This window comes from Alkalispirillum mobile (genome assembly GCF_003664325.1).
GTDB lineage: Bacteria > Pseudomonadota > Gammaproteobacteria > Nitrococcales > Halorhodospiraceae > Alkalilimnicola > Alkalilimnicola mobilis.
In genome coordinates this window covers 1652226-1708900 of sequence record NZ_RCDA01000001.1, presented here as the reverse complement: position 1 = coordinate 1708900, position 56675 = coordinate 1652226, and the positions used below count along the sequence as shown (strand labels likewise).

Here is a 56675-nt window from a genome sequence, read left to right as displayed (position 1 = left end):
GCTTTACCATCAGGCCGCTTACGAAGCGTTGCCCGCCACCGAGCGGCGCGCGCTACACGGGCGGCTGGCCCAGCTCCTGGAGGAGGACGCCGAGCTCGGCGTGGGCAATACCGAGCCGGAAATCCTGGCGGAGCACCTGCGCGAGGCCGGTCGGCCCGACGATGCGGTAGAGCAGTGGTTGCTGGCCGGTGACCAGGCCATCGCCCAGGGGATGTTGCCGGAGGCCGAGCAGCACTACGCCGATGCGCAGGCCTTGCTGGACCGGGTTGGCGAGGCGGATGGCCGTCTGCCCTGGGTCCGGCAGAAAAACCTCCGCGCCCTGGTGGGGCTGGGCGTGGCCCGCCTGGGGCTTGCCGGGTACGGCGCCGAGCCGGTGGTGCGGACCTTTGAGCGGGCGTTCGAGATGGCGGATGAGCGTGCGGACCGGGTGCTTTACTTCCAGGCCCTGTGGGGGCTCTGGCACGGATCCGGGTCCCGCGAGGGCACCGGGGAGGCGCATCGGCTCGCCCTGGAAATGGATCGGTTGGCCGAGCGTTCCGGCGATCGGCTGCTGCGTGTCGCGGCCCAGTACGCCCAGGGGAACGCGCACTTCTGGACCGCCCGGTACAGCCAGGCACTGACGCACCAACAACGGGCGTTGGCCCTCGCCCGGAAGGGTGACCATGCCACCCTCATCGCCCGCCACGGCGAGAGCCCCGTGCTCACGGTGCGCGCAGTCAGGGCCTGGACGCTGCATATGAGTGGCCGGCGCGATGCGGCCTGGGCCGAGATCGACGCGGCCCGCGCCGAGGCCGCGGCGCTGCAGCACCGCCCCACCCAGGCCTTCGTGGAGGCCTTCCGGGGAGGGTTGGGATTCTTCGACGACGCCCCGCGAGCCGCCCTGGAGAGCGCTGAGCACACGATGGCGCTGGCGGTCGAACACAGGTTGCCCCTGTGGCAGGTGGCGGGCACCGCGGTGCGAGCCTGGGCGCAGGCTCGATTGGGCGAGTCATCCGCCCTGGAGGTGCTGCGCGAACAGGTCCAGGTGATCAGCGAATCCATGGGCGGCGTCAGCACCCTGTTCCGCCTTTTCCTGATTGATGCCCTGCCGGAAGGGGACCCGTCCGGTCACCGTGAGCGGCTGACCACCGCCAACCGGGCGCTGGCGGATGCGGCGCGGACCGGCGACGACTGCTACCTGCCCATGATCCAGCGATTGCGCGGCCGGACGTTGCTCACCGGTCCAGCGCCGCGCGAGGCGGAGGCCGGCTGGCGGGATCTGTCCGAGGCGCGGGCCCTGGCCGCCCGCCAGGGCGCCCTTGGGCTGGAGGTCCGGGTGTTGCGCGACATGCTCGAGTTTGCGGGGCCGGGTGAGGGGCGGTCAGCGTTGGCCGAGGACCTGGTGCGCCTGGAGCAACGCCTTGCTGGAATCGATGCGGGCGCTCGCCCTGTCTCGCAGACAAAAAAAGAGGCAGACCGGGGGTAATCCGGCCTGCCCAACGCTACGCTAGGGTTTGCGTTTGCCCGGGGCCGGGTAGCCCCCCCGGTAGGCTCCCGAGGCAATGGTGGGATGATCTCGCGTGGGCCGGCCGTCGGCAAATGCAAAGATAACGGCAAAGTAACGCCCCGCGAGCCAAAAAAAACGGGCGCCGAAGCGCCCGAAAAGCCACCGCTGAAGGAGAAGGTTATTCCGGCTTACGTCTTGCTCTGCTGGACGAAGTCCGGGTAGGCCTCGATACCACACTCGGTGATGTCCAGCCCCTGCTGCTCTTCCTCTTCGGTCACACGGATACCCATGACCGCCTTGAGGATCATCCAGAGCACCAGGCTCACGCCGAACGTCCAGGCGAAGATGGTCACGATGCCCACGATCTGGGCGAGGAAGCTGGCATCTTCCATCCAGAGGAGGACCGCCAGCAGGCCCCAGATACCGGCGGTACCGTGGGCCGAGATCGCACCCACCGGGTCGTCGATCTTCAGCTTGTCCAGGCCAACGATGGAGAGCACCACCAGCACACCACCGACGGCGCCGATGAAGGTAGCCAGCAGCATGCTCGGCGCGTCCGGGCCTGCCGTGATCGACACCAGGCCGGCGATGGCGCCGTTCAGGGCCATGGTCAGGTCAGCCTTGCCGAACATAAGGCGGGCGGTGATCAGCGCCGCCACCACGCCACCGGCGGCTGCCAGGTTGGTGTTGGCAAAGACCAGGGCGACGGCGTTGGCCGAATCCACGTCGGAGACCTTCAGCTCGGAACCGCCGTTGAAGCCGAACCAGCCCAGCCAGAGGATAAAGACACCCAGGGTGGCCAGCGGCATGTTGGCACCGGGGATGGGCCGTACTTCACCGTTGGGGCCGTACTTGCCCTTACGCGGGCCAAGGACCAGTACTGCAGCCAGGGCGGCGGAGGCACCGAACATGTGCACAATGCCGGAACCGGCGTAGTCGGCGTAGCCCAGCTCATCGAGGAAGCCCTCGCCCCAGCTCCAGTAGCCCTGGATCGGGTAGATGAAGCCGGTGAGCACCACCGCGAAGAGCAGGAAGGACCAGAGCTTCATCCGCTCGGCCACCGCGCCCGAGATGATCGACATGGCGGTTGCCACGAACACCACCTGGAAGAAGAAGTCGGAGACGTCGGAGTAGTAGGAGCCTTCACCCGCTGCCACCGCGGAGGCGCTGTTATCGGACGCGCCCAGGATGAAGCTGATCGAGGGGATGACCGAGCTCAGGCCGTCGCCGTACATGATGTTGTAGCCCACCACCATGTACATGATGCAGGCGATGGCGTAGAGCGAAATGTTCTTGGTGAGGATTTCCGTGGTGTTCTTGGAGCGGACCAGGCCAGCTTCCAGCATGGTGAAGCCGGCGGCCATCCACATGACCAGCGCGCCGGATACCAGGAAATAGAAGGTATCCAGGGCGTAGGAAAGTTCGCGTATTTCTTCCATTGTGCTTGCTCCCGATGATCCTTGAGTCGTCTGATGCAGGGATCAGTGGTGAAGGAAAGGCATCAGAGCGCGTCCGAACCGGTCTCGCCGGTACGGATACGCATGGCCTGCTCCAGGGGAAAGACGAAGATCTTGCCGTCGCCGATCTTGCCGCTGTTGGCGGCCTTGGCGATGGCCTCACAGGCGCGGTCGACCAGGTCGTCGGCCAGTGCCACCTCGATTTTCATCTTCGGAAGGAAATCCACCACGTACTCGGCGCCGCGGTAGAGCTCGGTGTGACCCTTCTGACGGCCGAAGCCCTTCACCTCGGTGACCGTGATGCCCTGCACCCCGATCTCCGAGAGGGCCTCGCGCACGTCATCGAGCTTGAAGGGCTTGATGATCGCAGTTACCAGTTTCATGGGTTGGTCCTCTAAACAGTCCTTGCCAAAACCCGCAGTAGGTGTAAACGCCCGGTGGCGTTCGGGCTGAGACACTGCAGAGGCCGTGCCAGATTGTTTAAACCGCCTAAAAACAGGCCGTTGTTGCGTGTTTCCGTGGCTGTGCGCCATACTGCATTGCACCACGCGGGGGATCGCCCCGCCGGAGCGCACCAAAAGGGTGCGGCGCACCAAACAGGGGATACCACCCGGGAGAAATCGCCATGCTGGATCCAAAAACCCTCGATGAGATGGCCAGAAAGTTCACCGCCAACCTGCCGGAGGGCGTGCAGCAGTTTCAGCGGGAGGTGGAGCAGAACGTGCGGGCCAGCCTGCAGGCCGGCTTCTCCCGCCTGGACCTGGTGACCCGGGAGGAATTCGACGCCCAGGCGCGGGTGCTGGCGCGCACCCGGGCGCAGCTGGAAGAGCTGGCGCAGCGGGTGGAGGCCCTGGAAGCGGGCGGCAGCCAGGCCGATAAACCCGCCGGGGCCAGCGAGAACCCCGCTACCGGGGAGTAAGCCCCACCAGCACGGATGCTGACTAAGGAGGTCGACAAGGATGTCATTGGCCGTGGTCTACACCCGGGCCTCAATGGGGCTGGACGCCCCGGAGGTCACGGTAGAAGTACACATCGGGCCCGGGCTGCCCTCCCTGGCCATTGTCGGGCTGCCGGAAACCGCCGTGCGCGAGGCGCGCGAGCGGGTCCGTTCCGCGCTCACCATGGCCGGGTTCGAGTTTCCCCCTGGCCGTATCACCGTCAACCTTGCCCCCGCCGACCTGCCCAAGGGCGGCGGCCGTTACGACCTGCCCATCGCCCTCGGTATTCTCAGCGCCTCCGGCCAGTTGCAGGCCCGGCTGGAGGGCTGGGAGTTCGCCGGTGAGCTGGCCCTGGGCGGTGCCCTGCGGCCCGTGCCGGGGTTGTTGCCGTTCGCCCTGCGGACCCGTGAGGCCGGCCGCGGACTGGTGGTGCCGGAAGGTTCCGGCGCCGAGGTGGGTGTGGTCCATCCGGAAGCACTCTCCGCCGGCCATCTGCTGGATGTCTGCCGCCATCTCTCGGGTGAACCCTGCCTGGCTGTGGCGCGGCCGGGCCCGCTCGGTGCAGAGGCCGCTGCAGTGGCCGATCTGGCAGACGTCCGGGGGCAGGCCGGTGCGCGGCGCGCGCTGGAGGTTGCCGCAGCCGGGGGGCACGCCCTGCTTTTCAGCGGGCCCCCGGGTACCGGGAAAAGCATGCTGGCCGCCCGCCTGCCCGGCATCCTGCCGCCGATGACCCATTCCGAGGCGCTGGAGGCGGCGGCCGTGGCCTCCATCAGCCACCACGGCTTTCGGCCCGGGCAGTGGGCGCGGAGGCCCTTCCGCCAGCCACACCACAGCGCCTCTCAGGCGGCGCTGATCGGTGGCGGCCGCAAACCCGGACCGGGCGAGGCCTCCCTGGCCCATCGCGGCATTCTGTTCCTGGATGAATTGCCGGAGTTCCCCCGCACCGCACTGGAGGCATTGCGCGAGCCACTGGAGACCGGTGAGGTCCATATCTCCCGCGCCTCGGCCCGGGTCAGTTACCCGGCCCGCTTCCAGCTCATCGCGGCCATGAACCCCTGCCCCTGCGGGCATCTGGGCGATCCCGGTGGCCGTTGCCGGTGCACCCCCGAGCAGGTGGAGCGGTATCGCGGCCGGCTTTCCGGGCCGTTGATGGACCGGCTGGATATGCAAGCAGACGTGCCCCGCCTGACTGCCGCGGAACTGCAGGGTCGGTCGGAGGGAGAGAGCAGCGCCACGGTGCGAGAGCGGGTGGCGCAGGCGCGAGATCGACAGCAGGCCCGTGCCGGCGTCGAGAACGCGCGACTACAGGGGCAGGCTCTGGAGCGTTGTTGCCGGCTCACCCGGACGGATGCCGGACTACTGGCGCGGGCCATGGACCAGCTGGGCCTGTCAGCCCGTGCCTACCATCGGATACTGCGCCTGGCCCGAACTATCGCGGACCTGGAGGGAGCGGATGGGCTGGCCACCCGCCACATTACTGAGGCGCTTTCCCTGCGCCGGGGGCTGGAGCCCGGGCGGAAGGCGCCCGGGCCCTGAGGCCCAATCGGGGAGGGGGTGGCTCAGTAGTCCACCTCGAGGCCCGACTCCTCCAGCATCCAGATGACCACCCAGCGCAGCTCGGTGTCATCGGCGTCGGCCCCGCCGCGCGGGGGCATGGCGCCCATGCCGCTGATCACGTTCTCCACCAGGCCGTCCAGGCCGCGCTCATCCAGCCGCGGAGCCCACTCGCCCTCTTCGCCGGTCACCGGCGAGCCGGCCACACCACTGGCATGACAGGCCATGCAGGCGGCCTCGTTGATCTGCTGGGCCACCTCCGGATCGAAGGCGGGGCGGTCCTCCTCCTCCTCCGGTGCCTCGTCCACGTCATCCGCTTCGGCCACGGCCTCGTCCGGGTCCACATCCTCGTCCTCGACGGTGCCGGGGGCCTCGTCGCGACCGGCGATGGCCACCTGCCCGACCGGCGCGATGGCCTGCAGCACCCGCTCACGCTCGTGTTCGGCGCGCTGGTCGGCCTGGTGCGTGATGGTGCCGCCGGTGTAGTGCGACAGGCCTGCCAGCACCAAGGCGATGAGTGCCAGTAGGACGATGATACCGATGAAGGTATTTACGAAGGTCTGGTCCTGAGTCTTGCTCACGGGGGATCCTCACCACTGGGTGGTTAATACGATGACAATAATGGTTATTCTTTGGCCGGCAAAGCTTGCCATGAAACCGGGGTCATGGGTAGCCCTCGGGCGCCGGTTAAGGTTGCGGTTTGCATCCGCTATTGCCCAGTGCCCCAATAGGTTAATCCGGTGCCCGCTCTCGCAAGCGTAGCAGGCCGCCCCCGGTTCCGCGCCCTCAACGGCGCTGGATGAGCGTGCCCACGCCGGCGTCGGTGAACAGCTCCAGCAGGCAGGCGTGCTCCACCCGGCCGTCGATGATATGCGCGGCATTCACCCCGCCGGCCACCGCGTCCAGCGCGCAGCGGATCTTGGGCAGCATGCCGCCGGCGATGGTGCCGTCCTGGATCAGTTCGTCCACCCGGCCCGGGTTGAGCCCGGTGAGCAGTTCGCCCCCCTTGCTCAGCACCCCCGGGGTGTTGGTGAGCAGCATGAGTTTTTCGGCGCCCAGCACCTCGGCGATCTTGCCGGCCACCAGGTCGGCGTTGATGTTGTAGGACAGGCCGTCCTCGCCCACGCCGATGGGCGCGATCACCGGTATGAAGGCGCCGTGATCGAGCATGTCCACCACGGAGGGGTCGATGCGCTCCACCTCGCCCACGTGGCCGATATCGATGATCTCGGGGGGCTGGTGTTCCACCTCCTGGTGCGAGAGCTTGAGGCGGCGGGCCCGGATCATGCCGCCGTCCTTCCCGGTCAGGCCCACGGCGCGGCCGCCCTGGCTGTTGATCAGGCTGACGATCTCCTTGTTGACCAGCCCGCCCAGCACCATTTCCACGACGTCCATGGTTTCGGCATCGGTGACGCGCATGCCCTGGACGAACTCGGTCTGCTTACCGATGCGCTCCAGCAGCTTGCCGATCTGCGGGCCGCCGCCGTGCACCACCACCGGGTTGAACCCCACTAGCTTCATCAGAACGATGTCGCGGGCAAAGCTCTGCTTGAGGGCATCGTCGACCATGGCGTTGCCGCCGAACTTGACCACGATGGTCTTGCCGCTGAATCGGCGAATATAGGGCAGCGCCTCGTTGAGCACGCGGGCAACCAGCGTGGGGGCAATCTTCTCGGGGTGCTCGGTGTCGCGGGTCTCGGTCATGGTTTTTTGTGTCCTGGGTGTATGGTTCGTGGGGCTGGGCGCGCTTAATCAGCGCCGAAAGAAGAGCCAGAGCACCACCGTCAGCACCACGCTGACGATGATGGAGGTGGTCAGCGGAAAATAGAACTGGAAGCCGTCGCGCTGGATATGGATATCCCCCGGGAGGCGGCCCAGGCCGAGCTTGCTCAGCCAGGGCCAGAGCAGCCCGGCGACGACCAGCACGAGGCCGATGGTCAGCAGCAGGCGGCCGATGTCCATGGACGGCCCCGTGGGTTACTCCGCGGTGAGTTTGCGCACGCCGTCGGCGGAGCCGAGCAGCAGCAGGTCGGCGGGGCGCAGGGCGAATAGGCCGTTGGTGACCACGCCGGGTATGTTATTGATCTGCTGCTCCAGCTTGATCGGCTCCATGATCTTCAGGCCGTGGACGTCCAGGATGATGTTGCCGTTGTCCGTGGTGAACCCGGAGCGCAACTCGGGCCGGCCGCCCAGCTTGACCAGCTCGCGGGCCACGTAGCTGCGCGCCATGGGGATAACCTCCACCGGCAGCGGGAAGCCGCCCAGCACGTCCACCAGCTTGGACTCATCGGCCACGCAGATGAAGCGCTCGGAGGCGGCGGCGACGATCTTCTCGCGGGTGAGCGCGCCACCCCCGCCCTTGATCAGCTGGAGAAAACGGGTGGATTCGTCCGCGCCGTCCACGTAGAGCGGAAGGGTGCCCACTTCGTTGAGGTCAAGCACCGGGATGCCATGCTTGCGCAGCCGGGCGGTGCTGGCCTCGGAGCTGGAGATGGTGCCGTCGATGCGGGCCTTCATGTCGGCCAGGGCGTCGATGAACAGGTTGACGGTGGAGCCGGTGCCCACGCCGATGACGGTGTTTTCCTCTACGTACTCCATGGCCGCTTCGGCCGCCATGCGCTTGCCCTGGTCAGCGCTCATCATTGACTCCCTTAGTGCGTTAGGATGTACCCCTTATGATAGCGAATCCAAAGCCCATCCCGACAGCGCAAGTCAAGCCCTCATGAGCCGATCCTACCTGGAGCGCATTCTCACCGCCTGTGTCTACGACGTGGCCATCCAAAGCCCGCTGGACGACGGCGCCACCCTCTCCGAGCGCCTGGGCAACCGCGTGCTGATGAAGCGCGAGGACCTGCAGCCGGTCTTCTCCTTCAAGCTGCGCGGCGCCTATAACAAGATGAACCGCCTGTCCGAGGAGGCGCGCAAGAAGGGCGTCATCTGCGCCTCCGCCGGCAACCACGCCCAGGGCGTCGCGCTCTCCGCGAAGCAGCTGGGCATCAAGGCCACCATCGTCATGCCGCGTACCACCCCGGACATCAAGGTCAACGCGGTGAGGCGGCTGGGCGGCCGGGTGGTGCTGCACGGCGACTCCTACGACGAGGCCTCGCAGCACGCGAGCAAGCTGGTCGAGGAAAAGGGGATGACCTACGTGCCCCCCTACGACGATCCGGACGTGATCGCCGGCCAGGGGACGGTGGGCATGGAGATCCTCTACCAGCACCCGCGGGACATCCACGCCATCTTCATCGCCGTCGGCGGGGGCGGCCTGGCCGCGGGTATCGCCGTGTACGTGAAACAGTTGCGCCCGGATATCCGCATCATCGCGGTGGAGCCGGAAACGGCGCCCACGCTGGCGCGTAGCCTGGAGACCGGCCGCCGGGTCAAGCTGGAGCAGGTGGGGCTGTTCGCCGATGGGGTCGCAGTGCGCCAGGTCGGCAAGACCAACTGGCCGCTGCTGCGCCAGTACGTGGACGATGTGGTGCTGGTCTCCGACGACGAGATCTGTGCCGCCATCAAGGATATCTTCGATGACACCCGCTCGATCATGGAGCCGGCTGGCGCCTTGGGCGTGGCCGGGGCCAAGAAGTACGTCGAGCGCACGGGCATCCGCGACAAGACCCTGGTGGCGGTGAACTGCGGTGCCAACATGAACTTCTCCCGCCTGGGCCACGTGGCCGAGCGGGCCGAGCTGGGCGAACACCGGGAGGCGGTCTTTGCCGTGACCATCCCCGAGCGTCCGGGCAGCTTCAAGCAGTTCTGCGAGGCCATCGGCAAGCGCGGGATCACCGAGTTCAACTACCGGTACGCCGATCCCACCCAGGCCCACGTCTACGCCGGTATTCAGCTCAGCAATGGTGACGAGGAGCGCCAGGCGCTGCGCGACGAGTTGGAGGAGGCCGGCTACCCGGTGCTCGATCTCACCGAGGACGAGATGGCCAAGGTACACGTCCGCCACATGGTGGGTGGCCGCGGCGGGGGCGTGGAGGACGAGATCCTCTACCGCTTCGAGTTCCCGGAGCGCCCGGGTGCCCTGCTCAAGTTCCTCTCGCGCATGGGGCGGCGCTGGAATATCTCGCTGTTCCACTACCGCAACCATGGTGCGGCCTACGGCAAGGTGCTGGTAGGCATGCAGGTGCCGGAGGCCGAGCGGGCCCGCTGTGTGGCATACCTGGATAAACTGGGCTATCGGTATGCGGAGGAAACCGAAAACCCGGCCTACCGGTTGTTCCTGAGCTGATCCCGGGGCCGGGCCGACCCGCGCGGAGGCCGTGCCCATGACCGAGCAGCCCCACGTCAGCGCCGACGCCATCCTGGATGCGGCCCTGGCCGAGGCCCGTGAGACCGGCTGGGAAGGCCTGCGCCTGGCCCCGGTGGCGCGCCGTCTGGGGGTGGGGCTCACTGCCGTCCAGCACCATTTCCGCGAGAAGGACGAGCTGATCGATGCCCGCCTGGACCGGGCCGATGCCGCGATGCTGGCGGTGCCCGAGCAGCCGGACTTCCCCCGGCTGAACAGTGTGGGCCGCCTGCACCGGCTGCTGATGGCCTGGTTCGAGGACCTGCAGCAGGATCGGGTGGTGGTGCAGGGCATGCTGGCCCACAAGATGGAGTTCGGCCACATCCACGTGCAGTTCCCGCTCCTGCTCCGGGTGAGTCGCACCGTGCAATGGTGGCGCGAGGCCGCGGACCGGCCCGGGGTGCACCTGGCGCGGGCCGTGGAGGAGACGGCGCTGACCACGCTCTTCCTGAGCACGGTGGTGCGGTGGCTGCGTGACGATGACCCCACCCTGGCGCCGACCGGGCGCTTCCTTGAGCAAGGGCTGCGCCGTCTGCAGACCGTTCACCGCTGGCTCCCGCTCCTGCCCCGCCCGCATCAGGGCTGACGGTGGGGGCCGGCGGTGGGGCGTGACCCCCTTGGGCTCAGGGGGTAATATGGCGCGCAAACCGTGATAAACCCAGCAGGAGTATGGATACCCTAACTCACGCCATCAGCGGTGCCGTGGCTGGCCGGGCCCTGCCCGACCGGCGAGGCGCCCCCGGGCCCGGGCTGAGGGAGCGCACCTGGGCGGGGTTCGTGGCGGCAGCCTTTCCCGATATCGACATCGTGCTGCGGTTCCTGGACCCGCTGGTCTACCTGAACCTGCACCGCGGGGTCACCCACTCGCTCTTGTTGCTGCCGGTATGGGCCTGGCTCCTGGCCCTGGTCTTTGCCCGGGTGGCGCCGTGGTTCGGTGGCGGCCGCTATGGCTGGCGGGCGTGGTATCTCGTCTCGGCGGTGGCGTTGCTGATCCACATCATCGGTGATCTGATCACCAGCTATGGCACCCAGTTGCTCGCCCCCCTGTCCAGCCACGGGTTCGCCTGGAACACCACCTTCGTCATTGACCCCTGGTTCTCCGGCCTGCTGTTGGCTGGGCTGTTACTGTCGCTCTACTGGCGGGCGATCCCCGTGGCCCGCCTCACCCTGCTGGCGGTTGCGTCACTGGTTGCCTTCCAGGCGGTGATGATGCGCCAGGCGGTGGACATCGGGCACCGCTTTGTCGACGCGGAGGGGCTGGAGAGTGCCGAGGTACGCGCCTGGCCGCAGCCCTACTCGCCCTTCAACTGGATGGTCAGCGTCAGCGTCGACGAGGGCCACCACCTGGCCTATCTCAACTTGCGCCAGCGCGGCCCCACGCCGCCCGCCCCCCCGCTGCCGGCGCCCCTGCGGGACTTGTGGTCCGCCTACCAGCCGCTGGATGACCTGGAATGGGAGTACTTCAGCCGGCATGGCGAGGGTGAGGAGGCGGAACGCGCCGAGCAGGCGTGGCAACACCCGGCGTTTGCCGATTACCGCCGCTTCGCGGGGTTGCCCGCGGTCTACAGCGTGGACGGGGACTGCGCCACCTTCCGGGACCTGCGCTTCCGCCTGCCGGGCCTGCGGTCGCCGTTCCGTTACGGGCTTTGTGGCCTGGACGATAACGATCCGTCGTTGGTCCGCGATGCCAACGGGGAGTTCGTCCCGGTACGGTGACCCGCCGCGGTGGCCGGCACCCCTTGCCACGACCGCCCCGGAATCGCTAATATGCGTGGTCCCGGCGGGTGTAGTTCAATGGTAGAACATCAGCTTCCCAAGCTGAGAACGTGGGTTCGATTCCCATCACCCGCTCCATCTTCTCCTCCCCTGCAGTGCCTTCCCACTGTTCGCGGCTTTCCTGGCGTCGTCCGGGGTTTTTAAGCGGTGTCTTGCCGTCTAACCTCAGAAGCATTGCTTTGTGCTGATGATCCAGGAGGCTGATCATGCCCCGCAGTGCCGCCGCGTCCGCTCGCCCTGTGGCCACCCAGGCCCCCGCCTGGCTGGTGCCCGCCCTGCTCGGGCTCTACACCCTGTTCGCCCTGTTGCCCCTGCTGCTGGCCGATACCGGTGCCGGGGACGGGCTGCATTTCTGGCACAAGTTGGGTAATGGCGTGGCCATGGCCGGCTTCGCCCTGCTGCTGGCGGAGTTCATCCTCTCCGGGCGCTTCCGGCGGGTGACGGCGCCCATCGGGATCGACGTCACCCTGCGCTTCCACCAGCTGATGGGCCACACGGTGCTGGTGTTGCTGCTCATCCATCCCTACCTGTACGCCTTGATACCCGCGGCTACGCAGGCGCCTGGGGTGGTCGTGCCCGCCCCCGCTTCGGGGATGGCCGAGGGGTTCACCGGGGTGATCGCCTGGCTGGTGCTGGGAACGGTGGTGTTGCTGGCCATCGCTCGTGACATGATCGGCATGGGGTATGAGCGCTGGCGCCTGGTGCACGGTGTGGGGGCCGGTGTGGTGGCGGTCTTCGGGCTGCACCATACGCTGGAGGCCGGTGTTTACAGCGGTCAGGGCTGGCTGGCCGCGTTCTGGGTGCTGGCCGTGGCGGCGGCGCTGTTCACCCTGCTGCACGCCTACTGGCTGGTGCCCCGGCGCCAGGCCCGTGCGCCCTGGCGCGTCAAGGCGGTGGAGCAGGCCGCGCCGGGTTACTGGAATGTCACCCTGGAGCCCGCCGGCAACAGCGAAGCGGTCACGTTCCAGTTCCAGGCCGGCCAGTTCGCCTGGCTCAAGGTGGCGGACAGCCCCTACACCCTCAAGGAGCACCCGTTCTCCATCGCCTCCAGTCCGGCAGCACTGCCGGAGGTCACCTTCACGATCAAGGAAGCGGGGGACTTCACCAACACCGTGGGGCAGTTGCAGCCGGGGCAGAAGGCCTACCTGGACGGTCCGCACGGCCACTTCGTGCTGGACGACCGGCCCGCCGGAGGCATCATGCTGATCGCCGGGGGGGTCGGTATTGCGCCGATCATGGCCTTGCTGCGGGCGTTGCGTGCCCAGGGGGATCGGCGCCCCGTGCGGCTGGTCTACGGTGTCCGCAGCCTCGACGAGGCGCTGTTCCGCGAGGAGCTGGACGAGGCCGAGCAGGAAATGGACCTGAAGGTCTTCCGGGTGGCGGACGAGGCCAGCGACGACCCGAACGTGCTGCGGGGGCCGGTCACCCGCGAGGTGCTGCAACGCTGCCTGCCGGAGCGGGGTGCCGCCGACTGGCAGCACTTCGTCTGCGGCCCGCCGGCGATGATCGACTCCGTGGAGAACAGCCTGGAAGCGGAGCAGGTGCCCCTGGAGCGGATCCGCACGGAGCGCTTCCGCTACACCTATCACGCCAGCACCCGCCGCTCCCGGCGGATCATGGCGATCTGGGCCGGGGTCACGGCCGTCGTGGTGGTGGCCGCTCTGCTCTTCGCCCTGGCCTGACCGGAGGCGCCTTCAGGTCTCCGGGTCGCGCCGGGACGGCGGGGCTTGGTCTGCCTCCCCCGCCGTGTTCGGTTCGATGGCTTCCTCCGGAGTGGCCGTGACCTCGTCCCAGAGCGCGGCGGCCTCGGTCTCGGCATCAGCCCGGGCCTGCTGGGCCATCTCCTCCTGGTGGGCCTCTTCGTCATAGCGCGGGTCCAGCTCAGAGGCCACGGGGGTGGTCCGGGCCATGACCACGAAGGGCTCCTGGTCCTCCGGCGCCACGGTCTCGCCGCGGACGAGCCAGGCGGTCAGGGCCACCCCGAGCGCGATGACGGCGATGAACAGGAATAACCCGATATCCCCCACCTGGCCCATCAGCTGCCCCGCGAGCACCGGGCCTACCGCCGAACCGAGTCCCCACAGAAACAGCAGTGCTGCACTGATGGTGACGAAGTCACCCACCTTCAATTGGTCGTTGGTGTGGGCCACCGCCAGCGGGTAGAGGGTGAACGAGAGCCCGCCGAACAGTGCGCCGACCCCCATCAGTACCGGCAATGTCAGCTCCGCGGAGAAGACCAGGGCCACGGCAACCACCGCTACCGACAGGTTGACGATGGCCATCACGCCGCGCCGGCCAAAGTTGTCCGACAGGTGGCCGATGGGCCATTGCAGCAGGAAGCCGCCGAAAATGATCGCGCCCATCAGAAAGGACACCCCGGCCAGGCCCAGGCCCGCCGACAGGGCGAACACCGGCGTGAGGGCAAAGACCGCCCCGTTGACCATGCCCGCGCCCACGCAGGCCACGACACCCAGCTGTGAATGGGTGAGGGCCGGCTTCAGGGCCATGCCGTGGCTCTCCGGCGGCGAGGGGTGGATGCCTCGGGTCATGGCCACGGGGATCAGGCAGAGGGCAAACAGGCCGGCCGCGACCATGAACAGCTCGTTGGTGGCCGGATCGCCGGTGAAGAGCAGGAATTGGCCGGTGCCCAGGCCCAGGTAGCTGACCACTTGGTAGACGGAGAAGACCCGCCCGCGGTTGGCTGCCGAGGCCCGCTCGTTGAGCCAGCTCTCGATGACCATGTAGATGCCGGCAGCGGAGAATCCGGTGATCACCCGCAACAGGGCCCAGGCGCTGACTGAGACGAACAGCCCGTGGAGCAGCACCGCGGCGGTGGCGCAGGCGGCGAACACCGCGAAGGCCCGGATATGCCCCACCCGCTGGATCACCCGCCCGGCCTGCATGGCGCCGACCATCAGCCCCAGGAAAAAGGCGGCCATTACCAGCCCGGTGACCTGGGGGTCAAATCCATCGAGGGTCATGCGCACGCCCAGCAGCGTGCCCAGCAGCCCGCTGCCCAGGGTAAATATGCCCACCGACCCCAGCAGGGCGAGAATGGAGAGGAACACCTGCGCCACGGCAGCCCCCGTTGGCGACAGCTGTCGCCTGGCTTAGTGGTCGAATTCGGGCACGAACCCGCCGGCCTCGCACGCCTCCAGTATGGCCGTTATCTGCGGTGGGTCACAATCGCAGGCCGGGGGATTGCGCATGACCATGCCCCAGGTGAGGTAGCCAGCCACGGCGTGGGTCAGGTCCTCGTTGTCCATGTCGGGGGTGTCACGTTCGCCGACCACGCGTTCGGCCTCGCGCTGCACCACCATGTTGTGGCGGATCCGCTGCCCGCGGTAGTACCGCTCGGTGATGATATCCATCTGCTCGCAGACATCGCCCCCTTCCCGCCATTCGCGCTGGATTCGGACCAGCGGTTGCGGCGTCTCGGGGTTCTGCGCCAGGTCATCGGCGATGGTCTGGGAGGCCAGTACCCGCGCGATCAGCTGGCCGTCGCCCTCCTGTCCGGCCGCCTCCAGCGCGGCGTCCCACGGGTCGTCGCCCACATCGGCCAGTGCCAGGGCCGGGCCAAGGAATAGCAGAGAGAACAGCAGGCGAACTCGGGGCATGGTGACTCCGCAGCATCGGAACGGGTGGGTGGCCCCGGGTGGGAACCGGCCGGGGCTTGTCGAATGTTACATTAGGGGGTGTCGACCGCCCACCCCCGGCGGCTGTCCCCTGCTAACCGGATCTGCCTGGACGTGTGATCGTGACGGAAGAACAGGACCTGGCCTGGTACCTCATCTATACCAAGCCGCGGCAGGAGCGCGATGCCCGCGACAACCTGGTGCGGCAGGGCTTCGATGCCTGGTTGCCGCTGGTGCGGGTGGTGAAGCGGCGCGGCACCCGGCGGGTGCCGGTGGTGGAGCCGATGTTCCCGCGCTACCTGTTCGTGCAGTTGGACGGTAGCCGTCAGGACTGGAGCCCGATCCGTTCGACCCTGGGTGTCAGCACGCTGGTGCGATTTGGCGGGCGGCCGGCCAAGGTGCCGGAGCCACTGGTGGCGGCGCTGCAGGCCCGGGCCGACGAGCAGGATATCTGCGACCTTTCGCAACGCCAGCAGCCCACCCGGGGCGACCGGGTGCGCGTAGCCCACGGCGCCTTCGCCGGGTACGAGGCGGTCTTCCAGGCGCGCAATGGCCAGGAGCGGGTGCTGGTGTTGCTGGAGGTGGCGGGCAAGCAGTCGCGGGTCAGCCTTCCGGCGGATGACATCGACCCTGTCCAGGGGGAGTGACCAGCGGCTGGCAGGGCCCCGCACGCTGGACGGGGCCCGTGTCGGCCGGGTTCAGCTTACGAAGGGCAGCGGCGTGCGGGTCAGGGCCACGGCGTAAATGTAGGCGAAGGTCAGCACGGCCGCGAAAAAGGCCAAGCCCTTGCTCATCGCGGTGCGGCCGCGCTTCAGCGCGATGGTGCCCAGCACGATATAGACCACCAGGCCGATGATCTTGGCCATCACCCAGCCCTGGGCAAAGGGGTTGAGCGAGAGCACCGCCAGCAGGCCCAGCGCGGTGAGCAGCAACACCGTGTCAAAGATGTGCGGGATGATGCGCACGGCCTTGTTGGCCAACACCCCCGGCGCGATGGGCAGCATCAGGCCACGCAGGACGAACAGCGTGATACTGATGATGGCCATGAGCATGTGGGTATGCTTGAGTGGCATGTAAAGCTCTGGCGGCAACATCCGATCGACCTCCTTTTGAATGGGCTCGTCATTCTTGCCCCGGGACCACCCGTGGCGCAAGTCGGTCATCTGCGGCAGACTGCCCCGGAGGCCCCGAGGAGAGCGGAATGAACGACGAACAACTCTTGCGCTACAACCGCCAGATCATGCTGCCGGAGATCGACCTGGCGGGCCAGGAGCGTTTGTTGGCCAGCCGTGTGCTGGTGGTCGGTGTCGGTGGCTTGGGGTCCCCCGTCACCCTGTACCTGGCCGCGGCAGGGGTCGGGCAGCTGGTGCTGGCGGACTTCGACCGGGTGGAGATGTCCAACCTCCAGCGCCAGATCGCCCACTCCACCCAGGACCTGGGTCGCATGAAGGTGGAGTCGGCCCGCGACGCGGTGGCGCGCCTCAACCCCGGCGTAGCGGTGGAGACCGTGGACCGGCGGCTGGACCCCGCGCTGCTTGCCGAGTGGGTCGGGCGCGTGGACCTGGTGCTGGACGGCTCGGATAACTTCGCCACCCGCTACGCGGTGAACGCGGCCTGCGTGGCCGCCGGCAAGCCGCTGGTCACCGCGGCGGTCATCCGCATGCAGGGCCAACTCGCCAACCTCCGCTTCGATCTCCAGCGCGCGCCCTGCTACCAGTGCATCTTCCCCGACACCGGCGAGGAGGCCCGGCAGACCTGCAGTGATACCGGCGTGTTGGCCCCGCTCGCGGGCACCATGGGCTGCCTGCAGTCGGTGGAGGCGGTCAAGGTGCTGCTGAACAAGGACGAGGCCACGCGTGGCCGGCTCTACACCTTCGATGCCATGGGCCTGGAGTGGCGCGGTCTGGGGGTGCACCCCGACCCTGACTGCCCGGTCTGCGGTGGCCGCTGATCACCGCAGGCTCAGCCCCAGCTCCGGCCACACCTCCTCCTCATCAGGGGTATCGGCGGCCAGTGCTGCCGCGATGCCGGCGTCGCGGTCGTAGAGGTCCTCGCGAAAGTGCAGGGTGCCGTCTTGGTCGGCCCAGGCGGTCCAGTACTGCAGGTGGACGGGGATGCTCCGCGGCAGTGAGACCGTGCGCTCCCGCCCGCCCCGGCCCCGTTCCAGTGCCCGGTCAATGGCCTCTGCCGACCAGTCGGGATGGTCCCGCAACAACCAGGCGGCCAGCTCCAGCGGCCGCTCGATACGGATGCACCCGGAGCTGAAGGCCCGACGGGGCTGGTCGAACAGCTCCCGCGCCGGCGTGTCGTGCAGATAGACGTTGTGGCGGTTGGGGAACATGAACTTGACCTGCCCCATGGCGTTTTGCGGCCCGGGCAGCTGGCGCAGCCGGTAGGGAAAGTGGCGCCGGGAGAGGCTGTCCCAGTCCACCGTCTCGGGGTCGATGACCCGCTCCGCCTCGCCCCAGCCCTGCAGCACGCGGAAGCCCATGCGCTCCAGGTGGTCCGGGTCGCGCTGGATCTGGGGCAGGATATCGCGGGTAGCCAGGCTGTGGGGCACCTCCCAGGCCGGGTTGAGGACCAGATAGGTCATCCGCCCGGTGAACACCGGCGTCCGGCGGTAGTCCCGGCCCACCACCACCCGCTGATTGATCACGGCCTCGCCCTGGTCGTAGACGGTCATGCTGAATCCGGCGATATTCACCAGAATGTAGCGCTCGCCCAGATCGCGCGGCATCCAGCGCGCGCGCTCCATGTTGACCCGGAGCTGCTCGGCCCGCCGTGACGGATGGATATTGAGCGCGGCCAGCGTGCGTGGCCCCACCAGGCCGTCCTCCTGCAGCCCATGCCGGCGCTGAAAGCGGCGCACGGCGGCCTCCAGGGCTTCGTCGAACAGCTCGTCCGCGACCGTTGCGGGGGCCTCGCCGATATCGCCGAGCAGGTAGAGCTGTTCACGCAGTGTCCGCACCCGGTCATCCCGATCGCCCGCACGGAGGGTCGGCCCGATGGCCAGGCGGGGGTAGATGTGCGCCTCGGCCAGGGCCTCCATCTCACGCAGTCCTCGCCGCATGTGCTCGTAGCGGGTGTCCTCCGGGTAGAGGGCCCGCAACGCCTCGGCCACGTCGTTTTGCTCGAGACCGGCCTGCAGGGCGGCCACCAGATCCTCCGAGGGGGGCGGCTGCAGCTCCCAGTCGGGGGCGACGACGTCGGGGTTGAGCTGTCCGGTGAGGGCATCCTCGGCCAGTTGCAACCAGGTGCGGGTGAGGCGCAACTCCAGGTCGGCCGTGGCGGAGACGCCCGCCTCGTCGGACCAGTCCGCCAGCCGCTCGATGAGCGCCTCGTGGTCATAGGCTTCCGGGTCCAGGCCGTGGTCGCGGCTCTCCTCGACCACGGCCAGCAGTTGGTCAGCGGTGGAGCGTGGCGTCCCGTCCCGGGTCCAGGCGGGGCGGTAGACCCGTTCCACGTAGAACCGGTGCAGGGGGTTCGCCTCCGGGTCCGCCTCGCTGCCCTGGGCCTCGGCGGTGGCCGCCTCCAGGCGGTCCCGCAGATGCTCGGCAACCTGGTCGTCGAACCCCGGCTCGTCCACGGCGGCGACGGCCAGCGGCAGGGCGAGGAGCAGCAGGGCAAGGGTGCGGCAGATTGCGGTCATGGCGACCTCCGGGGACGGCGGACAAGCGGCGACCGCTTGATCCTGAGCCTAGCAGAGGGATGCGCTGCTATCCTCATTTGACAACGTGCTGCCAGGGGGGATCCATGGCCTATTTCGACAAGCGTTACCACCCGCCCGGCACCGCGCCGGGGACCCTGGCGGGTGATGACTCCGGTGCGGCCACGGTACACCTGATGGACTACAGCCCCGATCGCCTTGCCGAGCGGGCGGATGCCACGGTGGCGGAGTGCACCCCGGCGTTGCATCAGGATCAGACCGTGACCTGGGTGCATGTGCAGGGACGGCCGCACCCGGAGCTGCTACAGGAGATCGGAAACGCCTTTGGTCTGCACCATCTGGCTATGGAGGACGTGCTCAACCGGGGGCAGCGCGCCAAGGTGGAGGACTATGGGGGGCAGTTGTTCGTGGTGCTGGCCAGCCCCTGTTGGCATGACTCAGGTGAAGGGGTGCGGCTCGCCATAGAGCAGGTCAGCCTCTTTCTTGGTGACCATTACGTGGTGAGTTTCGCCGAGGGGGCCGAGGACCCGTTCGAGCCGGTCAGACAGCGGTTGCGCGGTGTCGTCGGGCGTTTCCGCCGGGCGGGGGCCGATTACCTGCTGTACGCCCTGGTGGACCTGGTGGTGGACCAGGGCTTCCCGGCCCTGGAGCGCCTGGGCGACGAGCTGGAGGCGGTGGAGGATGTGGTGCTGGACGAGGCGGATGGCCGGGCCTCCGCGCGGCTCCACCGGTTGCGGGCCGCCGCCCTGCAGCTGCGACGCGCCTTATGGCCGCAACGGGAGGCCACCGCGTACCTCAGCCGGGACGAGACGGCTCTGGTGCACGAGACCACCCGTCTCCATCTGCGTGATTGCCACGACCACGCGGTGCAGATGATCGAGATGCTGGAGGCGTACCGGGAGATGGCCACCCACCTGCTGGACGTGCAGCTGACCCGGCTAAACCACCGGCTTAGCGAGTCCATGCGCATGTTGACCATCGTGGCCACGCTGTTCATTCCGCCCACTTTCATCGTCGGGGTTTACGGCATGAACTTCGATCCCGATGCCAGCCGCTGGAACATGCCGGAGCTGGCCTGGCCCTTCGGCTACCTGTTCGCCTGGGGCGTGATCCTGATGACCATCGGCCTGCTGTTCTGGTGGATGCGCAGGCGCGGTCTGTGAGCCATGCTTGCAGGGCACGGGCCTGGCGCCTGAATGGGCCACCTGCCTGACCAACCGGGATGATCATAATGCTGATGCGGAAAGCCGACCTGACCTGCTCCTCCTCCACCTCTGCCTACCCCGGCAACGCCCGTGGTGTCGTCCGCTGGGTACTGCTGGTGGTGGTTGTGATGGTGCTGTTGATCTTGCTGTTCGCGCCCCGCCTGGCGCAGGCGGACAGCCTGCCGGACACGGTGGAGCGGGTGGAGCCCGCCATCGTGAGTATCGCCACCTACCAGTCCACCCGCAGCCCACGGCTGAACCACTTGGGTACCGGGTTTGTTGTTGGTGACGGGCGGCTGGTGGCCACCAACCTGCACGTGTTGCCCGACCGCCTGGATACGGAGGCACGCGAGCGGCTGGTGGTGGTGGCGGGGACCGGGCGGGATCTGGACATGCGCCATGCGGAGAAAGTCGCGGACAGTGACAGCCATGATCTGGCCCTGCTGCGCATCTCAGGCGCAGCCCTTCCCGCCCTCACCCTGGGTGATTCGGATGCGGTGCGTACCGGGGAGAAGCTGGCACTGACCGGGTTTCCGATCGGCATGATCCTCGGGATGTATCCGGCCACCCACCGTGCGTCGGTTTCGGCCCGCACCCCGATGGCTTTGCCGGCCGCCCACAGCGGGCAACTGGATGCCGGCCGAGTCGCCCAGTTGCGGCGAAACCGCCCCATGGTGTTCCAACTGGACGGTACCGCCTACCCCGGCAACAGTGGTAGCCCGCTCTACCGGATCGATACCGGCGAGGTAGTGGGTATCATCAACCAGGTGTTTGTCCAAGGCGGCCGCGAGGCAGCGGTGGGTAGCCCCAGCGGCATCAGCTACGCGGTGCCCGCCAGCGCGCTGCAGCAGCTACTCGACCAGCAGCAGTAGCCGCCCGCCACGGGTCGCGGGCGCGGGTCAGCAGGGACGGCCGTAAGTGTCCTCGAACCGCACGATGTCGTCCTCGTGCAGGTAGGGCCCGGTCTGGATCTCGATGATCTGCAGCGGAATGTGGCCGGGGTTCTCCAGCCGGTGCGCCCGCGTCTTGGGGATGTAGGTGGACTGGTTTTCCTCCAGGTAGACCACCTCGTCGCCGTTGACGATCCGCGCCGTGCCGGCGATGACCACCCAGTGCTCGGAGCGGTGGTAGTGCATCTGCAGCGACAGTTGCCCGCCCGGCTTTACCACGATGCGCTTGATCTTGTAGCGGTGGCCCTCTTCCAGCGTGGTGTAGCTGCCCCAGGGCCTGGCCACGGTGACGTGGGTTTCGGTCAGCTCACGGTGCTCCTCGCGCACCCGAGCCACCATCTGCTTGAGTTCGGCCAGGCGCTCGCGGGGGCAGACCAGGGTGGCGTCCCGGGTCTGCACCAGCGCCAGCCCCTCGACACCGTAGGCGGCCAGCAGGCTGCCGTTGTCATCGCCCCAGAGCAGGTTGTTCCGGCTGTCCTCGGTCAGCACGGTGCCCTGGCAGACGTTGCCGTCGGCGTCCTTGCCGCGCTGCTGGTAGAGCGCCTCCCAGCTGCCCAGGTCGTTCCAGCCCAGCTCCGCGGGCACCACGGCCACCCGGTCGGCGTGTTCCACCAGGCCGTAGTCGATGGAGGTGTTCGGTAATTCGGCGTAGGCCTCGCCGGAAGGGGGCGTCCCGGCCTCTGCAATGGCGGTAACGGCGTCGGCCAAGGCCGGCTGGTGGCGGGCCAGCAGGGCCATGAAACGGTCGGCCCGGAAGACGAACATCCCGCCGTTCCAGTAATAACCCCCCTCCTCCAGAAAGCGCTCGGCCGTGGGTCGGTCCGGTTTTTCCACGAAGCGGTTGACCGCTTCCACCCCGTCCATCAGGGGCCGGTCCGCCTGAATGTAGCCGTAACCCGTGGCCGGCTCGGTGGGGCGGATGCCGAACAGCACCAGGTGGCCCGCCTCGGCGGCCGGTTCCGCGGTCAGCCAGGCGCGGTGGAAGTCCTCGGTCCGGTTGATGACGTGGTCCGAGGAGAACACCCCCACCACCGCCTGCGGGTCGTCCCGCGCGATGCCGGCCACCGCCCAGGCGATGGCCGGCAGGGTGTTGCGGCCCACCGGTTCGGCCAGCACGTGGTCGGCCAGCGCCGGTGCCACGGCGTGCAACTGACCCATGACCTCGAAGCGGTGGTCCTGGTGGGTCACGGTGGTCACCCGGTCCGCGCGCACCAGGGGTAGCAGCCGGCGGGCGGTCTGCTGGAGCAGCGACTCCTCGCCGTCCAGCGCCAGCAGCTGCTTGGGCATGTTGCTGCGCGAGAGCGGCCAGAGCCGGGTGCCGGAACCACCGGCGAGGATGATGGCGTGGCGGTGCGGTGCGGCGGCTGCGTCGATGTCTGCCATGGTGTCCCGTCGTGTTTATCCGTGTTGTTCCGGTTGGTTGGCCTGCGGGGTGGGCGGGTCGTCCTTGTCCCCGTGCAGGGCCTTGTACGTCAGGTGCCGAACCAGCAGGCCGGGCGGCATCTTCAGCCAGTGCCCCCTGAAGAATAATAGCCCCCGGGCCAGGGCGTCGCGCGCGGGCGTGCGGGTGGTCCGGGTGTTGAGCCCGTAGTGAAACACCCGCCGGCGCAGTGGCCTGAGCGCCGCGAGGCCCTGGTGGCGGTGCAGGCGGCGGTCGGCTTCGGCCGGTACTGGCAGGCGGAAGCGCTGCTGACAGTCGCGCACGGCCGGTGCCAGCAGCCAGCCCAGGCCCAGGGTCTCCGCCTCGCTGATCAGCGCATCCCAGAAGCCGGCCCCCTCCTCGGCCGTGCAGTGCCCGATGAGCGCGTGGATGTCGTAGAGATCGCGCAGCCCCCGGTCCCAGTCGGTCTCCGAGTAGAGGTGAACCACACAGTGCAGCACCCGGTGCACCGGGCAGAGCACGCGGAAGCGCCAGGGGGCGGGCAGGGGTTGCGAATGCCTCCACAGCCGTTCCGCGTCCACGGTCACGCGGAAGGTGCGGGGCAGGATGTTGTGGTGCAGGTCGAGGGTGGTGCCTCGGCGCTGGTGCTGCAGCGGGGGCAGTTCGTGCATCCACTCGCGGTAGTAGCGCTGATCATACTCATCGTGATGGCTGCCCAGCCAGCCATCAAAGAAGAGCAGCGATTCCGCCCGCTCCAGCTGGTCCTCCGGGAACATCAGGTCGATATCGTTGCAGAAGCGGCCCCGGGCGTTGGGCAGGTCTGCCAGCAGGTAGGCGGCCCCCTTGAGCAGGATGGGGGCTGCCATCCGCTGCAGCATGCCGTCCTGCAGCTCGCGCAGCTCCCAGCGCAGGGCCTCGGCCTGGCGGTCGGCGACGCGCTGTGCGCCGCGCAGGTGCCACGCCACGGCTTGCGGCACGGCCGTTTGGCATTGCGCCTGGTTCAACCGGTGCCAGAGGGTGCCCAGCAGCGTGGTCTCCCGCCCGGCGGTGACCACCCCTTCCCACTGCAACGGGCTGAGGGCGTGCGCCGATTCGGGGTCGGCCAGCAGGCGGGTCAGGTCCCGCGTCCCGTCAGTCGGCCAGCGCATCGAAGCAGTCGATGGCTTCCTCGAGTCGGCTGTAGACAAAGTCGTAGGCCTCCACCTGGTCGATCAGGTCCGCTGTGGCGTGAAAGGCAGTACGACCAAGGTTAGCGTAGTTGAAGGCCTGTGAAGCCATTTCCATAAAGGCCTCCGCCGGGTGACGGGGTGTGAGACGGGTTTCCGCGCCCGGCTGGTAGCGGGGAAAGACCAGCCAGGCCGGGCGCGCCGGTTGCCCGGCCGCCAACGCGCTCCCCTCGGGCGGGCGCATGTGCGCCACCGTGCCCTTGATGGTGTCGTGGCAGGCGGGGCCTATGACCGCCTCCGGCGCGAAGCGGCGCAGCACCTCGATAGAGGCGTTCTTAAGGCTCACCGGCCGGGCCGGGCCGCAGACGCTGCCGCTGGCCGGGTCCAGCAGGGTGGACTCGTCGGTGAGCAGGCGCCAGCCCCGCTGGGCCAGGGCGGCACACAGGGTGCTTTTCCCGGCACCCGGCGGCGCGGGGAGTATCAACGCGCGCTCACCACGGGCCAGCGCGGCGGCGTGGAAGACCAGGTGTTCGGGCGTCTGGTTGGCCACGCACCAGTTCATGCCCCACTCCAGCATGGGAAAGGCTTGGTGGTAGGCCAGGGGCTTGAAGATGCTGCGGCCGTCGGCCAGGAACAGCACCTGCGGGCGGTGGAAGCGGCGCAGGGTGCGCGGCGCCCGCAGGTGGCAGCGGAAGTCGCAAAAGCTGTCGGCCGGTACCACCGGGAAGTCGCGGTACTGAAAGGCAATGCCGTCGGCCACGGCGGGTATCCGGCTGTGGATGCGGGTGCGAAAGGGGCCGGTTTGCAGGCAGAGCCCTGCGTGGGTGAGGCGCCGGCGCAGTTCCCGGGTGCCCAGCTCTGAAACCTGCATCAGGCTTGCGCCCTCGGCTGGATCAGGCCGGCGTCACGGAGGGCCTCCAGGGCTTCCTGGCAATCGGCAGGCGCCGGCAGGGCCGGTTCGGGGGTGTCGGGGTGATCAGCCGACGGCCGGTCCAGAAGCGTTAGCAGCTCTGCCCCGGCTCCCGCCAGCACGAGGGTATCACCGGTGCCGGCATGGAAGGCCAGCACCAGGTCGTCGCAGAAGCGGTACTCGGTCTCCGGGGCGAGTGCCCAGTCCTGTAGCCTGACAGCGTCCTGCATCAGCTACCCCAGGTTAAGGCCCCCAGGTGGGTGCCTCCATGGTGTTTTTCAGGAAGCGGTGCATCTGTTCCATGTTCAGCGTTTCACCGGTACCGCTCTCGTAGAAACCGGTGGTGAGCACGGCGATGACCATCTCGCGCACCTGGGCCTCGGAGAGGGGATAACCGTCCGTGACCTCCGAGTACTTGGCATTCAACAGTGCGGCAGTGCCGAAGCGCAGGACCTGCCGCTCGTCGGTGGAATTGATGCCCAGCGGGTACTGCCCGGGGCCACTGACGGCGTCCAGCATGGTCGCCTCGCCATCCGGGCCGCTGCCATCGAAATAGGTGATGCCGGGGAACCCGTAACTGGAGTTGACCAGCGTGTCCTTGTTGTCCACCCAGCCCTGCGGGTGATGCGGGTTGCCGCCCGCCCAGTAGCCCGGGGTGCGCCCCCCGCACGGCTCCTTCTCGTGGTGGGGCGAGGTGTTGCCGGAGACCCAGCCGGATGGCGTGCAGTTGGCCGCGACCGAGGCCTTGAGCGGGCGACTGTGCATCGCCATCAGCACCACGGGTGCGCTGGCCAGTGCAGTCTGGCCGAAACGCCGACGGCTGACGCCGCGCGGTCGCTTCGTTGAGTTATCGGTTTCCGGTTTGTCCACGTTCTTGTGCGCCATGTGGGTCACCCTGAGAAAGACCGCCCTGCTGGTTGTCGCTGGGGCATCGTTGCATGATTACATGCAAAATTCGATCCGCCTTCTTTTCCCGTTCCCAACCTGCTGTTTCTGCGTAATAATGCGCGCGGCACTCGAATGAGCGTGTGGCCGTCGCCAATCGGTCTGTAAAAAAAACCGACGTGACTGGCGTTCTTGCGCCGTTCCCGATCCGCCCATCCGCCGCTGTCAGCGGCCACAGCCGGAGTATAGAAGGTTCTGGCCCGGGCGCAGCCTGACATGGAAGGACCCGCACCGGGCGCGGGGCTGTTGGTAATATTTACATCCAGTACTCAGATCGCCCGGGTGCGCAGGATGAAAGAGTGGCTCAGGCCTCCTCCCAAGGGTGCCAGCGCCGAGAGTGCGGCCCGGCTGATACCGGCCTCCAGCAGGGGTTGCAGCGCCGACAGTCGCCCGGGGGCCAGTGGCAGCCAGTGCAGCGCGACCGTTTGCAACCCGGAGGCTTGCGCCAGGGCGCGCAGGGCCTGCGGGTCATCGTAGCGCAGGTGCGGGGGGCGCCCGGCCCGCCGCCGACGCTGTTCCCGCAGGGCCGTGGGCAGGCAGCGGGCGTTGAGGGCATCGACCCAGAGCTCGCCGCCGGGCTTCAGCACCCGGCGCAGCTCCGCCAGTGCCGGGGCCGGGTCGGCCAGCGCCTGCATGACCCCGAAACAGAGGATGCCGTCGGCGGTGTTGTCGGCCAGTGGCAGGTGGTGGATGTCCGCTGCCAGCCAGGGAATGCCTTGCGGGCTGCGCGCCTGGGCCTTGTGCAGCGACGGTGCGGAGTAATCCAGCCCGGCCACGGCATAGCCCTGCTGGTGCAGCATGCGGGTGTAGGTGCCGGCGCCACAGCCGATATCCAGCCAGCGCCCGGCCTGGCCCGGTGTCTGCTGCCACAGGCGCTGGAACTGGCGGACACGACTGTTCAGCCCGGTGGGCGTCCAGCCGGCAATCCCGGCGTCGTCATCCAGCTGTGCGCCGCGCGCGGTGAAGCGCTCGCGCCAACGCGCTTCAAAACCCTTGTCCGTCAAACCCTCTCCCTGTCACCTGGTGGGTGCATGGCTGTTGCCCCCGCCGGACCAAGCTTAGACCCGCGCGCGGTTCCGGCAACCCCGAGCAGAAGGAGCAGATAGAAAAGCAACGTGATCCGCTCCGAGAAGAAGATGGTGCTGAACAGCCCCACGGTCAACGCCCCGGCCAGTGCGGCGGCGATGCCCATGGCCGTCACGTCGCCCCGCAGGCCGCGCCGCACCAGCAGCACCATGCCGGCGAGGGTCAGCCAAACGAAGGCGATCACCCCCAGCGCCCCCTGATCGAAGTAGACCTCCAGCCACTGGTTCTCCAGCCGCCAGGTGTCCAGGTTGTCGGTACTCATGTACCAGTGCTGGCCCATGCGGGCGAAGTCGCCGTTGCGCAGGTATTCGCGACCCTCTGGATCGGTGAGCGACAGCTGGGCCACGTCGATAATGGCGCCGTCGCGGCCCCGGTTGCTCAGCGACAGTACCAGCCCGCGCTGGAAGGGCCACGCCTGATCCGCCATGCCCTCGGTGGTGGTCGACCAGCCGAGGGTGACCCACCCGGAGCCCTCGGGCAGTTGCAGGGTGGTGTTGCGGCACTCGAAGGAGTGGCGCACCGGCTTTTCGCAGAGGTAGATGCCGAGACCGGCCGGCGCGGCGCTGCGTACGCGTGCGCGCAGCTGCAACGGGGTGCCGGTGGGCGGCGAGACCCGCTGATTCAGGAACAGGGAGGCGCCCTGGCCGAGCCTCAGGAGGGACTCCCCGTCATTGCGGGTGAAGCCGAAGTTGGCCGGTAGCACGCCCTGCGGATTGCCAATACGGTAGGCCTCGGGGAAGCTGCCCAGCCCCCGGCCGACCATCGGAGAGAATGCCGTACCACCGGGCAGCGCCAAGCCGCCCTGCCAGTGGCTGATGCGTTGCTCCATATCCTGCCCCACCTGGCCCAGGCGCCGTTCGCCAAAACTGTCCGCGAACGGGATGGCCACCGCGGCCACCGCCAGCACGGGGGCCAGCGCCGCCGCCACCAGGTGACCGCGCCCCGGGGCCGGGGCGGGGTGGTCACCCTCACCTGCCGGTGGGCGGCGCCGCAGCGCGGCTACCAATGCCAGGGCCAGGAACAGCAGCAGGACCACCACCAGCCCCAGGTAACCACCCCGGGAATAGGTGACCGCTATGGCGTAACCGGTGCCCAGGGTGGCCAGCAGAGTGAGCGCTGCCCCAAAGCGCTTGCGCGCCCCCCAGGCCAGCACTGCCCCCAGTGCCAGGACCAGGTAGGTCTCCACGCTGGGGCCGCCCACGTGCATGTCGGTAAAAAAGCCGGTAATCCGGTAGCGGCTGTCCAGGTCCAGTAGCCCGGGATAGGTGATGCGCTCGCGCAGGATGATGAGCAACGCACCGAGCAGCCCGAGCGCCACGCCGGGCAGGCACCAGTGCTCCAACTGCTCGCGCCGCGGCAGCGGGGTGATGCGCATGAGCCCCAGCAGCAACAGGGCACCGAACAGCCCCTTGGCCACCCGCAGCCCGTTCCACTGGTGGCCGTAGTGGTAGAGCTGTCCCAGGTCGATCCGGCCTGGTGGCACCAGGGTGAGGGCCAGACTGATCAGGGTGGAGGCCAGCAGCAGGTAGAGCGGCCAGCGGATGGCGGTGGCGAGCAGGCTGCGGCCAGGGCGCCGGGGCCAGCGCCAGAGCACCACGGCGAGGGTGGCCGCCAGGAAAAGGTCGAGCTCCGAGAGGTACAGCCGGCCGGTGTACAGGCCCAGGTCCAGCGTGGGGATGAGCGCCGGGATGATCAGCAGGCCGAATTGCGGCCGCCAGAGCAGCAGCCCGGCGTATCCGATCAGGGCCGGGGTCAGGGCCCAGGCGGCCACCGGCCAGCTGATGGCCAGTGCCAGCGTGAACAGCAGCAACAGCCCTGCCGTCGCCTGGTGCCAGGGGCTTTCCCCGGTCAGGGCGAAGCGGGGTGCGGCCGGGGGTTCCGGCGCGCCGTCCGCCTCCGGCCGCTGCCGGATGGCACCGCTGGTGGCGGTCAGCCAGGCCAGCGTGGCGGCCGCGCCCCAGGCAGCCAGTCCGCCCAGTACCAGGCTGGCCGGGTCGGGCCGGGCGTTTTCCACGAACAGCTTGCCCGTCTCCATGGCCAGGGCGGTGAGTACACCGGCGGTGACGGCCAGCGTGTAGAACTGGCGCTGGCCCAGGGGGTGCCGCAGCTGCCAGAGCCAGGCCAGCACCCCCACCGGCAGATACATGGCCAGGTGCAGCGCCGTGCTGCGCAGGGCAACGATCTCGGGTACGTGGTAGTGGTAATAGAACGGGATCAGGCGCAGCTCGCCAAACTGCGCCCAGGCGCGGGCGAAGTCGGCGTGGTAGGGCCCCAGGCCGTGGTTCAGCCCCAGCAGGAGCAGCAGGTACAGGGGCGTGGCGAGGGCCACAATGAGCAGGGCGCGCCGCCCCAGCGGGTCCAGTAGCGCATCGGGCCGTGCCGGCCCGTGCCGGCAGAGGATGAGCCCCAGGGTGATGCCCAGGGCGCGCAGCAGTACCGAGCGCCCCTCGGTGATGCCGCTGAGGGTCAACAGGTTGAGCAGTTCCAGCGCGGCACCCAACGCGACGGCCAGCGGTATGCCGGCGAGCAACGGAGCGATGCCCCGGCCCATCAGCCAGTACCCCAACAGCAGGCCCACCGGGATGGCGGCCGCCACCTCGAGGGTCAGCCAGGCGTAACAGCGAAGCCCGGCGGTGCAGGCATCCGGCGTGGTCCAGAGCCCCCAGGCAGAGGCCGACTGCAGTCGACGGGCCAGTTCGTCCGCGGAGAGCACCAGGTCGAAGGGGACCAGCCCGGCGGCCACGTAGGCCGCGGCGTAAATCGCCAGCGCGATCTGCAAGGCCTGCGGCCCCGGACGGGACAGCGCCCGCGCCCAGCGGCCCAGCGGCTCGCGCAGGGCGAACCAGGCGAGTGCACCGGCCACCGCGCCGGTGAAGTTGCCGGCGATATCGGCGCCCGCCGGGTGGCGGAAGGGCAGCCAGACCTGCAGGAACTCCACCGTGGCGGTGGTCAGCAGGCCGAGGGTGGCCACGGCCAGGAAGGCGCGCAGGGCCACCCCCAGCCCGCGCTGCCCGTAGGAAAGCCAGGCGGCCCAGAAGAACCCCAGCGGCATGAACATGAAGAGGTTGGCCATGAACTGGGCCCGGCCCGATGCTCCGGGGCCGGTCAGGCTCATGTTGCGGTAGGTCTCCCAGGCCTGCTGCAGGGTGACGTCACCGAACTGGAAGGGCAGCAGGGTCAGGTAGACGGCGCCGGCCAACGACAGCCAGGCCCAGATGACGCAGGTGCTGTACTGCCACGGCTCACGCGGGGCCATGGGCGCTCGCGGTGTTGTCGGCCTTGATGGGGCCGGTCGGATGGCTGGGGGCGCTTCCGGGCATGATCGGGGTTCCGTCCTTTCCTGCGGCTATCCTGTTGCTGTGGGCGGTGTGGGGTATCAGGCGACCCCGCGCAAATGGCCAGGCCCTGCCCTAGTCTTTCGGGACAGGGCGCACAGGACCCTGGCAGCCATTGTAGTCGGCTCCTCGGGGGCTGGCGCGCTGGCACGGTAATGCGGATCTCCGGGGGGTGGATTTGAGATGAAGGTTTTCGGGCGATGGGTGGCAGCCGGCGGCCAGCGGGCGGCGGATTGGGCGTGGCAGGTCTGCGGCCTCGGTCTGCTGCTGGCGCTGGCGGCGCTGCCCATGGCGGTGGCAGCGGGTGAGCACCCCGACCCGGATTCCGGCCTGCCCGAGCCCCGCCGGGTCATCCAGGCCGGGCCCGAGGACTACCGCGAGGCGGTTGCCCGGTTGCAGCCCGGGGACTGGCTGCAGCTGGCGCCGGGCGAGTACCCCCGCCCGCTGTCCCTGCGCCGCCTCCAGGGCACGGCCGAGGCGCCCATCGTCGTCTCCGGGCCGGCCGAGGGGGACCCGGCCGTGCTGCTGGGCCGCCCGGGGGCGAATACCGTCAGTCTGCTGGACAGCGCCCACATCGTGGTGCGCCACCTGACCCTGGATGGCCAACGCCACCCCATCGCCGGCGTGGTGGCCGAGGCCCACGGCAATTACGCCCACGACATCACCCTCGAGCATCTGCGTATCCGCAACTACGACCGCGGCCAGGGCAATACCGGCATTACCAACCGGGTGCCGGCCTGGAACTGGGTGATCCGGCACAACGACATCCGCGACGTGGGCACGGGGCTCTACCTGGGGCAGTCTGACGGCAGTGCGCCCTTCATCAACGGGCTGATCGAACACAACCACGTGGCCCGCACCCGGGGCTACAACATGCAGATCAAGCACCAGAACCCCCGCGACACCCTGCCCGGCATGCCCGTGGATCCCAAGGAGACGGTGATCCGCTACAACGTGTTCGACAAATCGGAGGGGGGCAGCAGCGGGGGCCGCGCCCGCCCCAACCTGCTGCTGGGGCACTGGCCGCTGGAGGGGCCGGGCAGCGAGGACCGCTACCGGGTCTACGGCAATCTCTTCTACGAGAATCCCCATGAGCGGCTGTTCCAGGGCGAGGGGCACGTGGCGCTGTATAACAACCTGTTCGTGAACCGCCAGGGGGACGGGCTGATCTTCATGCCCCACAACGATTTGCCTCGGGAGGTGCTGATCCTGAATAACACCGTGGTGGCGGGCGGGTTCGGTATCCGGCTGGACCGGCCCCACGGCGACCATACCCAGCAGGTGGCGGGCAACGCCGTATTCGCGGACCGGCCGTTGCGCCTGCCGGACGGGCTGGCTTCGGCAGACGAAAACTACACCGAGTCCCTGGAGCGTGCAGGCGAGTATCTGGTAGCGCCGCTGGCGGCGCTGCACGAGCTCGATTTGTACCCCCGGGATGGGGCGCTCGGCCGTGACGAGGCCACCCAGCCGGCGGCCAGCGGCCTGCCGGACGTGTCGCTGGACTTCAACGCCCGGGAGCGGACCACCGATCGCTGGGGCGCCTACGGCACGGACCAGCCCTTCAACCCCGGGCGCCGGCAGGGCATCGGGCCGGCGCTACCGGACTGCGCGCCCTGCCATTGACCGGTTGCCCGGCCGCTACAGGCGCAGGTCGGTGGTGCCACGCGGGAACACCGACTTGACGTCATAGACCACCGCGTGGGGCTTGCCCAGGGCGCGCACCGCCTCGATGCCCATCTCGATGAATTCCCGGTGGGGCACGGCGACGATGATGGCGTCGCAGCTGCCCGCCGCCGGTGGCCGGGTGAGGGGGGTGATGCCGTACTCCTCCTCCGCCTCCGCCGGGTCCACCCAGGGGTCGTAGACGGTGACTTCGGTGTTGTAGTCGGCCAGCGTGGCGTGGATATCGGTCACCCGGGTGTTGCGCAGGTCCGGGCAGTTCTCCTTGAACGTCAGCCCCATCAGCAGCACCCGGGCCCCCACCGGGTTGATGCCCTTGCGCACCATCGCCCGCACCGTGGCGTCGGCGATGTGCGCGCCCATGCCGTCGTTGACCCTGCGCCCGGCCAGGATCATCTCCGGGTGGTGGCCTACCGCCTGGGCCTTGTGGGTCAGGTAGTAGGGGTCCACGCCGATGCAGTGGCCGCCCACCAGCCCCGGGCGGAAGGGCAGGAAGTTCCACTTGGTGCCGGCGGCCTGCAGTACCGCCTCGGTGTCCAGGCCCAGCTTCTCGAAGAGCAGCGCCAGCTCGTTGATCAGTGCGATGTTCACGTCCCGCTGGGTGTTTTCGATCACCTTGGCCGCCTCGGCCACGCGGATGCTCTCGGCGCGGTGGGTGCCGGCGGTGATGATGCGGGCGTAAAGGGCGTCGACAAAGTCCGCCGCCTCGGAAGTGGAGCCGGAGGTGACCTTGACGATGGAAGTGACCCGGTGAGCCTTGTCGCCCGGGTTGATACGCTCCGGGCTGTAGCCGGTGAAGAAGTCCCGGTTGTGGACCAGGCCGGACTCTGCCTCCAGCAAGGGCACGCAGTCCTCTTCGGTGGCGCCGGGGTAGACCGTGGACTCGTAGATCACCACATCGCCGGGCTTGAGCACCTGGCCCACCGTGCGGCTGGCGGAGATCAGCGGCCGCATGTCGGGGCGACGGTGGGCGTCGATGGGGGTGGGCACCGTGACGACGAAGACGTTGCAGTCGCGCAGGGCCTGGAGGTCGTCGGTGTAACCGAGCCTGTCGGCGGCGGCCAGCTCCTCGGGCTCCACCTCGCGGGTGCGGTCGTGGCCGTCGCGCAGCTCGCGCACCCGCCGCGGGTCGATATCAAAGCCGAGGGTGGGCCAGGCCTTGCCAAACTCCACCGCCAGCGGCAGGCCGACGTAGCCCAGGCCGATCACCGCGACGCGGGCGGAATCCAGTGTGGGTAGTGCTGTCATGTGTGTCCCTTCAGTTGCCCGATTCAGGCGGCAAATGTCCGGATGGCATCAGGAAACCGCGGATCATCCGGACCCGTTACGGGGATTCTAGGCTATACCTTCCCTGTTCGTGTCAGGAAGACGAGGAACTTGAGGCCATCTATGTCAGAGCAACACCCGTGCGACATCCTGTGCATCGTGGGCGCCCGCCCCAACTTCATGAAGATCGCCCCCATCATGCGCGCGTTGTCGGCGCGGGGGCTCCGTGCGCGCCTGGTCCACACCGGTCAGCACTACGATTCGGACATGAACGACCGGTTTTTCGCCGATCTGGGCATCCCGCGGCCGGACATCAACCTGGAGGTGGGGTCCGGTAGCCACGCGGTGCAGACTGCAGAGGTCATGCGCCGCTTCGAGCCGGTGGTGGACGACCTGCAGCCGCGGGCGGTGCTGGTGGTCGGCGACGTCAACTCCACCATCGCCTGCGCCCTGGTGGCGTCGAAAAAGGGGGTGGGCGTGATCCATGTGGAGGCCGGGCTGCGTAGCTACGACCGGGGCATGCCCGAGGAGATCAACCGGGTGCTTACCGACCAGATCTCCGATCTGCTGTTCACCACCGAGCGCCACGCCGAGGCCAACCTGGCCCGCGAGGGGGTGGATACCGGCCGGGTGCACTTCGTCGGCAATGTCATGATCGACACCCTGCTGCACAACCGCGAACGCGCCGTGCCTTGGCGGGAGAGCCTGCGGGCGGCCGGGGTGGACCTGGCGCCCTTCGAGGCGGCCGGCGGGTATGGTGCCCTGACCCTGCACCGACCCTCCAACGTGGACGACGAGGGGGTGCTGGGGCGGCTGGTGGATACCCTGGTGAGTCTCTCTCGGGACCTGCCCCTGGTCTTCCCGGTGCACCCGCGGACGCGGGCCCGGCTAGAGGGGTTTGGCCTGTGGAAACGGTTGCAGTCCGGGCGCATTGCCGTGCTGCCGCCGGCGGGCTACCTGGAGATGCTGGGGCTGATGCGTGACGCCCGCCTGGTGCTTACCGACTCCGGCGGCATGCAGGAGGAAACCACCGCCCTGGGGGTGCCCTGCATCACCCTGCGCGACAACACGGAGCGGCCCATCACCCTGGACGAGGGCACCAACGTGCTGGTGGGCAATGACCCGGAGCGGATTGTCGCGGCCTTCAACGCCGTGCTGGCCGGGGATGATCGCCGGGGCCGGGTGCCGGAGCACTGGGACGGACGTGCGGCCGAGCGTATTGTCGACGTGCTGGCGGGCTGGCTGGACCAGCGCCGTCCGGCCACTGCCGGTTGAATCGGCCCGGTCATGCTGCTGCGCTCGTTGCTTACCCTGTTGTCGCCCGGCGGCCGCCGAGGGCGGCTGTCGATTCTGATTTACCACCGGGTGCTGCCGGAGCCGGACCCCCTGCTCTCCGGTGACCCGGACGCGGCCCGCTTTCGCTGGCAGATGGAACTGCTCGCCCGGCACTTCAACCCCCTGCCCCTGCCCGAGGCCGTGCAACGCCTACGCGAAGGCACCCTGCCGCCGCGGGCCGCCTGCGTGACCTTCGATGACGGTTACGCGGACAACGCCGAGGTGGCGCTGCCCATCCTGCAGTCGGTGGGGGTCCCGGCGACCTTCTTTATTGCCGTCGGTTACCTGAACGGTGGCCGGATGTTCAACGACACCCTGATCGAGACCGTGCGCCGACTGCCGGCAGGGGAGGTGGACCTGACGCCGGAGGGGCTGGGGCGGCGGGCCGTTGCCACCGACAGCGACCGTGTGGCTCTGTGCAAGGCGCTGATCGGGCAGTTCAAGTACCGGGAGCCGGCGGCGCGCAACCGCGAGGTGGAGGCGCTGCCAGCGCGGCTGGGCATTCAGCTGCCGGAGGATCTGATGATGCGGGATGACCAGGTCCGGCAACTGGCGGACGCCGGCATGGAGATCGGTGGACACACGGTCAGCCACCCTATCCTGGCCCGGCAGGCGCCAGATGAGGCGCGGCGGGAAATCGGGGGTGGCCGCGAGGCACTGGAAAAGCTGCTGGGTCGCCCGGTCCGTCTGTTCGCCTATCCCAACGGCCGACCCGGTAAGGACTATGCGGCGGAGCACGTGGCCATGGTGCGCGAATGCGGCTACGAGGCGGCGGTATCGACGGCGGTCGGGGCTGCCGACCCCTCGGCGGACCCCTATCAGCTGCCCCGCTTCACGCCGTGGGACGACACCCCGACCCGGTTTGGGCTGCGGCTTGCGCGTAACCTGGCCGGACGGCCCTAGTGCGCTGGCAGGCTCAGAACGGGACGGAGGGGAAGTGCCAATCGGGGCCCCGGGGCCGGGCACGCGCAATCGCCGCGGCTGCGCTGTCCCAGCCATCGCAGGCATTGCGACCCGGCCGGCCGCGGTAGAGGTTCAGCAGCGCCTTGCAGCGGGCGTAGAAGCGGAAAAACCGATGCACCTGGCGCAGCTCTGCCTGTCCTGGGCACTGAGAGGCACAGATCAGCTTGTCATCGGTCATACCGCGGTCGGTCAGCACAATGGCGGCGTAGGCGTAGACCGTGAGTTCGCTGCCTAAGGGTAAGCGGGGGCCGAGCACCACCGCGTCCAGCAGGTCGCCCTCGAGCCCCACGTAGTCCGGCACGCTGCCGTAATTGAAGGGGCAGGGTAAAGGTGAGACGAAATCGATCTCGCCGTTACTGCCCCGCTTGAGGAAGCTCCAGCGGGGCACCTCGATACGCACCCGCACCTGTGGGGGTGGTTGGTCGGTGACGAGACTTGGGGTGGTGGCGCGCATAAGCCCTGTTCCGTTGCCGCGATGTCCATGGCCTGATGGGCTACTCTGCATGTGTCGGAGGTGCCCGTTTCTTGAGGAGTATTGCATGCCCACCCGGGTACATATCACGGTCGATACCGAGTTCAACATCGCCGGGGCGTTCTATGACCCCGCCACACGCCGCCCCATCGGGCCGCCATCCGTGTACTGTTGCATCGGCGAGCGCTCCGAGGGGCTGGGCTACCTGCTCGATACCCTGGAGTCATACGGCATACGCGGGACCTTCTACGTCGAAACCCTGAATACCTGCTACTTCGGTGATGAGCCCATGGGCGCCATCGCCCGCGAGATCGCCGGGCGCGGTCACGATGTCCAGCTGCACCTACACCCCTGCTGGACCTATTTCGAGCACGAGGACTGGGTGGGGCGGATGGCGCACGACCCGCCCAGCGATGACATCACCCGGCGCAGCGTGGATGAGGTGGTAGCGCTCATCGAGCGGGGCCGGGAGACCTTCCGCCGCTGGGGCCTACCAGCGCCGACGGTACTACGGACCGGAGGGCTGAAGGTGGGCATCAACGTCTACCAGGCCATGCGCCGGACGGGCCTGCGGCTGGCCTCCAACATCGGGTTGGCAGTCTACCGGCCGGCGGAGCCGGAGCTGCAGCTACTGGCAGGCTGCCACGATATCGACGGCGTGCTGGAGTTTCCGGTGACCACCTACAGCGATTTTCGCTGGCGTGGGCGCACCCACTACAAAACCCTCACCATCACCGGTAGCTCGTGGTCGGAGATGCGCCAGTTGCTGACACAGGCTCGAGATCAGGAGCTGAGTGACGTGGTGGTGCTCACCCACCCGTTTGAGTTCGTGAAAATCCAGGATTCCGGGTACCAGGAGCTCTACATCGACCGGGTCAATCGTCAGCGGCTGGAACGCCTCTGCCGATTCATCCAAGCAGAACCAGGGTTGGAGCCCGCCTGTACCGGCGAGGTGTCGACCCAGGCCCATCCCGGCCCGGAAAGGCCACTCAGCGTGCCGCCCGTGCATGCCCTGGCCCGCATGTTCTCCAATTGGACCAATCAGCGGATCTTGCGGCGATGACAGCAACCGTGGCACTGGAGAGGGTCTATCTGCCGATGCGGTTGGGCGAGCTTACCCTGGGCGGGGCTAACCTGCGCATGTCCGTGGATAAGACCCACTTTCTGCAAAACCATGCACCGCGCATCCCCCCGCCGGACCAGGTCGACGGCGATGGCCATCTGGTCCGCTCCTGCCCGGTGGATACCCCCCTGCCCCGCCTGGCGTTGACCGACGGCTATCTGCGCTATGTGCCCAAGCAGTACCTGCGCCACTACATCGACCTGACCATGGGCTGGGAGGCCTACCAGCAGCAGTTCTCCGGCAAGACGCGGCAAACCCTGCGTCGTAAGGTGCGTAAATTCGCCAAGGTCTCTGGTGGTGAGCTGGAATGGCGCTGTTACCGTTCAGCGGAAGAGATCGATACCTTCCATCGCCTGGCACGGGAGGTGTCCCGGCAGACCTACCAGGAACGCCTGCTTGATGCTGGTCTGCCGAATAGTGAGGCGTTTCTGGACTTGAGTCGCCAGCGGGCTGAACAGGACCGACTGCGGGCCTATCTCCTATTCCTTGATGATGAGCCGGTGGCCTATCTGTATTGCCCCGCCCGCGATGGGGTGCTGTTTTACAGCTTTCTCGGGTATCGGCCCGACGTTGCCCACCTGTCCCCGGGTACGGTGCTGCAGTGGTTGGTGCTGGAGTCGCTATTTGCGGAGGGCAGATTCCAGGTATTCGACTTCTGTGCTGGGGATAGTTCGCATAAGGCGCACTTTGGCTCGGCACACAAGTACTGTGCTGATCTCTACTTCATTCGTCGTCGGCCGCGTCCTTTGGCCTTGGGCCTGTCGCACGCCGCTCTGGATGGGGTCTCTGGGCTGGCGGCGGGTGTACTGGAGCGGCTGGGCGTAAAACAGCGCATCAAGCGTTTGATCAGGCGGCAGTAACACCTCCAGTCGGGGGACGCGTATGAAGCAAACAACGGGTGTGTCAGCTGTCAGCCAAACCGCTGCATGATGAAGGGGAGCGGATCGGTGGCGGCCTGCAGCAACCCGCGCAGGTTGTAGGGGGCGATGTGGCGCCACTGCCCGGGGCGCCAAAGCAGCCGCTTCAGCAGGCAGCTATGCAGGTGGTAGGCCCCAGTGGTTGGTGCCGGGTGGTTCACCGGCTCGCCCCGGGCAACGGCGAAGCCGGCCTCCACGAAATTCAGTCCCGCCCACAGGGAGGCCTGCAGGGTGTACCAAAAGCGCGGGTTGCACTCCAGCACGCGCACCTCGCCCGTGTGCTCATCGATCCGCACGTCGATATTGGCCACGCCGGTGTAATTTGCGGCGCGAACGATCTGACGGCCGATCTCCAGCACGCTCTCGTCCTCGAAAAAGGCCAGCGAGCAGTCACTGCGCCGTGATTGCAACACGTGGCAGAGGACTTCGCCGTCCTTCGCTAGCACGCTCAGGTCCGCATCGAACCCAGGGGCGTATTCTTGCGCCAGCAACGGGAACCGAGCGTGGCGCCCACCACTGGCCAGGTGGTGATGGATCGCGCCGGGTTCGGCAACCCGGACGATGCCGTGGCTGGACTCGCCATAAAGAGGTTTGATGACCAGCGGGAAGCGCAACCCTTGCGTCTCGATATTATCCACGTCCTCTGTGGATTCGAGACAAATGGCACGAGGACAGGGGATGTCATGCTTCACCATGAAGGTCTGAAACCGCCATTTATCGTCCAGCATGCCCAGGGTCGATAGAGGACTGGCGGGGAATGCGAGGGTGTTGGTCAGCTGGCCCGAGACCGCGTGAATGATGCCGGCGGCGAGAATGTCGCCCCCAACCACGGCCTCAATGCCGCGTTGCTGGCAATAGGCCTGGAGGGCTTCCCCGAATCGGGCAAGGCCGTCTGGAGAGGTGTCATCTAGATGCAAGCCGCGGTGGCCGCTGCGGTAACGGGAGTAGCGGGCCATGCTCGGGCGGCGCAGGTCGACTAGGTCTGTTCGGGCGCCCAGCCGATGCAGGCAATAGAGCACCTTTAAAGCGATGGGTGGGCCACAGGAGAGTAGTGCCACCCTTTTCGGGCAATTATCGTCCGTCATAAGGGCAAACGAAGCTTGATGCGCCGGGAAAAGGGGCAAATCTCAATGTATGAGCCGGCGACCCGCCAGCCGGTCTTGCGGCTGACCTGAATGGAGCTTTTGTGGCTATGCCAGATGCGGCTGTAAAGGCGGGTGAAGCCCTGTTGTGCCATCAGGTGCGCGGTGTGCCGTTTGAGCAAGGGGGCATAGCCTCGGCCCCGAAATTCGGGTCGGGTATAGAGGCCCAGCGACTTAGCCGCGTCGGGCGGTAGAACCCAGCTGCGACCCTTGCGCTCCGCTTGGTAGCGCTCACCCCACCAATACCACTGCACCGCCGCCAGCTCCCCATCAACGAATAGCCCGAATCCCTGGGCACCATTGCCCCCGAAGACCTTGCGCTCGCGCATGCCCTGGTCTGGCACGTCTTCCAACTCCTCCGGTTTAATGGGGCGAATGCTGACCTCCGCAGGCAGGTCCACAGGGGGCTGGGGCAGGTCGATGTAAAACACCTTCCAGTAATGGTAGTCCCCCAAGGCCGTATGGAGGACGCGTTTCAACAGTTCTCTGGGGCTCCGTGCGCTCACAGTCAAGGCATCCCGAAATCACTTTCACCGCCGACCCTAGAAAGCATATACGGGATGGTGGCGAGTGCATGCATGCGCTGCCCTATAGCTGGGACCTGCTACCTTTATGGAAAAGCGGGAATGGCGTGAATGGATAGGGCATGACCCTGATGTCTCCGTTACTAAGCGTGGCCTCCGTACCCTACCGGGCAGGCCACATCTGCCGACATTTCCTACGTCGTGAGGTTTGGAGGCGGTTCCATGACGCCGCACAGGCCTACGGCGTCCCTGTGTGGGTGATCGCGTGGCGCGCCCTCCGCTGGTATGCCGCGGACCGGTTTCTACCGAATGAGGCCTTGAGCCGTGGCCTGCTGGACCCCAAAGAGCGCATTCACAGCGCCGGCGATCATATCAGCGAGGAACGCCTGCACGGCTTACAACACGCTGTGAACACGCCGGCTGCTGCTATGTGCCGGGATAAGCTTTTATTTCACCAGTACTGCAGTAGCCACGGCCTGCCGGTGCCCCGGTTGTTGGCTGTACTTTCCCGGTGTGGCTCACGCGATGCCTTGGGGCATCCCTTAGTCACCAGACAACATTGGCAGGCCTTCGTGAGTCAGCACCTTCCTGGCTCATTTGTGGCCAAGCCAAGGCATGGCCGGCAAGGGCGCGATATCCGCCTGCTCGGCGTGGAACATGAGGCTTGCGCTGACCGGCCAGTCGAGCAGTTGGTTCGGGCGCTTTGCGAGTTTGCCAACAGCCACGAGGAGCAGATCCTGGAGGAGCGGCTGATGGCACATCAACGGATTGTGGCCCTGACGGGGACACCCGCCCTCTCCACGGTTCGGGTCTTCAGCTGGGTCACCCCAAAGGGAAAACCCGAGATCCTCGACGCCTACTTTCGCGGCATCGTTGGTAACAGCCTGACGGACAATATCAGCGATTGCCGTACGGGCCTTTTCACCGCCAATGTCACCGCCCGCCCCGACCTGCGGAGCGGAGTTCTGTCACAGGCTTGGGCATTTAACGCGAACGGAGTCGGCTATCGGTGGGTCGATCACCATCCGGGGACTGATATGCCCATCAAAGGCTTTCAGTTACCGTGGTGGGAGGAGGTCCGCGCCCTGGTGTCTCGGGCCGCGTTGTGCTTCCTGCCGGTGCGGACCATCGGGTGGGATGTGGCGCTCACCCCGAAAGGTGCCTTTCTGATCGAGGCCAACGAGCGCTTTCAGCATGCCGGGTTCGGTGAGGGAGTACACAGAATAAGATCCGCCCTGCAGCAGGAGCAGGAACGCCTGCGGGGACCGGCTTCACCGCTGCCAGCCGAGCCGCCCCATGGAAAGTGAACACGGTCAGGCCAGGGGCGCAAGAAGACGTCGGAATCGGGTTCTCCTGTTCCCGAAGCCGGACGTGAAGTTCGAGGGCTGGAAGCGGGCCCTTGAATCCTACTCTCCGCACCACCAGGCACTTGCCATGTGGCGCCCCTGGTTGGGGTTTTTGCACATCCTGCGCCACCGGTGGCGGGGGCGGCAGGTTGATGCCTTGGTGGTTCGTTATCTCAATGACCGCGGTAGCGGGTGGGCGACCACATTGGTCTTGGTGGGCGAGATGGTGACCTTAGCCACCGCCCGGCTGTTGGGCGTGCCAGTTTTTTGGGTCATTCACAACATCGACCGCGAGACCTGCAATCAGCGCCCGTTGCTCGTCCGGTTGCGTCGGCTAAGCGTTCGCAGGACGGCTTCCGTTTTCTTTGTCACCGAAGAGGTGCTGCGCCCCCATGCGGCAAGTATCCATCGTATTAAGGGGCCAATCCATACGCTGCCCCTCGGGGAGCCGGTGGCTGAATCGCTACGCCCGGAGCGAGTGGGGCCGAGGCTGAACAAATTCCATAAAGGGGCGGAGGCCTGGCTGGCGGCCCAGGCGGACCGACTCGGTAGACGTCCCTGTTGTGTTTTGGTGGTAGGGACCCCAGAGGATAAGTACAGCCATTTCTGGCGGTTATCCGAGTTGCTTGATATTGCTTACCGCTCAGGCGTGCCTTTGGTCGCACTGGTGGTATCGCCGTTGGAAGGACGTAATGGACGTGCACTGGCCCAGGCGCTGGCACGGCATGAGCGAGAGGGCCGCGTCCATATGAGCCGTGGCTACTTGCCGGTCGATTGGCACTGGGCTGCCAACCGATGCGACGCCTTGCTTCGGGGTTATCAGGACCTATCGATGTCACACGCCATATTCCATGCCGTGCAGGTCCGGATGCCGGTGCTCTGTATGCCCGGTGGCGTAGTGTCGGAAGTCGTTCGCCGCGAGGGCATCGGTCAGGTGCTGGAAGAGGATTTCTCGAATCTAGCGGCGTGTGTGGAGAGGTTGTCACCATTGCAGGATGATGTGCGCCAGGCCTTCACCTCTCGCCGTTCTGCCCGGCAGGCAGCCGTGAACCTCCTCTCGGCGTTGGCCTAATATCGCTGACTCTACCGATTGCCTGTCAACTCGTATGCAGGTGCTACTTTTGACATGGAGGGGTCGTAGTCTAAGTCCTCGCCCCAGTAGGCCAGCACGACCGGGTTTGGGTCCCCATTTCACGGAGCGTAATGCATGCTTGGATTGGCACATGTCGAAAGTACTCTCGTGAGAGGGGTCAAGCGATCTGCCAAGGGGCTCTGTGGCAGGCAGTGGAGGCGGAGACCCCCTTCATACCGATGGGTTTAGACCGGCAAGGCACATTGGGCAGCCGAACGGCGCAAGGGTGAAGAGTTATATCCGTGGCAAGGCGTAACAGTGCCACGAATTGATTTGCTAACACCCTGTAGTGCCTGGTGGGTGTCTTTGGGAAGGATGAGTTATTTAGGAATGTCCAGTTAATGCTTCAAACAAAAGAATTTAATGATTTGAAGCCATTGGGAGCGCCCGCATGTTCCCTGTTTGTGGTCATTCAACCAGGGGAGCGATATTAGGCTTCAGTCAGGTTCATTAATAGATTAAGACTATGACGAAGAATTTTCATAACCCTATTGTGTTCAGGAAAGCAGAGGAATCTGACAAAGAAAGGCTGCGTCTGTTCTTTGAGAAAGCGTATGCTGACAGGTTCAAATATAAGTTTCCTGATCGTTGGGTATGGCAGTATATCAATAACCCTTGGCGTAGAGGGCGAGACATTCAGAGTTATATTGCAGAGGATTCAAGACGTAATATCGTTGGTCATTCAGGGGCCCTGCTTGTCCCGGCTCAGATAAGAGGGGCTCCCATCGTATTAGCCTGGGGGGTTGGTCTTTTCGTTTTAGATCCCTATCGTGGAAAAGGCATTGCCAAGGCTCTGCAAGAATTAAACATATTCGATAATGAGATTCTTGCAAGTATATATATGGCACCCGAAGCACAAGCGTTGAAGTTATCGCTTAAAGCTCGAAGAGGGCCGACGTGTAGCGTCTATGTCCATAGCATATACTTCGATAATTCCAAGGTTACAGAAAGCGTGGAAAGAAAGCTGGCAAGAAGAAACTTTGGGCGTCTCTCCAGGCCTTTCGCTATCGCATTATCTCCTATCGTTGCAGCTCGGAATCAATTGCGCAGCCTATTAGTTAAAGCTTATCAGCGTCGTCACCGGTCCCGGTCAACGCTTTTTGGGAACCATTATGATTTCTCCGAAGGTCCTGCATCATTTGGTGATGAATCAGATGAATTATGGGATAAGGCAAGAGGGCGCTACGATTTTTGTGTAGAGCGGACCTCCAAGTATTTGAACTGGAAGTACAGGGATCAACCTGGATGTAAATACAGGGTCCTAAGGATGTTAAATGGTGGAGCCATAGTTGGGCAACTGGTTTACCGCATTGGCATGCCACCGGAGGCCCCGGTAGCGTTTATAACCGAGGTTGTAGTGGAAGCCGACTGCCCAGAAATGACTAAGCAAATAATTAGTGAGGCAGTTGGTGTAATAAAAGAAAGGGGTGCAGTGCAAATTGTTATTGCAACATCAGATTGTACTCAGAAGGTGGCGATAGAAGGCTGCTCATTTCTACGCATTGAGGATCATGATTTATTGGTTAATTATTCTCCTGATAACAGTGTCAACTTAGGTGCCCTAAGCAGGTGCCTGTTAACCAAGGGTGATCACGACTGGGATCAGTTTTTTCTTGCCAGGCTGCTTTCTCCAAAAGAGGTATTGGATAGATTCTACAGGCACAAGTCCGCCTATGTTACTAGGTTGTAGTGTTTGTAAAAATCGGAGACCCGTAGCTTCAGTGCCATTAGGTTGGTTGCTCCATTAATTCTTGGTAGTGACCACGGGTCCGAGTCATTATTAATAAATGCCTGGTGCCCACCGCCACATACTGCTAGTTTGTAGTGGGCGCTTACCATCTCCCTGGCTTCTTTGTTGAAGCAATTAAAAGGATAGCAAAACGAATCAACAGTGATCCCAATGGCGTCTTCAATTGCCATTAATGAGTCTATGACTTCGGTTTTTAATTTATGATAGTTTTGGCTTTCTGTTAACCGGCTGTGGGTCATCGTGTGAGAGCCAATTTCAATTAGCGGGTCCCTGGATATCTCCAGCAATTGTTGTTTTGTCATAAGCCTGTTTGATTTGTCGGCGTGTCTGCCACAAACTACTCCTCCTATAACGAAAACGGTTGCAGGCGAGTTGGTTTCCCTTAGAATAGGAAGCGCATTTGTTAGGAATGAGGTTAATCCATCGTCAAAGGTGAGTGCAATTTTCTTTTTCTTTCCTGGCTCCGTTATTCTATTTAGCGGGGTTATTTCATAATGTTTTTTTAGCCAGTATATTTGTCTTTTAAAAAGCTTGGGGGTGATTGCGTCGTATCCGTCATTGCCAATAGCATGATACATGATGATGTTGTTGTGGTTGTCGGGTAGGCGTTGATATAAGTCAGCAGCAGAAAGGATTTGCAAGCTGGTTCTAATGGTCCGTTTTCCTATCATGATTAGCCTCGAGTGATTTTGTAACAAACGAGAAAGAAAGCATGTTGTAATTCTATTTTTTGCTAATATCTTCGTCTTTGGTCCCATCCGTCTTCTATAAAAAGGTTAGATAGTGCGCGCTCCCACAACCGCCCCATTAACTCATCAATGTCACTTCTGAAAGATTCCTTTATTCCGCTGGGGTATGCAGTTACCTCACCAAGCAAGGGGCCGTTATTGTCCTCATATAAGTCTACCCGGCAGAATGGGAATCTCACTGACTTGCTTATCATTTTAGCGGCTTCTAATAACCTGGTTGGGTCGTTTGGCCCTGGTAAGCTATCCTCAAGTTTAAACCCACCTCTAACACGTCCGGCATTCTGCCATAACGAATCGTAATATTTGGCTTTGGGGGTCGACTTTCTGTTGCCTCTTGAGATTTGCAAAATAATTCCCACTTCCCGGTAAAAAGTGTAGAACTTCCAGTCAAAGGGAAGCTGTCGAGGATTGTTTGGGTCTTGAACCATCTCCTACACTTGTACCGAGATATCGCCGTCGCTATTTCTCCGCCCTAGTCTCAGTATCTCATTCTCAATTTCTTTCTTTGATATTTTCCCATCAAAAAAGCTAAATAAGCAATTGTCTCTCCTTTCTATCGGAAAGACTCCTCTGCTCCTTTCGCCTATTACGGGCTTAATGACAAACCGTGCGGGGAGGTGGTCCCAATTAATCTTCCTCGGATCGTCCGTAGACCAGAGGATCCCGGGGGTCCTGATCCCGTTTTTCTTGGCTATCACTAATGTCGTGTTCTTCGTGGTGTAGTGCTCGTGGCTAAATCGAATTTCTCGCCGCATTCTTTCAAGCTCCCAGCGTTTGTTCTTGAAAGAGGGACGCGCCTTCCTCAGATTAGGGTCGATAACATCAATAATACGAGATAGGATGCGCATAGCCTTGATACGTCCTTCTGAGATCATAGATAAACAGCACCATAAAGACGACATGTCCACTGCAATGGGTTTTCCAGCAACAGGGGACGCCTAGGTTCCCTCGTCGCCGCTACGGTCTTTTTGCGCGGATTTCATAGTCCACGGGGCCCCGAGGAACCTGCGTCAGATCACGGAACACCACTCAGTATAGAACAATGTTGACGCAGGGGATGGCCGGCAGTCATGCCTCCAGAGTGGCAACAGCAACAGTCACGCCGGTGAAGACGGCTGCAGAGCGAGACGGTAAGTGCCAGCGGCCGGTGCCCAATTCTGGTGAAGTGATAAAGCCCAGAACAATCTGGGCTTTATCTGCCGAGATCACTAGGAATTGAAACCTTAGGAGGACGGGGTAGTGTTCCACCGGTGAGCGTAGGGACCGTCCAAGACCCTCAGGATGCACCACTATTATGCGGAATAACTTCAAACGCCCGTGGGTAGCCCCAGCGTAGGTTGGTCAAAAGGCCCACCCGAGACGGCAGTGTGCCATTGACCCTGGCTCGCGTACCAACGACTATAATTTCGAGAGCACCTGGGTAATTCGTCTCCCACTGGCAAACGAACGGAGCCACCCATGTTCCCTTGCCAACCCTGGTCGGCCCGTGGAAAAAAAGTATCGAGCCACTTCGGCTTAATAGCGCTTGTTATATTTGGGGGGATTGGACTTTGCCCAGTCGCCAAAGCAACGGAACCACTGCTGTCTGAGACACACCTTGCATCTGTGGCAGAGGACACTACCAGAGGTGAGTTCACGCCATTGAGAGGTGAGTTACCGCCCGAGTTTCAAAGCTTTTCGGAATTTCATATCCACGGTACCGCTGCCGACCCAGATACGTGGAATGCGCGGGGCCAGTGGGATCCCAAGCGTAAACGCACCTTCTTCTTTGGAGATCGGCACCGCAATGTCTTTCACTCCTACGATGCCGTTGAAAACCGCTGGCATCACAATGCCTTGGCGGAGGAGATTCCCACTGCTGGCCACCAGTGGGGGACGGTGGGGCTGGACGTAGACCAAGGTTATTTCTATCGGGCAGCGCAACGGCGCCTGTTTCGGTACCGCATCGACGAGGATCGCTGGGAACTGGCCAGCGATGCTTACCCCGGCCAGCACTTCAGTCCCATGGAGTTCCACGAGGGTCTGGGCCGCCTGCTCGCGTTAGGAGACGAGCAACTGTATGCGTTCCGTGGTGGCGAGTGGCAGCCAGAGGCTCGGGTGCGTCATCGTAGTCAGCACGCCAATATGATCTATAACCGGGCGAGAGAAGAAATGCTCATCGTTGGCGGTCGGCGAAGCGAGCGCCGGGTCTCTCTGTTCACAGCAGACGGCCAACTCCATGAGATGAATGATCTCCCGTTTAACTGGTCCACGCAGCATCACTGTATTGGATATGACCCGGAAAGCGGAAACTACCTCGCGCTGCACCGAAAAACGTTTCAACTCTGGGAATATGATCCTTCACGTGACAGGTGGCGAAAGGCAGCGGACTGGAAGGACGAAAACCAAGAGGAGTGGCGTTTCGGTAGCTTCTTTGGGCACGTTCTGATTCCCATTGATGAACTAGGGGTGATTCTCTGGATGCACCGAAGTGGCCCAGTGGTTTATCGCCATTCCAGTGCGTTTTCAGATGCCTCCCCTTCCAATCCCATTGCGGACACTTCACGCTCTGCACAGCGATCAACCTCCTCTCCTCCACAGAAGGAAGGAGCGGCGCCAAGTCCCACCGAAGAACAACTACCTAGCGCCAAACAGGTTGCCACCGAGCACCAGTCTACGGTGGCAGCGCCACCATCGGCATTGGCTCAGACTGAGTTAGGCCAACATGCCGCCAATTTGGCACCGGGCCGTTTTGTCAGCCTGGAATCCTCGCCGCCCGCCGGAGTTGCGCGCTTACGGGAGATGTTTTTAGTGCAAAGCCCGGATGGTCGGCGAGGGCGCATAGACGCTTGGGCCGATGGTGGTCACTGGGATTCGCAGCGGCGACAGACGCTGTTTCACGGCCTTGGAGGCGTCAATAAATTCATCACCTATCGAGCAGACGAAAACCGCTGGGAAGAGTTGGGGTGGGAGGGAACGCCTCCGCCCGACCAAGACCCCGAGCGCTATATCTACAGTAGGACGGCGTTTGATGCGACGCGTGGGCACTATTACCGCTTGTCGGGCGAAGCCCTGTATCGCTACGAGATTGAGGAGGCCCGTTGGAGCAGACTCGGGGAGACGCCCATAGGTGGCAATACCCCCATCGAATGGCATCAGGCGTTGGACATGCTCATCAGTGTCAAGGAGGGCGTTGTTCGTGGCTTCGAAGGCGAGCGCTGGCAAGAGCTCGGGACCACGGGAGTTAGCGGCGATCGTTCGTCCGCGCAATACAACCCCGTGCGCCAGGAACTACTGGTAATCGGCGGAGATGGGAGCGAGCAGGCGGTGAGCATCCTAGACGCAGACGGTGAGGTTTCTGAAGCCAGCGATCTGCCATTTGCCTTTCAGATGTCTTTGGACCACATCACCTACGATCCTCAGTCCGGAAAGTACCTAGTGCTGCGCTGGGACGAGCGCACGCTTTGGGAGTATGACGCCGACGCGGACCACTGGCGGCCGGCATGGGAGTGGTCATCCGATGGTTGGCCTTTCCATGAATACGGCACTGTTGTGCCCATTCCCATCGATGAGCTTGGAATAATTTTCTGGCAGTACGAGCACGGGCCGCGGTTATACCGTCACCGTTTAGCGTCTGATACCGCGTCTGCCGATTCAACGCAGGCAGCGTCAAGACCTAGCCGTTCCCGAGCAGCACCCGGTGGTGACTTGAGTAAGCCGAAGGCCTCTCCAGAAGTGCCTGAACCTGGGGTTGAAGTCGAGCAGCAGCCCCATGAGGCCCTTGCTGCTATCGGTGAGGATATGGCTCCGGGCGAATGGCGCTACATCGAAACAAAAAACACCCCACGGTTTCGCGTGGGCTCCTGCCGTGGTGACCCGGGTGATGGGGGGACGCACGCGCTAGGCTGGACTGGGTCATTCGCCTATGACCCTGAGACGCAATCGTTCTGGGCGATTGGCATGCGGGGAGGTAGTGAGAAACGGCTGTTCGTGCTTGATAGAGACCTGGAATGGAATACCGTTCGCCAACTTCCGCTGGACGAGTGTCTTGATGACCGCCGTCCGTTCAACCGCCTGTCTCTAGTGGACGGCTATCTGTATTGGCCATCATCGAACACGAAGGAAGGTGGCGGAAGGTCGACGCGAGGCCATCTCCTAAGGGCTCCCATCGAACCGTATCTGGAAGGAGATACGGATGTGAAATGGGAAAGAGTTAGTCGAGGATTAGGAATATCCAACATGAACGGCACGGGTGACTTCGCCGTCGCATGGTATCCCGACTTGGGCGGATGGGTCTTTGTTGGCCGCCGCTCCGGCACCAAAGAGCCCACCCCTTTTTCCCAGGAAGGTCACACAGAGGAAGGGCAGGCACTTGGCAAGCGCTGGTATGCCAGAGCTATGTTTTTGCGTCCCCCCAATCCTGAGTGGGTCCAGTTTGATGTCCTTTACTCTGGGCAATACCAAGGCCAGTTGCTATACAACCCCATCAAACAGCAAATGTTGGTTGCGCCAGGGATTGAGTTTGGTAATCAGCCCGAGGGAAGCGAGCCGAGAAGGGAGTGGGCGATCATCCATCATGATGGGGGTGATAGCAGAGTGGTGAGTCCTTCCGACGAAGGACCAACGCCATGGGTAGAAAAAATTGACAGGGCGGTTGGGGATGGCTTTGAGCTACCGCCCTTTAGTCCCAGGTACGGGACTATCGGTTACGACCCTGTGTCAGGGGACTATCTTTGGTGGAACAGACAACACGGCGCTATCTGGAGAAGTCCAGATGGAAAGCACTGGCATGTCTATGAGAGTTTCGAAGACCTATCGGATGCACGTTTTCCCGAAGGGCTGGAAAGGTTCCGTGGCCGGAGGGGGCTGTTCGGTGCTACTGGGTATGTGCAGATGAACGCCGTACCAGGAACAGATTTGGTCGTGTTCTTTGATCCTGATCGCGGACTAATCCTACACAGAATGAAGGACGGCCAGGCAGATTCAACGCGCTAATTTTTTCGCATCTTAAAAATTGTCCCGATAATTCTTTTTTCGCTCCTCGCCGGCGCGGCTGCTTGCTACGCGTTCGGCAGGGGAAGCCATTAGGCATTAAGAATTTACATGCTGGATAGGGCTCGCCTACCGGCTATACTGCCCTTGTAGGTTGATTGACATTGTTATGTTTTATGAGGGTTAAGGAGCCGTGACGCCAAATATCGAATCGCTAACTGATGGTGAGAGGCCTTTCATCGCAGTAGATATGAAGGGGTCCTCTATTGTGCAATCCGGGGCCCCGCGGTGCGCGCTAGGTCACAAGATTAATTCAAATAGCGGTAGTGGCTTACCAGAGGACGGTATATTTGCTGAATGGGGATGGGATGGAGAGAATCTCACTGTACGGAATGACCGATACGGGATTTACCCTCTGTTTTATGCCGCTAAAGGGCGCAGCCTAATACTGTCTCCATCCATTACAAAGGTGCTTGAGTTAGGAGGGGCAGCAGAACTGGATTATGGTGCCCTATCTGTTTATTTTCGCCTCGGTTTTTTCCTGTCTGATGATACGCCATTTCGAGATTTAAAGATCCTTCCGCCGAGCTCCCGGTTAACGTGGTGTAGAGGCAAACTAACTCTGCAAACCGATGAGCGCGCGAGGCCAACTCCAAAGCCAGTCTCCATGGAGTTTGATCAAATTGTAGATCGCTACGCAGAGCTTTTCAGTCAAGCTATCTCTCGTCGCCTCCCTAATACGAATAATGTGGTATTGCCACTAAGCGGTGGGCGCGACTCTCGGCATATCCTTCTCGAACTGTCTGCCCAAGGGTGCCCACCAACTCGGACCGTGACTGTGCACGGCCAACCATCTATAGACGACGAAGATACACGTCTCGCCAGCTGGGTGGCAGAAGCGGTCAATATTCCACATGACAGGGTCAGCTACCCTGCCTCTCACTTCGCAGCGACCATGAAGGATATTACACTGACGGAGCTATGCAGTAGCAGCCATGCTTGGCTCATTCCCTTGGCTGCTTATCTGGCCAGCAAGCAGGTGTCGTGCACTTACGACGGACTTGCCGGAGACATTCTGTCAAGTGGGCTTCGGACCACTGAAGAGAAGCTTCGCCTTGCTAGAACTGGAAAGATGATAGAACTTGCGAAGCGCCTATTGGACGAAAACAATAGAGAGCCGTTCATACAGTCCTGCTTTCAGGATTCTTTCAATAAACGTGCGACAAGGGATCTGGCAATTGCTAAGGTTTCAGAGGAACTAAAAAGGCACTTGGGCTTTGCTGACCCAATTTCATCCTTCTTTTTCTGGAATCTTACTCGGCGCGGCATTGCCCTCCTGCCATTTGGTATCCATCGCTCCGTGGCAACCGTTTATTGTCCTTTCCTGGATCACGATCTTTTTGATTTTCTAGTAAATGTTGATCCTTCTTACACATCTGGAAAAAGGTTGCATGACGCGGTAATCCATCGATATTATCCAGAGTATAGGAATATACCATTCGAGTACCATGCAGCAAAAAAGCCTAGCGAACATGTACAGTCCAGATTTTATAGGAGGTCAGCAGTTGAGGCGATTTGGTACTTATTAAAGAACCAAAAGTACCAGTCATGCATTGTAAAAAAAGGTAGGTTTCTGGCGATGTTATGTCGAGATGCGATGAGGAAAAAGAGCCCAAAAATATGGTATCTTCATCCGTTGATTCATGGGCTAGAAATAGAGCGAGCTATCATGCGGTGAAACATTAAATAATAATGGTCTAAGTTGAAAGCGCATGTTCAGGAGTCGGGAGCATATTTATGACGTGTCCATCGCCGGGCGATGTGTTTTCGTACTTCCCTTCTCATTATCATGAGTTGTTCAGTTTTTCCTAAGAGAGAATATTCTGGTTGAACCGGTCGATGCGCTCCTCAATTCGAGTGAGTCGATCAAGCAGGACTCTATCCGACCCGAGTTGAAAGCCGCGACCCTTGGCCAGCGATGCCAGTCTTTTGCGGAACAGGACTGTTTTGGTGCCGGCAACAAGGCGTCCTGAAAGGGTAGGTTTGGCTTTCGCCCATATGGTTGGCAACCGGTAGAAAGACAGGGCTTGATTCATGGACGCCGCCCAGTCGTGCCACTTGGACAGCAAAATCTCATGGTGTGTGATCACCGGTAGCCAAGGTACCCGCAGGGCCTCGGCAGCGATGGCGCCGTGCATCGCCGAGCAGATTAGACGGCGGGAGCGCATCAGCTGGTCTATAACCTCAGTGCAGGGCGCTTCTGGATTGATGTAATGCACGTCCGCGTCCTGCACTAGCCGTTCCAATCGAGGTGAGTGGATACCGTGATGAGGCATGAAGGCACAATGGATATCTTTCCGCGGGCTCACATCCTCGGTGCGATGCAGCAGTATGGCCGGGTCTGTGATCGCTTGTTGTGGGTCGAGCCCCAGGGCCTGGGCTGTATGCGGGCCTCTGACGAAGTGCACGTGCCAGTTGTCTCGCGCGCTAGGGGCCACCTCGCCGTACCCCAGTCCGCTCCCGAAGATGTGCAGGCGTCGCGCCGTGGGCAGCCGCTCGTTCAGAATGGTCCCAATGCCGACAAACACTTCATCGTGGGAAGGTGTTGGCTCCAAGGGCGCATCGATGAACCGCGGCCAAAGGTAGTCATTGAGCGCATCGCCGAAATTGGGACGCTTGCGATAGCAGTAAAGGTACATAAGAAGTCCTATGCTGAAGGCAGATTCGCTTGGCAGCCCTCCGCCGAGGTCGGTAGTGTCCAATGACGCATCACGCTCCAAGTATTGTCGTCATCATCCCCTATTACCAGCGAGAGCATGGCCTGCTTCGCCGCGCCGTAACGTCTGTGCTGGACCGTGGTGCGCATCTTCCAATCAGGGTAGTCGTCGTTGATGACGAGTCCCCTCTGCCTGCAAGGGATGATATTGGAGACCTGGTGGAAGCGAGCAATGGGGCGGTGGAGATCCTCCAGCAGGCGAATGCCGGCCCCGCCGCTGCCCGTAACACCGCCCTTGATTACGTCTGTACCGATGCGCCCTATGTGACCTTTTTAGACTCCGACGATCAATGGATTGGCCCTTTTCTCGAGGATGCATACTTCGCATTGGCACAGGGCTACGATCTATTCATCGGCAATGCACGGCGTGGTGCACGTAGCGGCACACGCTTTGAATGGAGTGAGGATTCCGCTTCCAACATATACCCAGAGCATCATGTCCCCATAGATAGGGCGCTTGAAATTTATGAGTTCTGTGGAGATTTCTTTGATCTTATGGTTCGTCGGACCAATTTGATTGGGTCTGGCGCAATTGCATATCGAATGGATCGTTTTTCAAGTCTCCGGTTCCATTCTGGCCTATTTCAGGGAGAGGATAGGCTGTTTAAATTGGTTTTGGCTAAGGATTTAAATGCTGTTGCTTTTTCGCCGAAAATTTATGTGGAAGAAGGCGAAGGCGTGAATATTTTTGATAAAGCGGAATGGGGTACACCAGAGTCTCTGAGGCTAACTTCTAATTATGTCAGGTTGTCTAGAATGCTGTTGGAAGAACTACGGCTGACTCAGGAGCAGCGTCGTTACCTTGCAGGGAGGCAGGGGCAATCTCGAATGGCTTTTGCGGCCACACTGCTGCACCTCATCTTGCATAAGAAGGAGGTTAACTGGTTACTTGTCAAAGAGACGTTGGCAAGTGATCCAATGGCTATTAGGAACATCGTGTTTAAGGCGGTTCAATTAGCATGGCGGCGTTTCGGGTCCAAAGGGGGCTCGCTCTGAGTGGCTGATAGGGTGTTAGGCAATCACCTCCTCAATGACTCTAGCTAAAACGGTGACTGCGCTTGGTCGGGGCATTGGTTCGTGGCCATTTGATGTCTGTGACCCAGGGGTGACTGTTGGAAATACAGTGACCGCTGGATGGTTTTGTCAATTTTTCTTGACGAAATTAATAGGGGGGGCTACTTTTTCTACGAAAGGTCTTCCGGAGAAAGGTTTTGAAACTTGTTCATTTCATCAGCAACGTGATCATGCTCCAGTCGATGCGGTTTTCCCACGATTGAACCCAGATGAGGTAGTTAATGCACAGCGTTAATCAATACTCACAGCAGTTTAAGGGCCGAGTGTGTGTGGTCACCGGGGGAACGCAGGGGCTAGGCGAAGCAACGGCTCGGCTTTTTGCCCAGCGGGGCGCCGCAGGCGTGGCCTTGTGTGGCCGCAATGTCCAGAATGGAGAGAGCGTCGCTTCGTCGATCAAGCAAGAAACTGGATGTCCCGCGCTATATGTGCCGACTGATATATCGAAGCCTGAAGAGTGTGCGCACTTTGTCCGTGAAGCGGGAGAGCAGTTTGGGCGTATCGATGTGTTTGCCAGCTGTGCAGGCACGACCGAGCGAGGGTGGATAGACGATACCACACCTGAGATCTGGGATCGTATCTTCGCAACGAACGTGCGCGGTCCCTTCTTCATGATTCAGGAGGCCGTAAAGTGGATGCGTCGAAATCCTCTGGATGATGCCTCCGCTCGTGGCTGGATCGTTAACGTGATCTCCATCTCCGCGCATGGGGGGCAACCTTTCCTGGTGCCATACGCCTCGTCAAAGGGTGCCTTGCAAACCCTGACCAAAAACCTGGCATTTGGTCTAATTGAAGATCGCATCAGGGTTAATGGGTTGAATATAGGTTGGTTGAATACGCCAAACGAACACGCCGTCCAGCAGAGTTTTCATCATCGGGACCCCAATTGGTTAGAGGAGGCCGCACCGTTGCAGCCATTCGGGCGCCTCATCGAGCCTATGGATGTAGCGAATGCCATTGCGTTTTTGGGGTCCGAGGAGTCTGGGGTGGTCACCGGTTCGGTTATGGACTTCGACCAGACGGTTATTGGTTGTCGGTTCAAGAAGCCAGGTGAATGACCGGTCCGCCATGGTGATTTGCGCCCTTTTTGGTAAGCCGGTCGGCCATAGCCTGTCACCGGTGATTCATGGTGAAATGGCTCGGGCGGCAGGGCTTGAGTTGGGGTATATCAAGGTCGAAGTTCCCGAGGCTGCGCGGTTGCCGCAATATCTCGAGGCCCTGCAGACACTTGGCGGTGTAGGGGCCAACGTAACGCTGCCGTACAAAGTCGATGTTGTTCAGTACCTGCACCAGGTGGATGCCTCGGCTGCGGTGGTGGGTGCAGCGAACACGGTGGTGATGGATCCTGAACGTGGGTTCATTGGCTATAACACCGACGGACTGGGGGCGGTCGCAGCGATGGACGCCCGGCTTCGTAAGGTGGTCAAGGGTGATCGGATTGTCATTCTGGGGGCGGGTGGTGCTGCGCGGGCCATCGCCCATGCGGTTTGTTTGCGTGGTGCAGAGGTGGATGTGCTCACGCCGGTGGCGGAGGAGATTGATGGCTTCAGCCAGGCACTATCGCCAAGCTGCGCGCCGCACCTCCGGGTTGAGCAATTAACCGAGTCCGTTCTGCTGGATCGGTTGCACGCAGCTGATTTCCTGGTCAATGCCACACCGTTGGGCATGAGCCCGAGAGAAAAGACGACAGCCGTGCCAGAATCCATTATCCAGGCGCTCGCTCAGGCTCGCCCCATGCAAACCCTTCACGTACTGGATGCGGTCTACAGTCCCCGCTTGACACGGCTGCTGGCTACCTGTTCGAAAGCGGGTGCCCAGACCTGTTCCGGCCTTTGGATGCTGATCTACCAGGGCGAGGCGGCCTTTCATCTGTTTACCGGCCATGATCCGGGGACGGCGAACCTGCCCGCCTTGTACGAGTTGCTTAGCGCACGGTAGGCGGCTGGCATCCAGTCCTCCAAACGCCGTGGACTGCCCTGGGTGATCTCGGACGACAGGGCCTGGACCGCGTTAAGCAGGGCCTCAATGTAGGCGCGGCTGAACGCATCCTGGCGATAGGCGGCGCGGATGCGCAGGCGGTTGCCCGGCTCCACAAAGAGCGTCAGCGGGAAATGGGGGACGCTTCGGTACGCTCGCTGCTCGATGGTTAGCGCTCCTTGCCCATCCTGGGGGATACCCGGGAGGTTCAGGTAGACGAAGGTCGATTCGAACAAGGGCAGCCGGTCAGAGGAGACTTCACTGAGACGCTCTATGTCACCTAGGTCACTGGTGGCATGCTGACGCACCTCGAGCAGTCCCCGCTGTAGGTCTTGCAGCCAATCGCTGATATCGGCATAGCGGGTGAGCCGCACGCGCATGGGCAGGGTGTTCACGGTGAGGCCGATCATGTCGGCGATGCCCTTCGGCCCCTGCTCGCGGCCGGAGGCTATGGTGCCGTAGACCACATCGTCGGTGTTGCAGGCCTGGGCCAAAACAGCAGCCCAAATGCCCTGCATCAGGGTACTAACGGAGACCCGGAATTGCCGGCTGACGCCATCCAGCGCCTGGCCGTCCAGGTCGATGGTGGCGGTCGCGAAATCGTCTATGGGGTCGTTCGAGCTTTGGTCAATGGCCTCTGCCAGCATGGTGGCTGGCTGCTTGAACCCTCTCAGCAGGTCTTTCCAGAAGGTCTCAGGCCCTTCTCCGGGCGACCGGTTGTGGACCCATTGGATAAAATCCCGGTAGGGCGCGCGCGCCGGCAGATTGGGCTCTCGCCCCTGGTGCAAGGCATCGTAAGTTCCCAAGAGATCCTGAATCAGTAAGCTCTCCGACCAACCATCAAGGATGATGTGGTGATAGGTCCAGATCAGCTCATGCCGGTGTGCTCCGGTGCGCACCAGGACCAATCGCATCAGCGGGGCCTGTCCCAGCTTGAACCCTTGGCGGATCTCTTCGGCTTCTAATCGCTTCAGGGCAGTTTCCTCTTCCGATGCGGAACGCTCACGCCAGTCTCTGATCTCCAGCGGCACCGGTGCCTGATGTTGGACGACCTGGTGAGGCTGCCCCAGGCCCCGACGTACAAAGGCGGTACGCAATACCGCATGGCAGGCAATCAGGTGATCCCACGCCGCCGCAAAAAGGTCCGGGTCCAGTTGCCCGCTTAACGTGAGCCGGGTCTGCTCTTTGTAGATGCCGCTATCTTTACGCGCCATCAGGCATTGGAAATAGATCCCCTTCTGCGTGGGCGATAGGGGGTAGACCTGATCCACCTGGTCCGGCTCCGGTAGCCGCTGGCGCAACGCATTCCATTGTGCCAATTGGTCATTGGCAGCCCTGCCTTGGGTGGGGCCAGCCTCGTCAGGCCTGGGCGTTTCGCGATCGAGGTAAGCCAGTTGTGCCACGGTGGGGTGCGAGAAGACCTGATGCGGTGTGATTCGCAGCCCCCGTGCCTCCGCGGTCAGCACAATGTTCAGCGCTTGTATGGAGTCCCCACCCAACGCGAAGAAATTATCGTTCACCCCGATGGGCTCGACCCCCAGCACCTCAGAAAAGACCTCGGCCAATAAGGCCTCCTGGGTGTCTCTGGGCGCCAGGTAGGGGGTGTCCAGATTGCGTGCACGCCAGTCTGGTGCTGGCATGGCCTTGCGATCAATCTTGCCGTTCGGGGTAAGCGGCATCGCCTCCAGGACGATGA

49 protein-coding genes and 1 tRNA gene (2 of these 50 cut by a window edge) are annotated in these 56675 nt (G+C 63.8%); 25 read left to right on the top strand and 25 right to left on the bottom strand.

What is annotated here, in order from left to right:
- A protein-coding gene (locus DFR31_RS08090) for an ATP-binding protein (RefSeq protein WP_121442075.1) crosses the window boundary here: on the top strand, positions 1 to 1465 show its 3' end. It extends 2351 nt beyond the left edge of the window; the window shows 1465 of its 3816 coding nt (coding positions 2352–3816); its start codon lies off the left edge, out of view; its stop codon occupies positions 1463 to 1465.
- Positions 1466 to 1674: 209 nt separating this feature from the next.
- Here DFR31_RS08090 and DFR31_RS08085 read toward each other — a convergent pair whose 3' ends face one another.
- Complete coding sequence (locus DFR31_RS08085) at positions 1675 to 2925, bottom strand: ammonium transporter (RefSeq protein WP_121442074.1); 1251 nt, start codon at positions 2923 to 2925, stop codon at positions 1675 to 1677.
- A gap of 62 nt (positions 2926 to 2987) precedes the next feature.
- Positions 2988 to 3326: a P-II family nitrogen regulator gene (gene glnK, locus DFR31_RS08080; protein ID WP_121442073.1), complete on the bottom strand. Its 339-nt coding sequence runs from the start codon at positions 3324 to 3326 to the stop codon at positions 2988 to 2990.
- 242 nt (positions 3327 to 3568) lie between these two features.
- Between glnK and ubiK the strand changes: the two genes are divergently transcribed.
- Positions 3569 to 3862, top strand: a complete 294-nt coding sequence (gene ubiK, locus DFR31_RS08075; protein WP_121442072.1) for a ubiquinone biosynthesis accessory factor UbiK — start codon at positions 3569 to 3571, stop codon at positions 3860 to 3862.
- Positions 3863 to 3902: 40 nt separating this feature from the next.
- Positions 3903 to 5417 (top strand): YifB family Mg chelatase-like AAA ATPase, encoded by a 1515-nt coding sequence (locus DFR31_RS08070; RefSeq protein ID WP_121442071.1) that lies wholly within the window; start codon positions 3903 to 3905, stop codon positions 5415 to 5417.
- Between the two features lie 23 nt (positions 5418 to 5440).
- Here DFR31_RS08070 and DFR31_RS13785 read toward each other — a convergent pair whose 3' ends face one another.
- From DFR31_RS13785 to rpiA, 4 genes are all read right to left on the bottom strand, one after another.
- Positions 5441 to 6016, bottom strand: a complete 576-nt coding sequence (locus DFR31_RS13785) for a c-type cytochrome (protein ID WP_147436957.1) — start codon at positions 6014 to 6016, stop codon at positions 5441 to 5443.
- Between the two features lie 205 nt (positions 6017 to 6221).
- Positions 6222 to 7139 carry an acetylglutamate kinase gene (gene argB, locus DFR31_RS08060; protein ID WP_121442069.1) on the bottom strand — a complete coding sequence of 306 codons (918 nt, stop codon included), beginning with the start codon at positions 7137 to 7139 and terminating at the stop codon, positions 6222 to 6224.
- A gap of 48 nt (positions 7140 to 7187) precedes the next feature.
- Positions 7188 to 7397: a DUF2905 domain-containing protein gene (locus DFR31_RS08055; RefSeq protein WP_211328245.1), complete on the bottom strand. Its 210-nt coding sequence runs from the start codon at positions 7395 to 7397 to the stop codon at positions 7188 to 7190.
- 15 nt (positions 7398 to 7412) lie between these two features.
- The gene (rpiA, locus tag DFR31_RS08050) at positions 7413 to 8075 is read right to left on the bottom strand and encodes a ribose-5-phosphate isomerase RpiA (protein ID WP_121442068.1); all 663 of its coding nucleotides are present in this window, start codon (positions 8073 to 8075) and stop codon (positions 7413 to 7415) included.
- Between rpiA and ilvA the strand changes: the two genes are divergently transcribed.
- The 5 genes from ilvA (at position 7969) to DFR31_RS08025 (ending at position 13187) form a co-directional block, all read left to right on the top strand.
- Positions 7969 to 9672 carry a threonine ammonia-lyase, biosynthetic gene (gene ilvA / locus DFR31_RS08045; RefSeq protein ID WP_342767657.1) on the top strand — a complete coding sequence of 568 codons (1704 nt, stop codon included), beginning with the start codon at positions 7969 to 7971 and terminating at the stop codon, positions 9670 to 9672. The genes rpiA and ilvA overlap by 107 nt on opposite strands.
- A 37-nt stretch (positions 9673 to 9709) precedes the next feature.
- Entirely contained in the window at positions 9710 to 10315 is a 606-nt protein-coding gene (locus tag DFR31_RS08040; protein WP_121442066.1) for a TetR/AcrR family transcriptional regulator, read from the top strand.
- Positions 10316 to 10398: 83 nt separating this feature from the next.
- Positions 10399 to 11445: a metal-dependent hydrolase gene (locus DFR31_RS08035; protein WP_121442065.1), complete on the top strand. Its 1047-nt coding sequence runs from the start codon at positions 10399 to 10401 to the stop codon at positions 11443 to 11445.
- Positions 11446 to 11509: 64 nt separating this feature from the next.
- Positions 11510 to 11583, top strand: a tRNA-Gly gene (locus DFR31_RS08030).
- 128 nt (positions 11584 to 11711) lie between these two features.
- Complete coding sequence (locus DFR31_RS08025) at positions 11712 to 13187, top strand: ferredoxin reductase family protein (protein ID WP_121442064.1); 1476 nt, start codon at positions 11712 to 11714, stop codon at positions 13185 to 13187.
- Positions 13188 to 13199: 12 nt separating this feature from the next.
- On the opposite strand, the gene DFR31_RS08020 is transcribed toward DFR31_RS08025, so the two are convergent.
- Together DFR31_RS08020 and DFR31_RS08015 are read right to left on the bottom strand one after the other, a co-directional pair.
- Complete coding sequence (locus DFR31_RS08020; RefSeq protein WP_245971104.1) at positions 13200 to 14582, bottom strand: MFS transporter; 1383 nt, start codon at positions 14580 to 14582, stop codon at positions 13200 to 13202.
- A 33-nt stretch (positions 14583 to 14615) separates the two neighbouring features.
- Entirely contained in the window at positions 14616 to 15122 is a 507-nt protein-coding gene (locus DFR31_RS08015) for a hypothetical protein (RefSeq protein WP_121442063.1), read from the bottom strand.
- Positions 15123 to 15262: 140 nt separating this feature from the next.
- Between DFR31_RS08015 and rfaH the strand changes: the two genes are divergently transcribed.
- Positions 15263 to 15787, top strand: coding sequence for a transcription/translation regulatory transformer protein RfaH (gene rfaH, locus DFR31_RS08010; RefSeq protein ID WP_245971103.1), 525 nt, complete (start codon positions 15263 to 15265; stop codon positions 15785 to 15787).
- Positions 15788 to 15838: 51 nt separating this feature from the next.
- Here rfaH and DFR31_RS08005 read toward each other — a convergent pair whose 3' ends face one another.
- Positions 15839 to 16303, bottom strand: coding sequence for a SirB2 family protein (locus DFR31_RS08005; RefSeq protein WP_211328244.1), 465 nt, complete (start codon positions 16301 to 16303; stop codon positions 15839 to 15841).
- Positions 16304 to 16341: 38 nt separating this feature from the next.
- Between DFR31_RS08005 and DFR31_RS08000 the strand changes: the two genes are divergently transcribed.
- Positions 16342 to 17091: a HesA/MoeB/ThiF family protein gene (locus DFR31_RS08000; RefSeq protein WP_121442061.1), complete on the top strand. Its 750-nt coding sequence runs from the start codon at positions 16342 to 16344 to the stop codon at positions 17089 to 17091.
- On the opposite strand, the gene DFR31_RS07995 is transcribed toward DFR31_RS08000, so the two are convergent.
- Positions 17092 to 18789, bottom strand: coding sequence for a L,D-transpeptidase family protein (locus DFR31_RS07995; protein ID WP_121442060.1), 1698 nt, complete (start codon positions 18787 to 18789; stop codon positions 17092 to 17094). It lies immediately after the preceding gene.
- Between the two features lie 104 nt (positions 18790 to 18893).
- On the opposite strand from DFR31_RS07995, the gene corA reads away from it, so the two are divergent.
- Positions 18894 to 19970 carry a magnesium/cobalt transporter CorA gene (corA, locus tag DFR31_RS07990; RefSeq protein ID WP_121442059.1) on the top strand — a complete coding sequence of 359 codons (1077 nt, stop codon included), beginning with the start codon at positions 18894 to 18896 and terminating at the stop codon, positions 19968 to 19970.
- A gap of 158 nt (positions 19971 to 20128) precedes the next feature.
- Positions 20129 to 20884 carry a S1 family peptidase gene (locus DFR31_RS07985; RefSeq protein ID WP_425452531.1) on the top strand — a complete coding sequence of 252 codons (756 nt, stop codon included), beginning with the start codon at positions 20129 to 20131 and terminating at the stop codon, positions 20882 to 20884.
- A 27-nt stretch (positions 20885 to 20911) separates the two neighbouring features.
- Here DFR31_RS07985 and DFR31_RS07980 read toward each other — a convergent pair whose 3' ends face one another.
- From DFR31_RS07980 to DFR31_RS07950, 7 genes are all read right to left on the bottom strand, one after another.
- A complete protein-coding gene (locus DFR31_RS07980) occupies positions 20912 to 22345 on the bottom strand; it encodes a mannose-1-phosphate guanylyltransferase/mannose-6-phosphate isomerase (RefSeq protein ID WP_121442058.1) in 1434 nt (477 codons plus the stop codon).
- Between the two features lie 15 nt (positions 22346 to 22360).
- On the bottom strand, positions 22361 to 23491 hold the full coding sequence (locus tag DFR31_RS07975) for a nucleotidyltransferase domain-containing protein (RefSeq protein WP_121442057.1): 1131 nt from the start codon (positions 23489 to 23491) through the stop codon (positions 22361 to 22363).
- On the bottom strand, positions 23475 to 24380 hold the full coding sequence (locus DFR31_RS07970; RefSeq protein ID WP_121442056.1) for an HprK-related kinase A: 906 nt from the start codon (positions 24378 to 24380) through the stop codon (positions 23475 to 23477). Before DFR31_RS07970 ends, DFR31_RS07975 begins: the two co-directional genes overlap by 17 nt.
- Positions 24380 to 24649, bottom strand: a complete 270-nt coding sequence (locus tag DFR31_RS07965) for a hypothetical protein (protein WP_121442055.1) — start codon at positions 24647 to 24649, stop codon at positions 24380 to 24382. The genes DFR31_RS07970 and DFR31_RS07965 overlap by 1 nt, the downstream gene beginning before the upstream one ends.
- A 13-nt stretch (positions 24650 to 24662) precedes the next feature.
- A complete protein-coding gene (locus DFR31_RS07960; protein ID WP_121442054.1) occupies positions 24663 to 25304 on the bottom strand; it encodes a hypothetical protein in 642 nt (213 codons plus the stop codon).
- Positions 25305 to 25633: 329 nt separating this feature from the next.
- The gene (locus DFR31_RS07955) at positions 25634 to 26368 is read right to left on the bottom strand and encodes a class I SAM-dependent methyltransferase (RefSeq protein WP_121442053.1); all 735 of its coding nucleotides are present in this window, start codon (positions 26366 to 26368) and stop codon (positions 25634 to 25636) included.
- Positions 26365 to 29706: a VanZ family protein gene (locus DFR31_RS07950; protein ID WP_121442052.1), complete on the bottom strand. Its 3342-nt coding sequence runs from the start codon at positions 29704 to 29706 to the stop codon at positions 26365 to 26367. The genes DFR31_RS07955 and DFR31_RS07950 overlap by 4 nt, the downstream gene beginning before the upstream one ends.
- 367 nt (positions 29707 to 30073) lie before the next feature.
- Here DFR31_RS07950 and DFR31_RS07945 point away from each other — a divergent pair, with 367 nt between their 5' ends.
- Positions 30074 to 31408 carry a right-handed parallel beta-helix repeat-containing protein gene (locus tag DFR31_RS07945; RefSeq protein ID WP_170153643.1) on the top strand — a complete coding sequence of 445 codons (1335 nt, stop codon included), beginning with the start codon at positions 30074 to 30076 and terminating at the stop codon, positions 31406 to 31408.
- 15 nt (positions 31409 to 31423) lie between these two features.
- Here the strand turns inward: DFR31_RS07945 and DFR31_RS07940 are convergent, their stop codons facing one another.
- Positions 31424 to 32713 (bottom strand): nucleotide sugar dehydrogenase, encoded by a 1290-nt coding sequence (locus tag DFR31_RS07940; RefSeq protein WP_121442051.1) that lies wholly within the window; start codon positions 32711 to 32713, stop codon positions 31424 to 31426.
- 141 nt (positions 32714 to 32854) lie between these two features.
- Between DFR31_RS07940 and wecB the strand changes: the two genes are divergently transcribed.
- Positions 32855 to 34006 (top strand): non-hydrolyzing UDP-N-acetylglucosamine 2-epimerase, encoded by a 1152-nt coding sequence (wecB, locus tag DFR31_RS07935; RefSeq protein WP_121442050.1) that lies wholly within the window; start codon positions 32855 to 32857, stop codon positions 34004 to 34006.
- Positions 34007 to 34018: 12 nt separating this feature from the next.
- Entirely contained in the window at positions 34019 to 34969 is a 951-nt protein-coding gene (locus DFR31_RS07930) for a polysaccharide deacetylase family protein (protein ID WP_121442049.1), read from the top strand.
- A gap of 13 nt (positions 34970 to 34982) precedes the next feature.
- On the opposite strand, the gene DFR31_RS07925 is transcribed toward DFR31_RS07930, so the two are convergent.
- A complete protein-coding gene (locus tag DFR31_RS07925; protein ID WP_121442048.1) occupies positions 34983 to 35483 on the bottom strand; it encodes an inorganic diphosphatase in 501 nt (166 codons plus the stop codon).
- Positions 35484 to 35568: 85 nt separating this feature from the next.
- Between DFR31_RS07925 and DFR31_RS07920 the strand changes: the two genes are divergently transcribed.
- The gene (locus DFR31_RS07920) at positions 35569 to 36564 is read left to right on the top strand and encodes a polysaccharide deacetylase family protein (RefSeq protein ID WP_121442047.1); all 996 of its coding nucleotides are present in this window, start codon (positions 35569 to 35571) and stop codon (positions 36562 to 36564) included.
- Positions 36561 to 37484, top strand: coding sequence for a GNAT family N-acetyltransferase (locus DFR31_RS07915; RefSeq protein ID WP_121442046.1), 924 nt, complete (start codon positions 36561 to 36563; stop codon positions 37482 to 37484). The genes DFR31_RS07920 and DFR31_RS07915 overlap by 4 nt, the downstream gene beginning before the upstream one ends.
- Before the next feature lie 50 nt (positions 37485 to 37534).
- Here the strand turns inward: DFR31_RS07915 and DFR31_RS07910 are convergent, their stop codons facing one another.
- Together DFR31_RS07910 and DFR31_RS07905 are read right to left on the bottom strand one after the other, a co-directional pair.
- Positions 37535 to 38626 (bottom strand): ATP-grasp domain-containing protein, encoded by a 1092-nt coding sequence (locus DFR31_RS07910; RefSeq protein WP_121442045.1) that lies wholly within the window; start codon positions 38624 to 38626, stop codon positions 37535 to 37537.
- Positions 38623 to 39195, bottom strand: coding sequence for a GNAT family N-acetyltransferase (locus DFR31_RS07905; protein WP_121442044.1), 573 nt, complete (start codon positions 39193 to 39195; stop codon positions 38623 to 38625). Before DFR31_RS07905 ends, DFR31_RS07910 begins: the two co-directional genes overlap by 4 nt.
- Positions 39196 to 39338: 143 nt before the next feature.
- On the opposite strand from DFR31_RS07905, the gene DFR31_RS07900 reads away from it, so the two are divergent.
- The 3 genes from DFR31_RS07900 (at position 39339) to DFR31_RS13780 (ending at position 43375) form a co-directional block, all read left to right on the top strand.
- Positions 39339 to 40514, top strand: a complete 1176-nt coding sequence (locus DFR31_RS07900) for a sugar-transfer associated ATP-grasp domain-containing protein (RefSeq protein WP_245971134.1) — start codon at positions 39339 to 39341, stop codon at positions 40512 to 40514.
- Positions 40504 to 41625: a hypothetical protein gene (locus tag DFR31_RS07895; RefSeq protein WP_245971101.1), complete on the top strand. Its 1122-nt coding sequence runs from the start codon at positions 40504 to 40506 to the stop codon at positions 41623 to 41625. The genes DFR31_RS07900 and DFR31_RS07895 overlap by 11 nt, the downstream gene beginning before the upstream one ends.
- Before the next feature lie 526 nt (positions 41626 to 42151).
- Positions 42152 to 43375 (top strand): GNAT family protein, encoded by a 1224-nt coding sequence (locus DFR31_RS13780; RefSeq protein ID WP_147436956.1) that lies wholly within the window; start codon positions 42152 to 42154, stop codon positions 43373 to 43375.
- Here DFR31_RS13780 and DFR31_RS07890 read toward each other — a convergent pair.
- Together DFR31_RS07890 and DFR31_RS14115 are read right to left on the bottom strand one after the other, a co-directional pair.
- A complete protein-coding gene (locus DFR31_RS07890; protein ID WP_170153629.1) occupies positions 43357 to 44106 on the bottom strand; it encodes a polysaccharide deacetylase family protein in 750 nt (249 codons plus the stop codon). The genes DFR31_RS13780 and DFR31_RS07890 overlap by 19 nt on opposite strands.
- A gap of 62 nt (positions 44107 to 44168) precedes the next feature.
- Positions 44169 to 44612: an ATP-grasp fold amidoligase family protein gene (locus DFR31_RS14115; RefSeq protein WP_121442041.1), complete on the bottom strand. Its 444-nt coding sequence runs from the start codon at positions 44610 to 44612 to the stop codon at positions 44169 to 44171.
- 1177 nt (positions 44613 to 45789) lie between these two features.
- Here DFR31_RS14115 and DFR31_RS13775 point away from each other — a divergent pair.
- On the top strand, positions 45790 to 49158 hold the full coding sequence (locus tag DFR31_RS13775; RefSeq protein ID WP_147436955.1) for a hypothetical protein: 3369 nt from the start codon (positions 45790 to 45792) through the stop codon (positions 49156 to 49158).
- A 664-nt stretch (positions 49159 to 49822) separates the two neighbouring features.
- Positions 49823 to 50893 carry an asparagine synthase-related protein gene (locus DFR31_RS07870; protein ID WP_170153628.1) on the top strand — a complete coding sequence of 357 codons (1071 nt, stop codon included), beginning with the start codon at positions 49823 to 49825 and terminating at the stop codon, positions 50891 to 50893.
- A gap of 130 nt (positions 50894 to 51023) precedes the next feature.
- Here the strand turns inward: DFR31_RS07870 and DFR31_RS07865 are convergent, their stop codons facing one another.
- Positions 51024 to 51854 carry a glycosyltransferase family protein gene (locus DFR31_RS07865; RefSeq protein WP_121442037.1) on the bottom strand — a complete coding sequence of 277 codons (831 nt, stop codon included), beginning with the start codon at positions 51852 to 51854 and terminating at the stop codon, positions 51024 to 51026.
- Positions 51855 to 51916: 62 nt separating this feature from the next.
- On the opposite strand from DFR31_RS07865, the gene DFR31_RS07860 reads away from it, so the two are divergent.
- The 3 genes from DFR31_RS07860 to DFR31_RS07850 all read left to right on the top strand — a co-directional run bounded on the left by DFR31_RS07860 (position 51917) and on the right by DFR31_RS07850 (position 54940).
- Positions 51917 to 52927 carry a glycosyltransferase family 2 protein gene (locus DFR31_RS07860; protein WP_121442036.1) on the top strand — a complete coding sequence of 337 codons (1011 nt, stop codon included), beginning with the start codon at positions 51917 to 51919 and terminating at the stop codon, positions 52925 to 52927.
- Between the two features lie 299 nt (positions 52928 to 53226).
- Positions 53227 to 54060 (top strand): SDR family oxidoreductase, encoded by an 834-nt coding sequence (locus DFR31_RS07855; RefSeq protein ID WP_121442035.1) that lies wholly within the window; start codon positions 53227 to 53229, stop codon positions 54058 to 54060.
- 10 nt (positions 54061 to 54070) lie between these two features.
- Positions 54071 to 54940, top strand: coding sequence for a shikimate dehydrogenase (locus tag DFR31_RS07850; RefSeq protein WP_170153627.1), 870 nt, complete (start codon positions 54071 to 54073; stop codon positions 54938 to 54940).
- On the opposite strand, the gene DFR31_RS07845 is transcribed toward DFR31_RS07850, so the two are convergent.
- A protein-coding gene (locus DFR31_RS07845; RefSeq protein WP_170153626.1) for a non-ribosomal peptide synthetase crosses the window boundary here: on the bottom strand, positions 54868 to 56675 show its 3' portion. The gene runs 1432 nt beyond the window's last position; only the last 1808 of its 3240 coding nucleotides appear in the window; its start codon lies beyond the right edge, outside the window — the gene reads right to left on this strand; the stop codon is at positions 54868 to 54870. The two genes, DFR31_RS07850 and DFR31_RS07845, sit on opposite strands and share 73 nt — an antisense overlap.

What these genes read in the sequence shown, in the direction of transcription:
- DFR31_RS08085 (WP_121442074.1), bottom strand. Translation starts at nt 2,925, where the DNA reads ATGGAAGAAATACGCGAACTTTCCTACGCCCTGGATACCTTCTATTTC.
- glnK (WP_121442073.1), bottom strand. Translation starts at nt 3,326, where the DNA reads ATGAAACTGGTAACTGCGATCATCAAGCCCTTCAAGCTCGATGACGTG.
- ubiK (WP_121442072.1), top strand. Translation starts at nt 3,569, where the DNA reads ATGCTGGATCCAAAAACCCTCGATGAGATGGCCAGAAAGTTCACCGCC.
- DFR31_RS08070 (WP_121442071.1), top strand. Translation starts at nt 3,903, where the DNA reads ATGTCATTGGCCGTGGTCTACACCCGGGCCTCAATGGGGCTGGACGCC.
- argB (WP_121442069.1), bottom strand. Translation starts at nt 7,139, where the DNA reads ATGACCGAGACCCGCGACACCGAGCACCCCGAGAAGATTGCCCCCACG.
- DFR31_RS08055 (WP_211328245.1), bottom strand. Translation starts at nt 7,397, where the DNA reads ATGGACATCGGCCGCCTGCTGCTGACCATCGGCCTCGTGCTGGTCGTC.
- ilvA (WP_342767657.1), top strand. Translation starts at nt 7,969, where the DNA reads ATGAACAGGTTGACGGTGGAGCCGGTGCCCACGCCGATGACGGTGTTT.
- rpiA (WP_121442068.1), bottom strand. Translation starts at nt 8,075, where the DNA reads ATGAGCGCTGACCAGGGCAAGCGCATGGCGGCCGAAGCGGCCATGGAG.
- DFR31_RS08040 (WP_121442066.1), top strand. Translation starts at nt 9,710, where the DNA reads ATGACCGAGCAGCCCCACGTCAGCGCCGACGCCATCCTGGATGCGGCC.
- DFR31_RS08035 (WP_121442065.1), top strand. Translation starts at nt 10,399, where the DNA reads ATGGATACCCTAACTCACGCCATCAGCGGTGCCGTGGCTGGCCGGGCC.
- DFR31_RS08025 (WP_121442064.1), top strand. Translation starts at nt 11,712, where the DNA reads ATGCCCCGCAGTGCCGCCGCGTCCGCTCGCCCTGTGGCCACCCAGGCC.
- DFR31_RS08015 (WP_121442063.1), bottom strand. Translation starts at nt 15,122, where the DNA reads ATGCCCCGAGTTCGCCTGCTGTTCTCTCTGCTATTCCTTGGCCCGGCC.
- DFR31_RS08005 (WP_211328244.1), bottom strand. Translation starts at nt 16,303, where the DNA reads ATGACCGACTTGCGCCACGGGTGGTCCCGGGGCAAGAATGACGAGCCC.
- DFR31_RS08000 (WP_121442061.1), top strand. Translation starts at nt 16,342, where the DNA reads ATGAACGACGAACAACTCTTGCGCTACAACCGCCAGATCATGCTGCCG.
- DFR31_RS07995 (WP_121442060.1), bottom strand. Translation starts at nt 18,789, where the DNA reads ATGACCGCAATCTGCCGCACCCTTGCCCTGCTGCTCCTCGCCCTGCCG.
- corA (WP_121442059.1), top strand. Translation starts at nt 18,894, where the DNA reads ATGGCCTATTTCGACAAGCGTTACCACCCGCCCGGCACCGCGCCGGGG.
- DFR31_RS07980 (WP_121442058.1), bottom strand. Translation starts at nt 22,345, where the DNA reads ATGGCAGACATCGACGCAGCCGCCGCACCGCACCGCCACGCCATCATC.
- DFR31_RS07975 (WP_121442057.1), bottom strand. Translation starts at nt 23,491, where the DNA reads ATGCGCTGGCCGACTGACGGGACGCGGGACCTGACCCGCCTGCTGGCC.
- DFR31_RS07970 (WP_121442056.1), bottom strand. Translation starts at nt 24,380, where the DNA reads ATGCAGGTTTCAGAGCTGGGCACCCGGGAACTGCGCCGGCGCCTCACC.
- DFR31_RS07965 (WP_121442055.1), bottom strand. Translation starts at nt 24,649, where the DNA reads ATGCAGGACGCTGTCAGGCTACAGGACTGGGCACTCGCCCCGGAGACC.
- DFR31_RS07960 (WP_121442054.1), bottom strand. Translation starts at nt 25,304, where the DNA reads ATGGCGCACAAGAACGTGGACAAACCGGAAACCGATAACTCAACGAAG.
- DFR31_RS07950 (WP_121442052.1), bottom strand. Translation starts at nt 29,706, where the DNA reads ATGGCCCCGCGTGAGCCGTGGCAGTACAGCACCTGCGTCATCTGGGCC.
- DFR31_RS07945 (WP_170153643.1), top strand. Translation starts at nt 30,074, where the DNA reads ATGGCGGTGGCAGCGGGTGAGCACCCCGACCCGGATTCCGGCCTGCCC.
- DFR31_RS07940 (WP_121442051.1), bottom strand. Translation starts at nt 32,713, where the DNA reads ATGACAGCACTACCCACACTGGATTCCGCCCGCGTCGCGGTGATCGGC.
- wecB (WP_121442050.1), top strand. Translation starts at nt 32,855, where the DNA reads ATGTCAGAGCAACACCCGTGCGACATCCTGTGCATCGTGGGCGCCCGC.
- DFR31_RS07930 (WP_121442049.1), top strand. Translation starts at nt 34,019, where the DNA reads ATGCTGCTGCGCTCGTTGCTTACCCTGTTGTCGCCCGGCGGCCGCCGA.
- DFR31_RS07925 (WP_121442048.1), bottom strand. Translation starts at nt 35,483, where the DNA reads ATGCGCGCCACCACCCCAAGTCTCGTCACCGACCAACCACCCCCACAG.
- DFR31_RS07920 (WP_121442047.1), top strand. Translation starts at nt 35,569, where the DNA reads ATGCCCACCCGGGTACATATCACGGTCGATACCGAGTTCAACATCGCC.
- DFR31_RS07915 (WP_121442046.1), top strand. Translation starts at nt 36,561, where the DNA reads ATGACAGCAACCGTGGCACTGGAGAGGGTCTATCTGCCGATGCGGTTG.
- DFR31_RS07910 (WP_121442045.1), bottom strand. Translation starts at nt 38,626, where the DNA reads ATGACGGACGATAATTGCCCGAAAAGGGTGGCACTACTCTCCTGTGGC.
- DFR31_RS07900 (WP_245971134.1), top strand. Translation starts at nt 39,339, where the DNA reads ATGTCTCCGTTACTAAGCGTGGCCTCCGTACCCTACCGGGCAGGCCAC.
- DFR31_RS07895 (WP_245971101.1), top strand. Translation starts at nt 40,504, where the DNA reads ATGGAAAGTGAACACGGTCAGGCCAGGGGCGCAAGAAGACGTCGGAAT.
- DFR31_RS13780 (WP_147436956.1), top strand. Translation starts at nt 42,152, where the DNA reads ATGACGAAGAATTTTCATAACCCTATTGTGTTCAGGAAAGCAGAGGAA.
- DFR31_RS07890 (WP_170153629.1), bottom strand. Translation starts at nt 44,106, where the DNA reads ATGATAGGAAAACGGACCATTAGAACCAGCTTGCAAATCCTTTCTGCT.
- DFR31_RS14115 (WP_121442041.1), bottom strand. Translation starts at nt 44,612, where the DNA reads ATGGTTCAAGACCCAAACAATCCTCGACAGCTTCCCTTTGACTGGAAG.
- DFR31_RS07870 (WP_170153628.1), top strand. Translation starts at nt 49,823, where the DNA reads ATGGAGTTTGATCAAATTGTAGATCGCTACGCAGAGCTTTTCAGTCAA.
- DFR31_RS07865 (WP_121442037.1), bottom strand. Translation starts at nt 51,854, where the DNA reads ATGTACCTTTACTGCTATCGCAAGCGTCCCAATTTCGGCGATGCGCTC.
- DFR31_RS07860 (WP_121442036.1), top strand. Translation starts at nt 51,917, where the DNA reads ATGACGCATCACGCTCCAAGTATTGTCGTCATCATCCCCTATTACCAG.
- DFR31_RS07855 (WP_121442035.1), top strand. Translation starts at nt 53,227, where the DNA reads ATGCACAGCGTTAATCAATACTCACAGCAGTTTAAGGGCCGAGTGTGT.
- DFR31_RS07850 (WP_170153627.1), top strand. Translation starts at nt 54,071, where the DNA reads ATGGTGATTTGCGCCCTTTTTGGTAAGCCGGTCGGCCATAGCCTGTCA.